Genomic DNA, 57,671 nt, shown 5'->3' with positions numbered 1-57,671 from the left:
ACCCGGATGACCGCATCGTTCAGGCCCCGGTCGGCGTACAGCGTGACCCACCAGGTGCCCGGGTCGTAGTCCTTCCACTCCGGACGCATGGTGAGGTCTTGCGCGAGGATGCCCCCGACCAGCACGAAAGCCAGCGAGGCAACGAAAACCCTTTCGGCGCGGTTCATCAGCGTCGGATCGGGATAGCGGAACATGGCCCACACCGCGAGCGACAGCGCGAGGAAGCTGGAGAGGCCCGAGAGCAACGGCAGCGGCCCGAAGGCCCACTCCTCACTCCAGCCCAGCGCCCACAGCAACGCCGCCGCGACCAGCAGCACGGCGGCGCGCCGGTGACCGGGCTCTTCCCAGAGGATCACCCCGGCACACGTGAGCATCGCCCCGAACAGCAGGCTACCGAAGGCGACGACCGGATACTCCTGCCAGAGCGGGCCCATGAACACCGCACCCAGCAGCGACAGCGCCAGCGTCGACGCGAAAGTACGCGACCACTGCCGCGTGCCCGAAGGTGGCACGGACGGCGAGGGCGCGGTCACGACGAGCGACGCCGAACTCACCACCACACACTGACCTCCGGCACGAACCGGGACAAGAGGGAAACCACCCGCCCGCAGGTCCTCCACCGACCCGGATCTCTGCCGTCATCGGGAAAAGGGTGGACGATGACCCCACTGGGGGCTCCCGCCGTCGGCGCAAGCCCCGGCGGAGAGCTTGATCTCACTGGTCCATTTCCACGAGACCCGGCAACCACCTCTGGGACGCCGCATCAACACGAGCCGGTGGTGGCGTCAGAGTTCTTGCGACGACTGCTCGACGCCATCGCCGGGGGGGGTGGCAACTCCGGTCCCTCAGCGCCTCACACCGAATCGCTCGGCCGTGCGGTTGCTGCGGTGGTCGTCGCGGCGGCGGAACACGAACCGCCGCCGGATGCGCTGACCGAACTCGAAAGTCGCTGCGGCCGGGTCGAAATCCGGCAGGGGTCCGGGCACCAGCAGCGAGTCGGTGAGGTCGATCACCGGCTCCCCGAGCACAGAATGAGGGACGCCTGCAGCGGCGGTCTCGTCGACGTCCACCATGGGTCTCACTGTCGCCATGGTGGCCGCGACGGCGATCGACGCCGTGGTGACCAGATGGCGCACCGGCTGACGCAGGGGCAGACCGTCGAGCGTGGCCGCGTCGACCCAGCGCGGCGTGTAGCGGTTGTTCCGGTTCTCGTGCTTGGCCTCCGGGCCGGACATGACGAGCCGGGCCTCCTCGGGCACGACGGCGAGGAAGTAGGCCTGGCCTTCGTGATCGGGCAGGCGGCCGGCCAGGGTGATGCGCAGCCCCAGCTCCTCCTGGATCTCCCGGAGCGCGGCCTGCTCGGGCGACTCCCCCTGTTCCAGGCGACCTCCGGGCACGCTGAGGAAGCGGTGCCCGCGCACATAGCGCTCGATCATGGCAACGCGCCCGCTGGGGGCGAGCGTCACCACCCGGGCCCGGCGAATCTTCATCGGTCGGTCATCCCTCTTCGTCCGCAACAGGCCGCCCACCCTGCCATCGTGCCCCGGCCCCGGCCAAGCGCCAACCGGGACGTGATACGCCGGTGCAGCGGTGCCCAGCCGCTCGCCCATCCGGGTGAAGCCTTCGCACTGCTGCAGGCCAGGGCCGCGAAGGTCGCCGTCCGCGACCGCCCTCATCACCGCTCGAGCTTCCCGGGCGGATGTGTGACGAACATCTGCCCCGCCCGCCGCAGTGGCGTAACGTGCCAGCGTCAGTACCAAGAGTAGTCACTCTGGAGGCCTGTCATGACCCTGCACATCTCCCGGCACATCACCCGGCACCGTGTGGTGGGCGTGGTGGGCGCCGCGTCCGCGGCCCTTCTCGTAGCGACCGCCGGCACCGCGCAGGCCGCACCCGGCCCCGCCACCGCGAGCGTCAACGCGCACGGTTGGAAGCTGACCTACCAGGCCGCGAAGGGCCAGACCAACCATGTCGTAGCCTCGGTGTCCTGGAACGACGAACGAACGAAACTGGTCTATCTGATTGATGATTCGGTTGATGTGAAGATCGGCAAGGGCTGCTCCTACCCGATCGGCGACGACCACACCAGCATTCGCTGCGAGGTCGAGCCCGTCGACAGCCCGGACCCGTACGGCAGCCTGGGCATGAACCTGCGCGACAAGAACGACGCGGTCGAGTTCCACAACAACACCACGCAGGTCTACTACTTCAACGAGTTCTGGCTCGGCGACGGCCAGGACACCTTCGACAGCAGCCACTCCGCCACGAACGACGGCAGCTTCGTCTGGGGCCAGAACGGCGACGACCAGATCACCACCGGATCGGTCTCCACCGTGCAGGGCGGCAACGGCTCGGACACCCTCACCACCACCGGCAGCTACAGCGATGTCGACGGCGGCCGGGGCAACGACACGATCCTGGCCGGCGTGGGCTCCCAGTTCCTGCGCGGCGGGGCGGGTGACGACGTGGTGCGCGGGGGCGGCGGCAAGGACACGCTCTACGGTGGGCCGGGCAACGACAAGCTGTACGGCGAAGCGGGCACGGACTCCCTCTACGGCAACAGTGGCAACGACCTGCTCGACGGCGGGCCGGGTACGGACAAGTTCAGCGGCGGGCCGGGGAAGGACACACTGCGCCCCTGAAAGACATACCGACCGTCACACCGCGGGTTTCACGGGTCGGGGATCCGGCTGGACAGTACACGATTCTGGAAGCCGGCTGTGGATATGCCGGATTTAGCCCGTACGCCAGACGTGCTTAAGACAGCCCCCGAAACCCTGTCGTCATGCCAACTTCTCCCCAGCCGCCCGGTAGGCGCAAGCACCCCTCCTGGCGAATCTGGACCCTGGGCCTCGGCGCTGTCGTCCTCGCCCTCGCGGGTACGACCGTCGCGGTGCAGTCCGCTTCTGCTCGCCAGCCCTCCCATCACAACCGGACACCGCACTCCCGGCCGCACACCTCGTCCACACCCACCGCTTCCGCCACGGCGACCACGACCGCCGGCCCCACGGCAGCGCCGACCGCAACCGCGACCACAGCAACCGCAAGCCCCACCACAACCACGAGTCCCGCCGCGGCCACACCGGGGACGACCACGGCACCCGTCGCCGACGTCTGCGCCCGCACGTCCTCCGCCACGGCCGAGGTCAAGGTCACCGACGTCAAACTGCCCACCACCGTCAAGGGTTACGGCGGGGAGAGCGACACCGAGGTGCTGCCGGTGGCGATCGCCTCCACCCCGGGCGGCACGTCGTGGCTCGCCTGGGTCGGCACCGACGAGAAGGTGCACCTCGGTCAGCTGAACTGTGACGACCAACTGGTCGGCACGCCCGTCACCTACGACGGCTTCGATCTGCAGGACGTCCAGGCCGACAGCTCGGGCGGCGTGCTGCTGATCACCAGGAAGGGCGACTGCGGCACCGGCCCGCTGTGCGGTGGCGAGTCCAGCCCGTGCAACACCATGCACATGATCCGGTTCGACACCACGGGTCAACAGGTCTGGGACCAGCAGGTCACCAACCTGACCGACAGCCGCAAGGGCTACAGCGACGGCGCCCGCTTCGTCTGGTGGTACCAGCACCACGGCCGCCTGGCCTACGACGGCACGAACTACGCCGCCTACTTCGGGGTGGCCATCACCGTGAAGAACGGGAACTGCGTCGACATCCACGAGGGCGACCGGATGCAGGTGGTCAACGCTTCCACCGGCAACCTGGTTTCGGGCAGGGGATTCGAGGTGGGCTGCAGTCACGCCTGGACCTCCCGGATCGTCTACGCCCCGGCCAAGAAGGACTTCGTCACGGTCTGCGCCACCGACAACGACTGTCGCATCGCCCAGCCCAACCCGTATCGAACGGTCGCGGCGAGCACCTGTGACGGAACCCTGTTCGGCGGTGACCTGGTGCTGGCCGACACCGGCTACTGGACGGCGTGGAGCCAGGGCGGCACCGCCAAGCTCTCCCACTTCACCACCGGCGCCGCCGACAAGACCGTGCAACCAGGAGCCTCGACCCAGCACCCGCACCTGGTGAAGTACGGTGCCGACCGGATGCTGCTCAGCTGGGGCTCCGGCAGCAGCACCCAGGCCCAGATCCTCAACCGCTCCACCGGCGCCGCGATCGGCTCACCGCTCACGCTGGCCGTGAAGGACCACAACTACACGGCTTTCAAGGAGTACGAGGACGGCAGCGTGGCCTACCCGGCCGAGGGCAGCACCACCAGCTCGGTCAAGGTCGCCCGGGTCATGCCGATGAGCTGACCCGGATCGTCCCTTCCGCCACCGGTCCGACCGCCGGTGGCCCGGGGCGGGTTTCGGCCGCCCCGGAAGTCAGCCGGGGGAAGGCACTCCCAGTACCGGGTCGTAGGGTTCCCGGTGGTCGCCCAGCAGGGGCGTCCCGCCGTTGCGGTAGCGCGCCCGCACAGCTGTCCGGGAAGCATTGGCGGCCAGACCGTGTGCCTCCAGGCCTGCGTCCACCATGGCCTTCTCGATCTGCTGGGCGAGTCCCTCGGGATCCGGGGTGCCGAGCAGCCAGTACCTGAACAACGGGTCGAAGGTGGCCGAGTTGAAGCCGCAGACCAGCAGGGCCCGGTCCGACAGGTTGTTCAGGTAGGTGGGCGAACGGTCCTGGAAGTCGGGGTGGAAGACCACCGCGGTGGCGTTCTCGACCACGTGCACCCGACCCGGGTCGATCGTCTCCCAGGGCACCATCAGCCGGGTCCGGCGGTGCCAGCCGGTGGCCAGCCCCCGGTCCCGCACCCAGTGCCGGGTGGCCAGGCCGACCAGGACGGTGACGAAGTAGAACAGCGCGGGCATGCACACCAGGACCGCCACCGCCACGTTGGCGTTCTCCGGGGCCCCGGGGATCAGCAGCGCCAGGCCGGCCAGGATCACCGAGATCACCAGCACCACGGCCATCGGGCGGGCCGTCGGCGCGGTCCGGAACCGGGCCCGCACCCGGCCCAGTTCCGACGCATCGAGCATGACGAACCGCTCCAGGCCGGGAACCAGCTCGGGGTCGTCCGGGCCCTCGACCTGAAAGAACGGTGTCGCGGCCATCAGACCTCCTGCAGAGGTTCCAGGACGTCTTCCCAGAGTGCCCGCACGTCGCGGGCGGTGGCACCGAGATAGTGCATACCCCCGGGGCTTTCCGCGCCCACGTAGTGAGCGTCGGCCCCGGTGTGGACGCTGCCCCAGGTCTCCCTCGGCGTTCCGCCGGTGGCGTCGAAACGGGTGATCACCGTGGACTTCTCGCAGACGGCCACGACGTACGGCGGGGCGGCCTCGGCCGCGGAGCCGTTCACCGGGGGAACCACCACGTCCAGCACCGGGCGTTCCTGGACGGCGCCGGTGGCGCCGGACCACTCGGCGAGCACCCGCGTCCAGTGTTCCCGATCGGCGAGGGTGAACTCGTGAAGGCCTGTCGGGGTGACCTTTTCACCCAGCCACAGCCCTTCGGGGTGGTTGTACAGGACGTACCACTGCACCCGCTCCTGCGCCCGGTGCTCGGCGACCACCACGGTCGGTACCTGCCGCCGGAGGCTGAGCAGGGCCAGCAGGTCGGGGTCGGCCTCGAAGGTGATCTCGCCCGACTCCTCGTCCACCGGGATGGCCCGGTAGACCCCCCGCGCGGTCAGCCCGCGCAGCGCAGCGATCACCGCGATCTGCCCCTCCTGCTCCGACAGAGCGGAGAACCAGGGACTCGGCGCGAACGGACGGCCATCCGGGGCGTCCAGCGCCACCAGCTCCTCGTCGGTGTAACTGCCCAGCTCCAGCGCGCCGTCGAGCGCCACGGTGAGCAGCTCGAGCCGGCTGGCAGCGACCTCTGCCGAGGGGCCTTCGACCAGTTCAACACTCATCCGAACATGCCCTTCCAGAGTTTCTTGGCACCGTCGCCCACCTTGCCGGCCGCATCGCCGACGGCATCCGCCCCGCTCGAGAGCGCGTGCCCGATCGCCTCACGGTTCTCGTAGGCCCAGGCCCCGGCCGCGACCAGCCCCGCGCCGACCACGACGACCGGCATCGCCGGGCCGGACACCAGCCCGAAGGCGAGCAGAGTGGCTGCCCCGCCGCTGATGATCGAGGCACCACCACCGATCCCCCGGGCCACCCGGTTGTCGGTGGCCGACTCGGTGTCGGTGATCGCGGAGTAGATGTCCGCCCCACCGGAGACCACTGCCACCGGTCCGAGCACTTTGGCCAGCACCGGGCTGACCGTTCGCAGCGGCCTGGTCAGCTTGTCCAGCCTGCCGACCTTGCCCAGGACGTCGGCCTCGGACAGTGCCGGGTACCTCTTCAGCAGTTCTTTCATCGCCGGCCCGTCGCCCTTGAGCTTGCGCAGCGACTTGTACAGCAGCTGGGCCCGCTTGGCGTCGAGCTGGGCCTGCCGCACGTCCAGCGGCAGGCCGGCACCCTTCTTGTAGAGCTTGAGGGCGTCCTTCTCCAGCTTGTTGTACTGCTTGAGTACCTTCGGGTCGGACAGGTCCGGGGCAGCACCCTTGAGAGCTTGGTACTTGCGCAGGTTCTCGAGGTACTTGGCGCGTTCGGGGGCGGCCGAGGACGGCGCCAGGCCGTACCGGGCCAGCACCACGGCCATGCTGACCTTTCCCGCCTTCCTGGCCAGGTCGGTCAGAGGCGAGTAGGTGTTCCAGTAGGAGATCAACGGGCCCAGGCCGTCGGTCAGGTTGTCGTCGAGCGTCTGCCCCTTGGTCAGCGCCGCCTCGACCAGACGGACCCCCTCGTCCACGTACTCCTGACGTTCCTGCGTGTAGACGGCCGCGTCGGCCGGGTCGCCGTACACGGTCGGCGGGGTCAGCGCGTCGCTCACCCTGCCGGAGTGGGCAATGGTCAGACCCTTGCGCGACGCGTAGTCCTCGGCGTCGTCGACCGCCCGGACCACGCCCGCCATCTCGTCGGAGGCGCTGGCCAGGGCCTTGCGTAGCGAGGACACCGAGTCGATGTGCTCGGCCAGGCTCTTGGTGAGTACCTCGGCGGCCTGCTTGGCCGCCTGCCCGGCGGTGCCGTCCCAGGTCTGAGGGCTGGCTCCCGGCAGGGCCTCCTCGACCCGCTGCAGCTCGTCCTCGATCCGCCGGGCCTCCTGGAAGCCGGTCTCCAGCGGTTCTTCCTTCCAGGTCTTCAGCTGACCCCAGGGCACGCTCATGAGCCCTGCCCCGTCGGCACCGGGGTCGGCGCCGGCCCGGGTGCCGGGGTCGGGAGGCTGGGCGTGGTCGGGGCGCTGCTCGGCGTCGGCATGCCATCGGGGGCCTGGACCCCCTGGTAGCCCTGCACGCCGCTGCGGTCCGAGCTGCGGTACCCGGCCGCCGCCACGTCGAGCGCCACTCCGTAGCCGTCCGTCGCGAGGGACCAGGCCTTGAGCGTCCCTTCCAAGGTCGACTGCACCGCCTCGATCAGGGCCGCCGATGTGCTGCCCGGCATCGCGCTCTTGGCCGGCCCGATGTTCGGCTTGATCGCCGCGGCATCATCGGCCAGCGCCCGGGCCTTGTCACCGGCCTGCGTCATCTGACCGGGTTCTGCTCGGAAACTCTCCACCACTTCGCCCCCCCTTGGCACGAAAGCCGCACTGTACTGAAAAGTTATGAACGAACCCAAGCTTTCCCCACGCAGTCAGCGCCCGATGACCCCCAGGAGCGCAAATCCTCACCCCCAGCGACAAGGCCGGCGCGCAGGGTCATGGCGATGTCAGCCGTCGGCTCCTTCGAGCGGAGGCCTCTCCAGGGTGAAGTCACCCAGGACGCGGTCCAGCCAGCGCGGCGTCCACCAGTTGGCCCGCCCGAGCAGGAACATGCTGGAGGGAACCAGCAGCAGGCGGATGACGAACGCGTCGATCAGCACGCTGACGCCCAGACCCACGGCGAGAACCTTGACGACGACGTTGGGTGAGGCCGCGAAGGCGAAGAAGACGCTGGCCATGATCAGGGCCGCACAGCTGATCACGCGTGCGGTCCGGGACAGGCCATAGCCCACCGAATCGGTGTTGTCCCTGGTCTCCAGCCAGCGTTCGCGCACCCGGGAGAGCAGGAAAACCTCGTAGTCCATCGACAGACCGAACACGATGGCGAACATCATCATGGGGATGTAGGACTCGATCGGCACCTTCTCACTGACCCCCAGGAGCGAGCCGCCCCAGCCCCACTGGAAGACGGCAACGATGACTCCGTACGCGGCACCCACCGACAGCAGGTTCATCAGGGCCGCCTTGACCGCCAGCACGGGACTACGGAAGGCCAGGATCAACAGCAGGAAAGAGGCCGCGATGACGGTCACGATGATCAGCGGTAGCCGAGCGGCCACCGTGTCACGGAACTGCAGCTGTGAGGCCAGGGTTCCGGTGACATAACCGGTCGCGGAGTTACCCAGGGTTTTGGGCAGGATCTCGTCCTGCAACGTACCGACCAGTTCGTCCGTGGCGGAGTCCTGCGGTCCCTCGGCGGGAATGACCGTACCGACCAGCAGAGCGCCGTCCTGGGTCGCGGTGAAGGGAGCGACCGAGGCGACGTTGTCCACGCCGGCGAGGTCTTGGCGCAGGGAGTTCGCCAGGTCTTCCTGGTCGCCGGCGCTCATCGAGTCCTGCGGCTGGACGACGATGGTGAGCGGTCCGTTGGCGCCGGCGCCGAACCCACGTTCGATCGCGTCGTAAGCCTGCTTGTCGCTGTAGGACAGCGGGTCGGCCCCAGCGTCCACGTGACCCAGCTGCATCGACAGCATGGGCACGGCCATGATCGCGACGACCACCACTCCGGCCAGCAGGAACGGCCACGGACGGCGGGAGACGCTTTCGGCATACCGCACCCAGACGGAGCCGGTGCCGCCCGGCTCGGCCACCGGACGACGCACCTTCAGCTGGTCGATGCGGTGCCCGGCTATCGCCAGCATCGCCGGGACGAGGGTGAGGGAGGCCGCGGCGGCCACCGCCACACCGACGCTGCCGGCCAGGCCCAGCTTGCCGACGAAGCCCAGACCCGAGGCGTACAGGCCCATCAGCGCGATCACCACGGTCAGGGCCGCGGTCAGCACAGCTCCTCCGGAGGTCGCCACGCTCCGGCCCGCCGCCACGATCGGATCGACGCCGTCCATGACCTGCTGGCGGTGCCGGGTGGACAGGAACAGCGCGTAGTCGATGCCGACGCCCAGACCCATCATGATCGCCAGGGTCGGCGAGACCGTCGGCAGCGACAGGAACCCGGCGCCCAGACCGAGCAGGCTCAGACCCACGATTCCCCCGAGCACGGCGGTCAGGATGGGCAGAGCAGCCGCATAAACGCTTCCGAAACCGATCAGCAGCACCACGATGGCGACCAGGATCCCGACGCCCTCGGACAGTCTTTCGCCGCCGCTGGGCCGGTCGGCCTGGCCGAGCAGCCCGCCGTAGCTGACCTGGATGCCGTCCTCGACCGCGGTCTGGGTGGCCTGGTCGAAGAGCCCCACGTAATCGTCGCCGTACTGCTTCGGGTCATCGGCGATCTGGACCGTGGAGTAGGCCACGGTCTTGTCCTCGGACACCTGCTGGAGCGGGTCGGTCGCCGACAGCACATGATCGATGTCGGCGACCGCCTTCATCGATGCGTCGATCACATCCTGATGGTCCTGCAGCGATTCCGTCGAGGAGTCGGGAAGTGCGAAGACGATCTGGCCGCTCTTGCCTCCGGCCGAGGGGTTGTGCTCGGACAGGAGATCGGCGCCCGTCACGGATGGCGAGTTCGGCAGGGAGAACTCGTCGGCATAGGTGCCCCCTGCTTGCCGGCCGGCCACCAGCGTCACGATGGCCAGCAGCACCCAGGCCGCCACCACCCACCAGCGGTGCCGGGCCGAGAAGTGGCCCAGGCGGCCCAGAGCCCCCGGCCGGGGCGTAACCGTTCCGGCCGGCCGGGGTCCACCCGATGGCGAAACCGGCTCTGTCCGTGTGTCTTGCGTGCCCATCTTTTCCTCTTCATCGGATTTTATCGGATTTCGTCGGGTTTCATCGGGTAGGGCAGTGAAAACGCTGGGCGGGCCAGATCTCCTCCGGTCCACACCATCGTGAATTGCGCTTCAGCAGATGCTTTTGGACGCCTGTTTCGGCTGCTCGAGACGGTCCGGATCGACACCGAGCTTCACCGCGAGCCCTTCCGGCGTCGCCTCGGCGGACTGCAACGACACGTTGTCCGGCAGGTCGAGATCCATGGTCCGGGGTTGAAGTGCTTTCGCGATGCCGCTTCCTGCCCCACCCGCTCCGGCACCGGCAAAGCCGGCCAGCAGTGACGCCCGGATCGCGCGCTGCCCGATCACCACCGTCTCGGGGGTCAGGGTCAGGTCACCCTCTGACACCGCAAGTACCATCAAGACCTGCACCGACTGCCCGGCCATCTGCTGGGGCAGGGTCACCGCGAGCTGCCCGTCGCGTTCGGAGATCTTCGCCCCTGCCAGCATGTTTGCGACCGCCTGACCGGAATCGTCCCCGTCATCAGCCTGACCGGCCTGGCTCAGCCGGTCGGAGATGGCCGACCAGCTCACGGTGGCGGACACCTCGGCCGACGTGGGTGTGCGGTCTCCCCGCAGGCCGACATCGTGCAGGGTGAGCGTCAGGTCGCTGTCCCCCAGCATCCCGGCGGCCCGAGCCTGACCGTCCTTGTTCTCGACGCCCAGTCCGGACGCCGGGAACCCGGAGATGGTCACCGTCCCGATCGTGCCGGACACCAGATCCAGCAGCAGCGGTTTACTTCCTGTCGACACGGTCGGCGAGATCGAATCATCACCACTGACGCACCGCATCTGGGCACGGACCCGATCTTGTAACCTACTGGTCAGAAAGATGTTTCCCACCACCATTCCGACAACCAGCAGCACCACGACGGTCAGGGCCGCCATCACTCGCCGCCGGCTGATCCGGCCCCAGGTCTGCCGGCGGTTCATCGCCGGACCCCCTCGCCCGGCACCCGGGTCGTCCAGCCGGCTCCCCGATACCTGGTGGGCAGGACGAGAGGGGCGAGACAGTTCGAAGCAGATGCCATGTCACCCTCGGGTTCGATTCCCGGACGGCTCTCGTCCGGTCACCCGGTATCCGACCGTTACTGCTGGACGGGTGACCGACGTGCAACCTGACGGTTAGCTGACGATCCGCCTCGGATCAGTGGTCCGGAGACGGCGAGCACACCTGGTCAGGGACGGTTGGCACGCCGTGGACCGGGTGACCGCCTCATTCAGAAGAACCAGACCTGTTCGGCTCGGTGTTCAGACGACAGGGTTCGGGCGCGCGAAGATCGACTGTGATGAAAGAGTTTCACCGTCCCGCCCGGCCGCGAGCGGGCAGTTGCGAGAGCGCTTCCAGCGGCAGCCCGGATGCACCCAGCGACCGTCGTCTCTGATAGGAGGCGGTAAGCGCCTTCCGCCAGAACAACCGCAGTGCCGCTCGACTGCTCTCGCACGGATCGAAGAATGGCTTCAACAGCCCAATGGCGTTTGACTTAGGCCTGTACCGCGCCTAGCTTGCCAATGTGGTAAGCGCTCACCAGCTCGGATCTTGACGTTCGGACGCCCTGGCAGTTCTCGATGAGGAGACACCATGCCCCGAAGACAGAACCGTGAACATCTGGTCGCGACGACGAGCCTCACCGCGGCGAGCACCAATCAGACGATTCGTCTTTCTGGAAAGCCAGTTTCATCCAAATGATCGCGAGCCCGACCACCGACTTCAGCGACACCGTCAAGCTGCCGGATCATGATCACGAATGACGCCAGCACGAAAAGTCCAACAGTAAAGCGATCTCAGCCTTCAACGACGAAAGCGAGACGAAAATGTCGAAAACGAAAAGGTTTCCCTTCCGTTCGGCACTGGCCGCATCGGTGACAGCGGCGGTGATGGGTGTGCCGTTCTTGGCATCTCAGGCCTCAGCGGTGGGTTCGGCGTCGGGGTTCGCGACGCAGAACGGGGGAACGACGGGTGGAGCCGGTGGGGTGACGGTGCGGGCCACCACCGGAACCCAGATCCACCAGGCACTGTGCGGGCGGGCCAGTGCCAGCACCCCGATCGTCATCGAGGTCGCGGGCACGATCACCGTGGGGAACACGGCCAAGGTCTCCGGCAGCTGCAACACGGCCGCCGGTGTCATCGAGATCAAGGACGTCAGCAACGTCACCATCCTCGGGGTGGGTTCGAGCGCGGTGTTCGACCAGATCGGGATCCACCTGCGCAACTCCTCGAACATCATCGTCCAGAACGTCACCGTCCAGAACGTGAAGAAGTCCGGCTCCCCCACCTCCAACGGCGGCGACGCCATCGGCATGGAGACCAACGTTCACAACGTCTGGGTCGACCACGCGACCCTGATCGCCTCCGGTGGGGAGGACGCCGGGTACGACGGACTGTTCGACCTGAAGGCTGACACGAAGTACGTGACCCTCTCGTACAGCGTCCTGAAGAACTCCGGCCGTGGTGGCCTCGTCGGGTCCAGCGACAGCGACACCGGGAACGGCCCGATCACCTACCACCACAACCTGTACTCGACCATCGAATCCCGCACACCGCTGCTGCGGGCGGCGACCGCCCACATCTACAACAACTACTACCTGAACCTCACCAAGTCCGGGATCAACTCCCGGGACGGCGGCCGGGCCAAGGTCGAGAACAACTACTTCAAGGACTCCAACGACGTCCTGGGCACCTTCTACACCGACCTACCCGGCTACTGGCAGGTCAGCGGCAACATCTTCGACAACATCACCTGGACGGCCAAGAGCAGCGAGAACAACCCGGCCGGACCCAACCCGGTGTCGAACACCACCATCAGCATCCCCTACTCCTACTCCCTGGACCCGGCCTCCTGCGTGCCCCAGATCGTCACCGCCACCGCCGGCGCCGGCACCGGCCTGAAAACCTCCGACGGCAGCTGTTCCGTCCAGGCCGCCATCCCGGCGGCCGGAACCACGTCTTTCGGGCTCCAGGGTGAGGCCACGGGTACGGCCGGCATCGTGTCCTGACCGTCCCCGAGGACGCGCTGTTTTCCGGGCCATGGGCGGCCTTTCCGCAAGGGCCGCCCATTGCTGCCCCGTCCCGAACCTCAGCCCCATCCCTCGCGAGAAGAAGGAGAGACACCCTGATGTCACACTCACCACGCGCCCGAGGGCTGCGCCGGCTCGCCGGCGCCGGCGGACTGGTCATGCTGATCGCCGCCGGGATCGCCATCACCAGCAGCAACGCCCAGGCGGCCACTGTGTTCACTGCCGATTTCGAGTCGGGCAGCACGAGCGCCTGGTCCAAGTCGGGCGGCACCTGGTCACTCGTCAGCGACGGCTCGCAGACGCTGCGCCAGACCAACGCGAGCAGCGAGAACGCCCGCGAGTTCGCCGGTGACACCTCATGGACCGACTACACCGCCACCGCGAGGGTCAAGCCGCTCTCGTTCGGCTCCGGCGGCTTCGTCGGTCTGCTCTCGCGGTCGAGCAGCTCGACCACTTTCTACCGCCTCGCGCTGCTTTCCGGGCAGGTGCAGTTGCAGTCCGTGAACAGCGGCAACGTCACCGTGCTGGCGTCCTCGAGCCGGACGGTCTCCACCGGCACCTGGTACACGCTCGGCCTCACGGTCTCGGGGACGACGATCACCGGCACCATCGACGGCACGAGGGTGGGTTCGGGCACGAGTTCGGTGTCGGCCACCGGCCGGATCGGCCTGCAGACCGGTTACGCGTCCGCCGGCTTCGACGACGTCACGGTGAGCACCGGCACGACCACGCCACCCACCACGACGCCGGTCACCCCGACGACGCCGGGCACGGTGCCGACGACGACGGTGCCCGTCACCCCGACGACCACCAGTGCGCCGAGCAACGGCGCGCTCTACGTGTCGCCGAGCGGCACCGCCGGCGCGGCCGGCACGATCTCGGCGCCGACCACCCTCGCCTCGGCGGTCACCCGGGTCGCCGCCGGGGGGACGATCTACCTGCGCGGTGGCACCTACTCGCTGTCCACGACGCAGACCATCGCGGCGGGCAACAACGGCACTGCCAGCGCCTACAAGACGCTCTCGGCCTACCCCGGTGAGACTCCGGTGCTGAACTTCTCGGCCATGGCCGAGGCTGACGCCAACCGCGGCCTCGCCCTGAACGGCAACTACTGGCACGTCTACGGCATCCAGGTCACCCGTGCCGGAGACAACGGCATCTTCGTCGGTGGCAGCAACAACATCATCGAGCGCATCGTCACCAGCTTCAACCACGACAGCGGCCTGCAGATCTCCCGCATTTCCTCCACCACTGCCAGTTCGGCCTGGCCGGCCAACAACCAGGTGCTCAGCTCCGAGTCGCACGACAACGCCGACTCCGACGGTGAAGACGCCGACGGCTTCGCCGCCAAGCTCACCGTGGGCACCGGCAACGTCTTCCGGTACGACGTCTCGCACAACAACATCGACGACGGCTGGGACCTCTACACCAAGACCGACACCGGCGCGATCGGCCCGGTGACGATCGAAGACTCACTGGCCTACAACAACGGCACCCTCACCGACGGGACCGTGAACACGGCCGGGGACCGCAACGGCTTCAAGCTCGGCGGCGAGGACATCCAGGTCAACCACATCATCCGGCGCAACATTGCCTACCACAACGGACACCACGGCTTCACCTACAACAGCAACCCCGGCTCGATGACGATCACCAGCAACCTCAGCATCGACAACGCCGAGCGCAACTTCTCATTCGACGAAGGCACCTCCACCTTCCGCAGCAACACCTCGTGCCGGTTCACCGTGGACGGTTCCAACGACAAGACCGTCGGCACCGTCGACAGCACGAACCAGTTCTGGACCGGCACCAACGGATCGCGCTGTGCTTCCTACAGCGGTGCGCTGGCCTGGTCGTTCGCCTCTAACGGCACGCTGGTCACCACTTTCGGAGGCAAGGTCGTCACCTTCTGACCCAGCCGATCCACGAATCCACCGCTTCACGGAGCCGGGACCGGCGCACACAGAACACCACGCGCTACGAACGCCCCCAGAGAAAATGGCCGGGCCGACAATGTCGGCCCGGCCAGTAGCTTTGCCCCGGCCAGAGGGCCTTCCCGGACGTCCAGGATCGGGACTGTCCGGAAACCTCTCACGGTCCCTTCGATCACACCGATGACGAACCGGAAGACTGGTTGGCAGAAGGCATCCGGAACCAGCACCGGCGTGCCCAGCAGCGTGTTATCAGCGCCGGTTGCGGGGATGTTGCTGAGCGGTCCGCTCGTTGCCGTGTTTGTAGTTCCCGGTGATGCGCGCCATCAACTCCTGCGGATCGTCGCTGTCCACGTCGGTCAAGAAGCGGGCCACGGCGGTGCCGCGAAGTACAGCCGCAGAGCGGCCGTGGTGGAGCACCTCGACGTCCCCGTTCTTGCGGATGCGATGGGTGAATCCTTCAGGTGCACCAGACATGGCTGTATCGTCCTCGCCGGCGGAGCCGAACGCGATCGATTTTCCCTTTCCCGGCGGCCGGGCTCGAGGCGCTGGCGCAAGGGCTCCCAGGAGCGACCCAGAATGATCACGGCCACCTCGGAGCCGGCGGTGTTCAGCGAGATCATCTGCTGGGTCGTCCCGGACCTGGTGGACGAACATCCGCCTCGTCGCCGGCGAGAGAGTGCGCTCACGGTCGAGCAGGCGCCCTCCTGCACCAGCTGCTGCAGCGGAAGCAAGCACACGGCGGTGACGAAGGCTGCCGCGGTGATGCCCAGCCGGGCCCTCTCACCCTGGTTCAGCTCACCCGTGCCCAACGCCACGACAGATGCAACGGGACCGGCAAGTTCTCCCTCCTCGAGTGCTTCGGTGCGCGCATTCGGGGGTTTTCTCTCGATCGGCTGGCGGGCAGCGATGCGGCGCTGATCGTCGACTTCTGGCGCACAGCGGACGAACAGGGCTGGACCGACTTGCGGTTCTCGACCCTTCTCTTCAGCTCCACCACCACGTCATACCTGGGCCTCGGCGAACGAGCTCTAGCAGCTGATATGGGCGCCAAACGGACATTGACCGGGTCACCATGAGTGGGCTTGGCCAGACAGCACCGCCTTCGTCCCTTGAGCCTGCTCCTCCTCCAGCAAGGCCATCCACCCCACCAGACGCGCAGGCAGCCTCCAACGTGATCGTCGTTCTGCATAAGTAACAGAACTCCGGATGCGACCTGCAAAAGTATCCATCTGAGTGTTACATTTGCAGCATGAGTGTGATGGCTGCCGTCGAAGTTGCTTCACTGGCTGCCAGCCAGTGGGGCCTGATCACCGCCGCCCAGGCATCGCAGGCCGGCATTGCCCGCATGCAACTGACACGAATGGTCAAGGTCGGGCTGCTCGACCGGGTGATACACGGCGTCTATGCCACGCCCGGGGTTCAGGCCGATCAATATCTGGACCTGCGTGCTGCCTGGCTCGCACTCGCACCCGAGGCAACAGCCGAAGCCCGTCTCACGGACCTCACCGCTGCGGGCGTCGTCTCCCATGCAAGCGCGGCCCAGCTACTAGGCGTGGGCGACCTGATCGCTGATGAGCACGAGTTCACGGTCCCCCATCGTCACCAGACCAGACGAGCAGGGCTCCGCGTCCGCCGAGGCACACTGAAACCGGAAGAGATCACCATCTCGAACGGCCTGCCCGTGACAACGGCAGCCCGTACAGTCGCCGACCTCCTCCTCATCGGCCATGAGCTGGAGCACGTCGCGGCTATCATCGCCGACTCCCTACGTCAGAACCTGACTGACGGTCCGAGCCTTGAAACGGCCCTGGCCCCTGCGGCTCGCCGCCACCACGTTCGCGACGGTTCAGCGCTTCTTCTCCTGCTGCTCGACCTGGCGGGGATGAGCCCCGCCGATCTAGAGCGGCAACTACTCGACAGCGAGCTCGGCCGAGAGCTGGTCGTCAGGGCATCAGGCCGACCCGAGCTCCAGGCCCTCGATCTGCTGTCCAGTTCGCCGGAAACACTTGCCGCCCTCACGCAACTGGCTCAGGTCATCAAGGATTCGACGATCACCAACGACGAACTTGCTCACACACTCGAGATGGTCAGACAGATCAGCTTTCCTGTCGCGCGCATCGATCTCTCGGGGGTGCGAACGGCCCTGGCCGCAGTCGCCCAGACGCAACGAATCTACGACTCAGCAGGTATGCGCGAAGCCTTGGCTTCGGCTGCACAAGCCATGCAGACCGTCGCGAAGAAGGAGGCCCCATGAGCCCGACGGCCTACCGAGATGGCGCGGCAATGTGGCGTGCCGTCACTGACAAGGCCAAATCCACGTCGAGGGCGACCAGCATCCCGTCACAAGAACTGATGCGACGCTTCGTCTATGACCGTTTTCTCGCCCGTGTCTTCGCCGACCCCCACGAACCCTGGGTACTGAAGGGCGGCACCGCAGTGCTCGCCCGGGTCAACGATGCGCGGCACAGCAAGGACGTCGACCTCTTGCGCCGTCTCGGCGACATCGACGAGGCGCTGGCAGCACTTCGACGAGCTTGTGCGCTGGACCTGTCTGATCATTTTCGCTTCGCTATTGGACCCATTCAGTCGGGCGGCGGCGCCACCCAGCAACCCCATGTGACAGGTTCCCGCGTCCAGATCACTGCGTTCTGTGGCGTCGCGCGCCGCGATAGTTTCGGTGTCGATCAGGTCGCGGGATCGCTCATGACCGCCTCTCCAGAACTACGCGTCGCCGAAACCCCTCTTCAGATCAGCGGCCTGGTACCCCCGACGCTGCATCTCTACCCGGTTGTCGATCATGTTGCTGACAAGTTGTGCGCGACCGAGGCGATCTACGGCTCCGGCAATACGTCCAGCCGGGTCCGTGACTTGGTCGACCTCGTCGTCTTCGCACGAACCCAAAAAGTCCTGGGAGAAGACCTTTACGTTGCGATCAAAGCGGAAAGGGCGCACCGCGAGCTGCCGCACAAGGACCAGCTAATCATCCCGGATCCCTGGCGGGCTACCTATCTGCCTCTGGCCAGGAGAACCCCTCGGTGCAGCAACCACCAGAATTTCGACTCCGCCTGCGAACTCGTGGCGACGTTCCTGGAGCCGGCCATGACCGGCGAGGCGCGAACCAAGGTCTGGGAGCCAGCCATCAGCGAGTGGTTGCTGTGACCCCAGTTTCCCCTCCCAGATCCGTCGCCCGAGCAGATGCGCAGCGAACCTTGGCCATGGGACGGCCAGTTCCACGTCTCAGCAGACGCCTTCTTCAACGGCTCCGCCTCGGGGCAGCTGAAGGGTGCCGGAAGGGCGGTCTTTGCCGTCGCCGTCAGTCAAATGTGAGAACCAGTAGGTCGGGACGAACCGATGACCTGAGGGACGGGCCGCAAGGAGGTACTGGAGTCGGCGTATACGTGGCGGTTCCGTCCGGTCCACCGGCTTGGCAGCGTGTGGCCAGACCGTCTTCCGGTCTAAACCCACTGCCAGGAAGGCATTCTGGATCACGCACCGGGTCTCGAGGGATCGGCGGGTAGCCAGTCCCTCAATCAGGTTGCGGTCAACGCGAGTTTCCAGCTTGGGTCGGCGTCGGCGGGCCAGTAAACCCCCGAATGGCCTGCCAGTCGGCGGTCTTCGGTGGCAGCCAGGCGCACGATGCGGCCATTCCCCGCGACCACGGAGCGCGATACTCGGGCTGGATGTGTAGCTGAGAGCAGTGCCGTGCAGACGCTGGCCGGCTGGGCGTGCGCCCCGGTGGCATCTTGGGTCTGGTTGCCCTGCAGGCGCTGGAGGCCGTCGGGCACAATCTTGGGTTCGGCACGTGGAGCTGCGCCTGACCGGCGAGGGGCCGAAGGTGATCGAGGTGAACCCGCGGATCTGCGGCAGCCCGATCACCAGTCTGGTCAGTGTCTCGACCGGCGTGAACCTGATGCAGGAGGCGATCCGCCCGCACTGTGATCTGCCTTCCACCTTGAGGCCGGGCCGGGTGGCGGCGGTCCGCGGCGCTGCGGCCCGCGAGATCTTCACCTCCACCAGTGGAACACTGGTGGGTTTCGAGGGAGTCGATCTGGCGCGGCGCGTGCCCGGGGTGATCCGCCTGGAGATCGACGGCATCGGGGACGGATCGTTCACCGTCTACGGGTGCGACCTGACGGACGGCTACATCCGGATCAACGCCGACTACACCACCTGAGGTCGCCGGACAGCGCCGAAGCGACCCTCATCGACCTCGACCCCGAAGACCCCAACGTCACCATCGCCGGACAGAGCTACACCGAGCCCGTCCACGACCTCATGACCGCTGCCCACCACCCCGAGCCCGAGAAAAAGTCCCCCAAACGAGACAGAGGGACCTTCATCTACGGTCCCTCTGCTGCCTTCTCCGCTGGTCGCATGGAGCACGACACAAGTTCGAATAAGGCTCCTCTGGTGGAGCTGAGGGGATTCGAACCCCTGACCCCCTCCATGCCATGGAGGTGCGCTACCAGCTGCGCTACAGCCCCGCCCCTGATTGGTTGCCCTGCTCAGGAAGCTCCATGAGCATATCCCACTCCGAGGACCACTCCTGACCACCCCCGGCTCAGGGCCGAGCAGCGGAAGCCCCGGACCATGCCGGCCCGGGGCTTCCTGCGTTCTACGCCGGCCCCTTCGAGGGGCCGTTCAGTAGTTCAGATCACTTGGCGTAGGTCTCGAACTCCGTGATCTTCGGGGTGCTCGAGGAGGAGACGATCTCGAAGGTCAGCTTCTTGGTCGAGATCGGGGTGAAGGCCTTGGTGCCCGCGGCCGTGCCCGTGGAGATCGTCTTGCCGCTGGTCTCGTCGATCAGCTTCCACGAGGTGATCTTGCTGCCCGAGGCTTCCTTGATCACGATCGAGCCGACGGTCTTGGCGCTCGACCACTTCACCGAGACGTCACCGGTGCTGCCGCTGGGCGACCAGTAGGTGCTCGTCTTGCCGTCGATGACGTTGCCGAAGCTCGAGCCCGAGGCCTTGCTGCTGCCGTCGGCGCCCGCACCGATCGAGAGGTTGGTGCCCGTCGGGGCGGTCGTGGCGGTGACCGGCGGCGTGGTGCTGGTCACCGGGGGCGTGGTGCTGGTGACCGGCGGGGTGGTGGAGCCCGCGGCGCTGGTGGTGGGCACGCTGGTCGGCGTGCAGGTGCCGTCCGAGACCTTCAGGCCGGTGCCGGCACCGGCGGTGGCCTTGACCACCGCGGGAACGCAGGAACCGGCGTCGAGGGTCGCCGTGTAGGGCACGGTGACGGTGCCGGTGGACGCCATCGAGGCGCCGGCCGGCTTGTTCTCGCTGTCGGCCGCGGTCCAGCTGACGTTGTCGAGCACGTTGCCCGAGGCCTGCCACGTGCCCCCGAGGTTGGTGTAGAACGTGCCCAGAACGTTCGTCGAGTCCTTGAAGTAGTTGTTCTGGACGAGCGCCTTGCCACCGTTACGGGGGTTGATACCCGACTTCGCCAGGCCCTCGTAGTAGTTGTTGTAGATGTGTGCGGTGGCGGCGCGCAGCAGCGGTGCGCGGGAATCGATGTTCTGGTAGTAGTTGTGGTGATACGTGATCGGGCCGTTGCCCGTGTCCGTGTCACTCGAACCCACCAGGCCACCCCGGCCGGAGTTCTTCAGGATGCTGTAAGACAGCGTCACGTACTTGGTTCCGGCCTTCATGTCGAAAAGGCCGTCGTAGCCCTCGTCTTCACCACCGGAAGCCTCGAGGGTGAGGTGGTCGGCCCAGACGTTGGACACGGTGGACTCCATGCTGACCGCGTCACCACCGTTGGAGGTCGGGGAGCCGGACTTCTTCACGTTCTTCACGTGCAGGTTCTGCAGGATGATGTTCTTGGAACCACGGATGTGGATACCGATCTGGTCGAACACCGCGCTGCTGCCGACACCGACGAGAGTGACGTTGCTGATCTCTTTCAGCTCGATCACACCGGCCGCCGTGCTGCAGCCACTGCCCGAGACCTTCGCCGTGTTGGCGACGGTGATCGTGCCCGCCACCTGAATGGTGATCGGCGTGCTGGTGCTGGCGCGGCCACACAGAGCCTCGTGAATCTGCGTGCCCGTGGTGGCCTTTACCGTGGTGCCGCCCGCTCCACCGGTGGTGCCGCCGTTCTGCGCCGCGAAGCCGGTCGCGCCACTGGGCTCCGCCGCGGTGGCGCCCTGCAGGTTGACGACCGCCACGGTCGCGCCCGCAGCCACTGCAATAGCAGCCGCGCCGCCAACACCCAGTACGCGCTTGCCCCGTCGCTTCATCGTTGTGGTCCAGCCCTTCGTCGCCGTCCGGCCCCCGCTGCCTGCGGGTTCCTGTCGACGACTCAGACGGGCCGCCGGGCCCGAAAGTTGCCCGGCTAAGTCAGATTTCCGAAAACTTCTGACGAAAGCCGAAAAGCGGAGCCGGGGCGACGGCTGAACCTTTTGCTTGAGTAAAGCCGGCGTCAACATCAGCATGATCACGACCGCGGGACGAGGCCACCGACCGTCACCAGACCCTCTCCTCCACATCGGAGATCTCGACCTCCGAACTGTCATCACTCTGATCAGACGAGTCGTCGTCCGACATCGAGTCTGCGTCGTCCTGATCTGACGAGTCGTCGGAGAGCGCGGCACGGTCGTCGTCCAGCGTCTCAAAGATCAGGCTGTCGGGCTCCATCCCCAGGTCACGCAGGATGCGCGGCAGCATCGCGGGGCCCACCGAAAGATCCTGGAACCTGGTCACCACCCGGATCCGGTCACCCGGCTCGTCCGCCATGACGGTCGGGTCGGGCTCGATCCTGTCGGTCACGAACAGTCCGGCGGGGGTGAGAGTGAGGTAGAACGTCGGGCCGGTCCCGTTGTCCTGCCACCGCGTGGGGAACCCCTGGTGGAACGCCCCGCCGGCGAGGATCTCGTCCAGCCGGCCCGGAGAGGGGTGAGAGAGAGCACTCACCGGTTCGACGGTCACCGTTTCCTCGTCGACCACCACGGTGCGCAACCAGCCCCCGGAGGGTGCCGGAGCGTCCAGACCCCACTGCGGCCGGACGAAGAAACGGGTCGGGTGCTGATCCTCCTGCACGACTCTGATCTCATCACTGGTGAACTGGAACGAGAGTCCGTACATCGTGGCCATACCGACCGCCACCGTCTCTTCGACCCGGGAGATCAGCAGCAGCGAACCGTTCGCCTCCGGGCCGATCTGGGTGAGAGCGCCGAACAGCTCCGTCATGACGCCGGGCTGGGTGCCGTCCAGAACCATCACCTGACCGTAACCGTTGACCCAGGCCACCCAACGCGTGGTCCGGCCTGACCACCGCACCGGAATCACGTTCCACGAGCGCAACCGCACATGAGCCAGGTCCCAGCCCACGCCCGGTTCCAGGGTCAGGCCGTCGAACGGCCCGGTGGTCACCGGCCGGGTGGTCGGTGCGGACCACTGACTCAACGGCAGGCCGGCCACCGGTGCACCCGGCCCGGCCAGATCCGGCTCGATCCGGCGCCAGCCGCCGGCCGGCACGGAATCGACCACGAGCCAGGCGCCGTCATCGGCCTGATGAATCTGGTCCGGGGTGAACCAGAACGGCACCCGCGAGGCTTCCACCAGTTGGGCGGCGAGCTCGGACGAGACGTGAGACACCCGCAGCACCGCCTGGTTCAGCCGTTCCCCGTGCAGGGTGAAGAAGGCCACGAGGCGCTCGGCCACCCCTGGGTCCCCGGCGTCGGCGATGACGAATTCTCCGTCCGCCCCGGCCCAGGCCAGTTCGGGCGGACGCGGTCCAGCCACCTCGTGCGGGTCCTGGCCGCGCTCGGTCGCCAGACCGGCAGCGCCGAGTCGATCGACGAGGCTGTCCGCGGCGAGCGCCGCCCAGTCCGGAGCGGCGATATCGGTGTGGATGAGCGGGACCGATCCAGGGGCCTGTTCAAGAGTGGTCGTGACCCGCGCCTGGTCCGACACCACGAGCCCGGACGCCACCCGGTACTCGTACGTCACCACGGCCGGCTGATTCTGTACGCCTCCCAGCGGGCGACGACGGAACTCCCCCACCGGTACGCCAGACACGTCGGCCAACTGCTGGTCCCAGGGCGGGGCCGGCCAGGAGAGCTGATGCTCGCGGCCCTGAACAGCACCGTCGTAGCGGTCCGGGGCGATGCTGCGCCAGCCCAGGGCCGGCCAGTGGGCCGTGGCCGGCACCGCGTAGTAGATCTCCCCGTGGTCAGCTCCGGAGAACCTCACCCGATCCGGGGTGAAGAAGAACGCAGCCCCGTGGCTGGTGGTTGTCTGCCGGGCCAGTTGTTCCGAGAACCCCGACATCATCAGGACCAGGGGCTCGTCCGCCGTCAGGTCGGTGCTCCCCAGTTCCCGACCGAGTTCTCGACCGACCCGGTCGGTCACGGAACCGGTCGGCTGGATGTCGGGCTGCCGGCCGAACGCCGCGTCGACCCATTCGGCCACCCGGTGACCGGATCGTCCGGAATCACGCACGAGGAGCCTCCCGAACGCGTCCCGGTGCCGGGCGACGTCGCTCTGCCGGGCGGCCAGCCAGGCGAGCCGGTCCTGCGCACCGGTGACCACTTCCCAGCGCAGGTCCTGCCGCGCCTGGTCGCGGATCGCCACCTGTTCCGTGCGTACCCTCTCCAGCACCGTGTGGTGACGTTGCCACTCCTGTGCGCGATCCTCGTCCGGCAGATCCGTATCTCTCAGGCGGTTCACCACCTCGGCCCGGCTGTCCATCACTTCCTGCAGCCAGCCGCTGTCGGAGGGGACCTTCCCGAGCACCATCAGCAGGTTCCTCAGCTGATCGCGCATCGTGATGCGGTCTCCCAGCTCATGTTCCCCTTGTTGCCCGCCCATCAGGCTCGGCGCCAGGTCGAGGAACGTGCTCGGGCGTTGCCGACGTGGGGTGTACCGGACCGTTCCTCGCAGCACCGCCGAGGAGCCCTCCTCGTAGCGGTCCTCCAGAGCGAATCCGTGGGCGATCTCGTGCAGGAGCACGCCCGCCTCGGTGGAGTCGTTGATGACGAACGTGTGCTCCCGGTCAATCGGGTCACCGGCTCCCCGCACCCTCATGATGTGGTGGGCCCCGAACGGTTCGTCCACGCGTTCCCAGCGGTAGCGCAGGTGGTATCGGTGGCCCTCCACCTCAAGAGGCGGAGCGTCGTTCAGGGCGTCGTCCCAGCGTCGGCCGACAGCATCGAGCGTCGAGTTCAGCGCCTCGTGGTCCGCCCCGTCGTCGAGATCGAAGTACACCTGCTGGTTCAGCTCGACCACCGATGTACCGGTGTCCAGAGCGAACGTCCGGAACTCGAAGGGCATGGGGGCCAGCGGATCGATCGGCCCGTTGTGCAGGCGACGATCCCGTGTCACCAGGGCGGCCAGCCGGTCGGCCCAGACCCGGGCCCCGCTCGGCGAGACCGTGCTGATCGCGGCCCCGTCCGACGGCTCCTCGTACCCGGCTTCCGTCAGCGAGAGCCCGGCGAGAGCATGCTCCGGAAACTGACCGCTGTCCGCGATCAGTTGATCGATGATCCGGGCCAGGCCGACCGGTCCCAGCGCGACCTGCAGCGAGGCCAGCACGTCGGCGTCGGAGAGGGCCCGGCCCGCGATCGGTCGCGCCATCTGCTCGATCAGACCCAGCATCTGCCGGGCCAGGTCTCGTTGGGCCCGGGTCAGCTGATGTACCGACCGACCGTCCAGAATCGCTGCTGTGTCAGCCGCGACAGCATCGCTGCGGCGCCCCTGACGAGGGTCGTACGTGCCGGCGGCAAACTGCCGGGCGGGTGTCCGGGCCCGGGCCAGCTCGATCGGCACCAGCACTTCCGGTGACAGCGGCGTGCGGATGAACGGGGCCGCGGTGCGCCATCGGGGCCGGGTCATGTCCACCACGAACGACGACGGTTCATAGGTGAATACCGGATCGGATCCAGCCGTCCGAAGCCGTCGGTGGTCGACGGGCAGGACGGCTCCCGGTAGTGCCTCGCCGTCCCGGTCGCGGGTACGGGACGGACGCCCGGTGAACAGCGTCTCCCACCGCTCTCGCATCGCCGTCTGGGCCACCGCGGCCAGATCGTCGTCGTCGATGTCGTAGAGCACGACCAGCTGTTCGTGCTCCGGGGCGATCAGAGAGGCACTGCGGTTCAGGCGTGGCCGCTCGCTGACCAGCCAGCCGGCAGCAATCCGGAAGACCCTCATCGTACGGAGCAGAGCACTGCGCGGCTCGCGGATCCGCAGCGCCGACTCCAGATGGTCGACCGCGGACGGCAGAGCACCCAGACGTCGCTCAGGATCGGTGATCGGGTAACTCAGGTACCGGCTGGATCCGGTGCCGGCCGGCGTATCCGGATCGATACCGGGTTGCGCCCGGACCCATCCGGCCGCCGGGTCGGCCAGCTGGGTGGAGACGAAGTACAGCGAGTTCAGATCGGTGTCGGCCATGATCTGGTCGCGGGTGAACCAGATCGGCGTGCCGATGGCTGCCGCCAGGTTCGCGGCGAAGGAGGAAGGCGTCCGGGACATCACCAACCGGGCCCCCGCCAGGTCGGAGCCGTGCAGACTCCGCCGGTACTTCTGCAGGTTGTCGGCCAGGTGCACCCGGTGATCCTCGGGAACCTCACCGAACTCGTTGCTCACCGGAGCCCTCGCTGTTCCGGTGGCCACGATGAGCGGCCCGGGTGCCAGGTCCGGCCAGACCGTGTGCTCGTCGTCTCCCGCAGTCTCCAGCCCCGGACGGTGACTCAGAATCTCCGGGGTCAGGCCCCTCTGCGCGAACGCGGAGGTGATCCGATGGCGCGCGGCCAGGTGCAGGTTCGCTGCGGTGAACGCGAGGTGGACCACCGGCCGGGCGCCCGGCGCGCGGTCGGTGTACTGACGATGCGCGCCCGGCCGGTCCGACAGCACGATTCCCGAGGGGACCTCATGGAGGTGGACGGCAACCGCGAAGGCGGCGTCCAGCTGGTGCAGGAGCAGGAACGGGGTACGACCGGCCAAGGATCCGACGAGGTCGCGGACGTCGGTCGCCCAGGCCGGTTCCGGCAGCACGAACAGACGCTCCGGTCGGGTCCCGGGCGGCGTGGTGTCGTCGGACGAGCGCCAGCCGGGAGCCGGCGCCGTCCGGGCCCAGGGGGCCGACAGGTACGCCGGTGCACCGGTCGCATCGAACGTGGTGATGTTGCCCGAGGTGAACCAGACCTGCGCGCCCTCGGTGCCGGCCAGGCGCCGGGCCAGGTCCGGGCTCACCCCGGCCGCGAGAATGACCACCTGGTCGAGGCTCTCCCCCACCGAGCGCCGCTGGTCGGCGAAAAGTGTCAGCCGATCGGCCACCGCGGGGTCGCGGGCGTCGACGACGATGGGCCGATCTTGACGGTCCACCCAGACCAGCGTCTGTTGCGTCCGCCCGTCCGGACCAGGGAGGGCAGACAGCGAGAACTCGCCCGTCATCTCCAGGTCCGGCTCCGGGGTGAGCGTCTCCTGAGAATCCTCGGACGCCTCGGACTCCTCATCGGACCAGATCTCGGCGTCCTTGGTCTCCTCCTCGCTGTCGGACCAGGAGCGGGCATTCCTGGCCGGCCGTCCCTGATGCGGGTCGAGGGGTGCCGACGGATCAGCCGGCGCATCGCTCAGGAGACCATGACGGTGTTGCCGGCCGGGTGAGAGGGGCGGAACCGACGGCCCGTCCGGAGCCACCCGCACGATCTCGACGGTGAAGGCGTGCGACCTGCTCCGCGCGAACCGGCGCAGGTCACGCTGGAACTTCACCGCGTCTTCCTGGCTCAACGCCGTCTGCCCCTCATCACCGGGCCCCCAGGCGATGACGATCTCGCTCACCTGGTGCCAGCCGAGCGGGCCGTGGATCTGGGCCTCGAAGGCCGCCGGCGGAGCCGACGGATCGGCCAGATCGATTTCCTGGTGAAGCTTTTGGTCGTACCGGAAATCGGTGGCCTCTCCCAGCAAGTAGCGCACCTGGTCGGGTGGGCCCAGGGCGATCAGACTGTACAGACGCTCCTGATCGGTGTATCCGTCGAGAGAGTCCCGGCTCGGTAGGGGCGTGAACGTCGCTCTCTCGCGAACTGACTCGTCCATCGTCACAACAATTCCCGGCCCGGACACCACCGACGTGCGCCCGGCCGGTCGCGGCAGGAGGACAGCATAGGTGGGCATCTGATCGGGCTGCTTCGCCAGGAACGAGTCGTGATGGTCTTCCTCCGACTGCTCCGGGGAACGCCGGACCATAGCCTGCCCGTAACCCATGCCTTGTTCCGCCACCCCCTGAGCCCGGTTGGCCGCCGGATCCCCATCCGCTGGACGGCGCTGCCAGGACGTCGGGAAGTATTCTTCCCGGGTCAGCGTTTTGAGGAAATAGTCCATGGTGTCGAGGGCACCGGGCGCCTCCGTGGACGAGGGGTAGACCTGCCCGATCGGCCAGGTCCGCAGGTGATGATGTGCCTGAGCCACGATCTGAGCCGCCCGGGCGAGCGGATAGCCGGCGCCGTATGCGCGATTCAGCTCGGCGACCCGATCGATCGCCTGCTGCCTCATCTGCTCGTGTCGTGCGGCACCTCGCAGACCGGCCGACTCCAGGGCCCAGATCTGCGACGGCAGTAGCGCTTCCCAGCTCCGGTGGAACACCGCCGTTTCCTCGGAGAGCACCGGGTCGGCCCACTGCCGGTCGGGCTGCTTGCGACGGGTCCAGTCCCGGGGGTCCCTCGGGTCCCGCTCCCGCGGGCCCGGTGACGACCCCGAAGACGCCGGAGACGCCGGAGACGGGGAGAACCCGGCATCGGAGGGCTCCACCAGATCGGAATCTTCTGAAACATCAGATACTTCGAACGTTTCCGGAATCGTTGATGGCGCTTCAACTTCCGAGACTTCCTGGGCCTCCTGGGTTTCCTGGGTTTCCTGGGTTTCCTGGGTTTCCTGGGCCATTGACGCAGGCCCTACCTCGGTATCCCCAGGTTCCTGCCCCTGAGTGGATGACACCGTTTCCACGGGGGGCTTCTCGGTGCTGCGCAGCAGGATCGGGCTGACCACCCAGCGCTGCCTCCCGGCACCCCTGATCTCCAGGACCGCGACCGCCCGGACCAGGTATCCGAAGGTGGCAGCGGCATTCGTCTCGGTGCTGGTTCCGAACCGGAGAATTTCCCGGCGCTGGCTGTTCAGCACCGACCGGTTGCCCCGCGATGTCACCGCACCGGTCACCGGAGTCGACAGACCCAGCTTCGTGGAATCCCCCAGCCCGACAGTGGGCGCGAATCCGAGGTTCACACCGTTCTGGCTGACCGTCTGCTCGAACGATCCGTCGTTGTTCACCTCGATGTGGTCGATGCCGATGTTCTTACTGCGACGATCTACCTCAGCACCATGGATGGTGAGGCTGATCGTGATACCGGAAGCGTTTCCACCGGAGAGGAACGCATCACCACCACTGCCCAGCTCCAACGCCCCGGCGTCGATGAACTGGTTGAGCCGGACGAACATGCCCTCGCTGGATGTACTCGTCGGCGGTAGCGAGGGATTCAGTCCGCCGGCTCCCACCTCTACCAGGGCCTCCTGCAGCTGCTCGATCCCGTCGAGCCGGTACACCTGCACCGGGCGCCGAGGCGTCCATTCGCCTCGGTTGATCGCCTCCTGCACCAAGGACCGCGAGACGGCCTCGCCGTTCCCGTCCCCCTCGTCCACCTCGTCCTCTATATCGATCGACACCTCATCGGGCCGCACCGACGCGGCGATGCGCGGGTCGTTCTCCAGCACCGCGGGCCGAATGCCGTGCTCGGCGAGGGGATCAGTGCCCGGTTCGGTCTCCTTGGTGTGGAAACGGATCGCGACCTGGGCCTGGACCACACCGCTGCCGGAGTCGCGGAGATCGGCCCTGCCCTCAGCCGGCCCCTGCTGCTCCGCCTGCGCACCCAACTGCAGGACCCTGACCAGATTGATGACGGCGAGCCCGACCGCCGCAGCCAGCTCCGGCCCGCTCCGCACCACGGCGGTGGCCACCCACTGCACCAGCAGCGGTATCAGCATCTCGGTCATGAGCCTGGACTCAACGGTGACCTCGAAGTCGTACGGCACCAGGAACTCACTGGTGTCGTGCAGGTTCCGCTGCCAGGTCCGCTGCTCGCGGGACGAGGTCCGGGCCTGGGTGATGTCACTGCGACTGGTCGCGGTGATCGCCCCGGGCCAGGTCACGTCTTCCTGCGGGTATCCGCGGGTCAGCCCCAGGCTCAGCTCATGACTTCGGGAACTGGTGTCGCTGGTCCGCGTCACCCCGGGGGCACCCAGTCGGGAACCCTTTCCACTGATGTGAGAGTTGACGTTGTCCAGTCCGCCGACCTTCACCCGATGGCCACTGATCCCGGACAGAGTGCCCGGACTTCGCGGATGTGCCCGCAGCGCGATCTCGACCAGCTGTGGTCCCTTCCAGCCGCGGTAGACGAAGTGGAAACGGAGCACACCGCTGGGCCCCAGGTTGACCTGTGTGCGCAGACCGAGCGAGGAGGCATGCTCATTGATCCGGGTCGCCAGACCCGGAACATACGTGGCACTTCCGGGTTTCGTGCTACCCGGTGCCACCGACTCGACCCGGCCGAGAATCTCGTTCTCGAAAGCGCTGCGGCCACCGGCCTGATGAACCTCGGTGACCGTGCCGTACCCGAGCTCGCCACCGCTCGACACGTACCAGGCGGGTAACCGTGGCCGGTTGATACCCGTCCGCTCAACCTCGTCAGCCTCGTCAGCCGGCGGAACCGTGGGACGGGTCAGCACCGACAGTTCGGGATAGTGGTGCAGATCGTTGTCGACCAGGTAGAACTCGATACCGTTCGGGAGGTCGAGTGCCAACTGCGTGACCTGCTGGTGCCGCACCAGCTGTTGCGGCAACTGGGAGAACGCTGCGTTGTTGATGCCCGAACGCACCGTCACCACGTACGTCACCTGAGCCCGGAAGCGATGCGTCTGGACATCGTCCTCGCTGGTCACGCGCATCACACTGCTGGTGTCACTCGACGATTCGCTGTGCTGCCCACCGCGCCCGGCCAGGTAGCGACCGGACATCCCGACCGACGAAAGAACTTTCTTCCGTTCGTCATCATGAGTAACCGAGAGATCGCCCTTCACCGAAACACCGGTACGGACGTCGTGGCCGGTGCTGGTACTCCGGGTGGACGAGACCGTTGACTGGAGCCAGCGCTCGCCGTCCATCAGCGGAGGTCGTTCCATGACTTCCACGTCGCTCAGGTATGCCTGGATCTCGATCTGGACATCGGTTCCTCCGAGCCAGCCGGCCGTCGCCACACCCTCCACCACATAGCGGCCCCGCAAGATCCGGAAAAGGTTGCCGTGCAGCATCTCGGTCGACAGAGCAGTGCGCAGCACCTCATGACCGAACGACTCCGGACTGGTCATGTCGGTGCCGATCGCACCATCGCGCAACCACCGGCCGACCTCCGACACATCACGGGCCCTGGCCCGGGCCCAGATGACCGCACTGTTCTCGGGCGCTTGCTCCATCCTCACGTACGGGACCGGCGAGTCCTGTCGATCCATCGCTTCTGCATCACCGCCGTCGCGATCCGGTACCGACTGCTGCGCAGCAGCGTTCGTCGACAATACGTCCAGGACCAGCTTCTGGATCAGACCGGCGCCCTCGATCCGGTCGACGATGGCAGTCTCGGGTAGGACCAGGCGCTGAAGGGTCATGAGGGCCGGGGAATCGGGGTCGTCCATGACCGGGACATCGACCACCACGCTGTCGGTCTCCCCCGGGACCGGCGCCGGCCCAGCATCTTGCTCCTGCCCGGAGAGTGCTTTCAGCTCGGTGTCATCATGGTCGGTCACCGTGCGGGGCCTGGGATCATCCATCCCCGTGGAGCCGGAGGGCGCTGCCAGCAGCCGGAATTCGGGCACAGCCAGAGTGATATCACCGTCCACCGGCGGTAACTCGATCGTGCTCCCGAAGGTCTCGGCCACGCTCATCCCGTACGTCACCGGCACGGTGAACACGGCGCTGCCCTGTGAGGTGGGACTGAGAAGGTAGTATTCGTGCCCATTTCCGAGCCCTGATGCGCGACTCTCGCTCCGGCCGTAGCTGTACTCCAGAGCCTGCACAGTGACGTTGGACCCGGACGTGACCCCAAAGCTGCTGTTGACGTTGCGCGGCACCTGCGAGAACGTCTCCTCGCCGGCGACGCTGGACCCGACGAAGTTCAGGGTCTGGGTCTTGGGCAGGAGGTACGTCATCGACGTTCCCCGATGAGGAGCCGCCGGATCGTCGTACCTACGCCGGATCCGCAGATCGAGCGTCATCCGGCGGACATGAGTAGGCCCCGGCATCTGGAAGACCATCAGATGTCCACCGGACACCGCATCGTCCAGTGCCGTGCGTAGCGCCGCTCGTGATCTCGCCTGGTCGAAGGTTCGCTGATTCTGCAGCCGCGCAGCGGCCAGGGCGTCCGGGCCGATGAGGTTTCGCACCGTGTGCTGATCCGTGACGGAATTTCCCATCACAGTGAAGAGGCCGGGCTCCTGTACCGGCAGGAATCCCTTGTCCCGCAGTAGGTCCTGCGCCCGGTCGAAGAGCCCCTGGACTCCCTCCACCTCCAGCGGCGTGGTGGACATGCCCAGGCTACGCATGTGCAGAATTTCCGGCGGCAGGAATCGTCCCGGGTCCGCCGCTTCCGTTGCCTCGTTCCCGGTCGCCTCCGAGGGTCCTTCCTCGAGATGCTCCTTTCCGGCGACCAGCAGAACGACCGGATAGGTCGACGTAGCCAGAGATGAGTCCGCCGGAGGGTTCTGGGGGATCCCCTCAGGGCGCACCAGTTGCACCTCCAGGCGCAACTGCGCCGATGCCCGTGGGATCCGGTTCGCCACCCGCAACGATCGCACGACCCGGGCGCTGCCCCCCGACGAGAGGTTGTGAGTGCGCCGCTGAGCTGTTCCTGCTCCGAAAGACATCTGCCAGCTGGGGTCTTTGTCAGGTTTGCCGAAGCCGAGGGAAAGATTGACACCGATTCCCTGAGCATTCTGCGTCGTGGTGACCTGCTGGACCCGCATGGACCGCACGACGTACGACTCCAGTACACCGTTACCGATCGCGACGCCGCCAGGCTCCAGTTCCTCCGCGAAACTCGCTCTCATCCGGAGGTATCCGGTTACGGTTCCGGAGCGATCGGTGAGCAGTGGGCTGGCGACCGTGTTGCCCCAGAGCATCAGTGGCAGATTGCTCCGCAGGGTTCCTTCATCGAGGAATGTCCGCAGGCCCTCCCAGGCGATGTCGGACAGATCACCCGGACCGAACTCGAATGCCGTGATCACGTCCCGCAGCAGCGCCTGTGCATTCGGAAAATTCTCCGCCTCGATCACGGGGGCCAGTTTCAGCGTCGCCAGACGGGGTAATTCCTCTTTTCTGGTCTGACCCGGTTCGTGGGTGGCCAGGTGGTGCGGGAACCAGACCGCCAGGCGGTCGTCCGTCGTCGAATTCACGGTGCGCCAGAGACCGGCGGGCTGCGGCTGCTCGGAAACCAGGTCGGCCAGGCCGCGGTCCAGTCGCTGCATCTGCCACTGCATGGTGAACGAGTAGCGCCACGAACGCTCCCGGCTGCGCTCGATGGAGTAGGCCTGAACGCTCATCCCGGTGTCCACCTGGGTCGACACCTGATTCACCGTCGCCGACAGCTGTGGGGAGACAGTCATCGTCTGCAGAGAGCCCCACCCGATCCCGAAGGTGAACGGGACCCGGCCGGAACCGCTGCGGACGTTCGACGTCCGCTCGGTACTGCCGTTCTCGGGCTGGCTGAAGGTCCAGCGCTGCACCGCGACCATCGGGGTGGGCTGCGCCTCGTCCGGATTCACGACCTCCACCCGAGGCTGGGAAAGACTCAACCGCAGAGCCACCGGGTAACGCCTCCCCTCGTGCATCACCGGTAGGGCATAGCCGGACGTGGAGAGCAAAGCCTCCCAGGCGGTACTCAGCAGCCTTGCGGTCAGGACCGATTGGACCTCCCGCCTCAGCACGACGTCCTGCCCACCGGGCCCGACGATCCGGTCGATGACTGCTTCCTGCAACTGCGTCACCACCGTGTCCGGCACCGGTGTGATGTGGACCAGCGAGCGCGTCGGGCTCCAGCTCCCGTTACCGAAGGTCGCGACCGAAGAGGTGATCCACGGTTCACCGGGCCGGTGCCGGGGCTGCGCCGCAGACTCGGTGTCGTCGGTACCGTCGATGTCGTCGGGGTCCGGTGCCTGCGCGGGTGTTTCGGTGTCCTGATCCGGCCGATCCAGGTCATCCTCGTGCGCACCTTCGTCCAACCCCTCGGCCTGGCCGGCTCCGGCCAGCCAGAACGCTTGCGGACGAGATCGGGCCCGCGTGGTCTGCCGGTCGATCCATCGCATCAGTCCCGAGAGCTCTACGGCCCGTGGGTGCGTCAGATCGGCTCCGTCCCGGTCGGTGACCGTCAGACTGCGTTCGATCGCGCTGTGTTCCCGCTCCAGGCTCCGCATCGTCCGCTCGGCGCGCTGGACCCACGACTGCGTCAGGCCGCTCAGGACCTCGGAGATCTGTTCCGGTGTGCTGCCCCCGACCGTAGCCGCATCCTGCGCGTCGGTGCGAAGCCTGCGGTAGTCGGACCAGAGCTGACGCACCGGCTCGACGTCGTGCTCGGCCCCCGCCTCACGGACCAGGGCGATGCTGGTGAAGACATCCCGCATGGTGATCCGGGGCCGGGCCGGCACACGCCCCATCAAGGTGGGTGCGACATCGCGCGCGAGGGGAATTCTGGTCGTGGTCGTCCGGATGAATCCGGCCGGTCCCGCCTCGCGCCGGTGCTCCTGAATGTCCGCACGACGAAAAACATCGAGACGTCGCGTGCGCTCGTTCCACGACCGGGCCGGATTCTCACCGGTCAGCGCGGCCGGGTCTTCGGGGACGACGGGGCGGCGGTCCAGGTAGCGATCCGGCGCACCGAATCCGTGAAAGATCTCGTGGATCACGACGCCGGGCCCGCTGTCCAGGCCGACCCGTGAGACATCGGCACGTCGGACAGCACCGGGTGGGTAGACCTCGAGCGTCCGGTGAGCCAGGCCGTGGCTCTCGGCCACCTCCCAGCGGTATCGGACCTGGACCAGCTCCCCGGCGTACGAGACCACCGGCGTGTTGTTCACCGCTCGGTCCCACTCCTGCTGGACCTGCTCCGTCATCTCCTGGATCTGCTGACCGGTCACCCCCTCGCGCCCCACGACACGGATGATCTGCGTCAGTTCGAGCACCGTGACGGTACGTCCGGGAGCCTGATCGGTCATCAGGATGTCCTCGGCCGGAAGCTGATACTCCCGGGCCTCGAAGAGCATGGCCGTGCGGGGCTGCATCGGCCCTGACTGCATCGCTGATGCCTCGGACCAGCGGTTCAGGATTCCCTCGAGATCCGGCCCGGCCTGATCGACGGCTTTTCTCAGTTCTGTGAGCAGCTTTTCGTCAGCAGGAACCGGCGGCAGCTGCGAGCCGACGACCCGGACCGCGGGACGGGCGGCCGTCAGCAGGGCCCGGATCCGGCGGGCGAAATCGAGGTCCCGCGCCGTCAGCTCTCCTTCCGTGTCCAGGATCCGCCGGAGCCTCGCGGGGGCATCCGGCTGTGAGGGTGCATCCCACCGGGTGCGCTCCACGAAGCGGAACTGGACCGGCTCGACCTCCTGACGCAGCCGCTCCAGGAGGTCGACCACGTCCGGTGACACGGCGGTCGTCTCGGGAGCGGGGATGCGGGCGAACTCCCACTCGCCGGCGACCTCGAGCCCGTGACGCTCGACGAAATATGCCGTAGCACGGTCGCCCGGTACGTCCCGGTGCACTACTTCGACGGTCGACAGCTGCAGATGCCGCGTCGTCACCTCGACCTCGCTCAGCGCCCGCCCGGGATCGGTGAAGCGGGTGTGGACGACCAGCTGGTCCTGCGGGGGTTCCGCCAGCACCTGTCGGTCGAGTTCGGGCCGGTCAGTGACGAAAACACCCGAGGCAACCCGGAAGACGTAGGTCCAGCGGGCCGTTCCGGTGGAACCGTCGATCTGGTGCCACCGGGTAGAGGTCCCGTCCCGGAAGTAGGGAGAACCGGCCAGATGCTCCTCCCAGGGTGCCACCGGCTGGGACAGCACCCCTTCATGGATCAGCAGACCCGACCCGTCCGGCAAACTCTCAACCGGTTGCTGGGTCTGCGGATCCAGCTGGGTCACCGGTGCCGCCGTCATCCAGCCGCGCAGGCTCTGCGAACCGGCCCCGCTCCTGGCATCGGGCCGAGGCTGCCCCTGGACCTGTGGGCCGGGCACGACGGTGGACACGTAGAACGACCCGTCGGCGGATCGCAGCACGGCGTCGGGCGTGTAGAAGAAGGAAGCGCCCGAGGCAGCGACCAGTTCGAGGGCCAGTTCGTCCGAAACATGGGAGACCGCCACCCGGACGCCCTCGAGTTCGGCGCCTCGCCGTGAGAACTCCTCCACCAGGGTCTGCCTGACCCTGGGATCGGTGGCGTCCCCGGTCATCACCTCGCCGTCGGGACCGGTCATCACCTTGAGCAGAGACCGCCGGGGCACCTCGCCATCGACCGGGTCCGGCCTCAGGTTCTCTGTCGGGACGACGTGTTCGCCGAGCACCCCCTGGTACAGGCTCTCCAGTGAGTCCGGCTCCTGGAGCAGGGCGGGCAACTGTTCAGCGACGCGCGGCCAGGTCCCGTAGAACCGGCGGCCCCCGTCACCGCCGGAACGGATCGCCTCCCACACCCCCGGACCGACCGGCGCCACCAGCGTCAGCCCTTCTCGCAGACCGGCGGAGCCGGCCAGAGCTCGCAGAGTCAGGCCGGTCAGGTGATCGCTGCTGGGCATCAGCACCATCACCTCGGTGCGATCGTCATGGTCCACGATCGGCGCCAGGTAGCGGGCGACGAACTGCGCGGGTGTCAGCTGCTCGTCGTAGGCGGTGATCATCTGGTCACCCACATCGGCTGTCTCGACGGTCTCGGCTGTTGGGGTCAGGTCGAGCTGAACCATCGTCATCCGGGGATCGTCGAGCGCAGACGTCTGCTGGGCCCGGCTCAGCCGGGACGGCGAACGATCGTGTCCCGGCAGGAGCCAGCCCGATCGCACCCGGACCGGCAGCCGCTGCCCCAGCTCGGCGCGTTCCAGCACCATCTGCGGCGAGTAGAGGGCCTGCAGGAGGTTGCGCACCCGGAACGACCTGACGAGTGGAACATCGGTGGTCCCGAACGCGGTTCCCTGCCGGGTGGCCACGAACGTGAAGGTGACCTGGGCATCGAAGAAGACCGGGCCGTACCAGAACGTGCTGAAGGTGCTGCTGACGACACCCGAGGAGGTCCGCAGATCGGACCCCGCCCGGACACTTCGGTCGCTGCTCAGAGTCGCCCCTGGCGGGGCCAGCACCTGAACCCGGTGCTCGTCCGAACCCTCCGGCGGCATATGGGCGAGATCGTTGAAGTTGCCCCACACGCCGAACCCGGTACTGCCGCTCTGGCCGTTCCCCTCCCCGCTGTTGCCCATGTGCTCGCGCATCCGCATCGTGTCGGCCGCCCCGAGCAGGAAAGCATCGGCGAAGGTTCCCGCAGTGGTGGGCGCGGTGAGCCCGAAACTCACCGCCAGTCGCCCGGTCAACTGACGGTCAGCCCGGATCTCTTGCTGCAGGAATACGTTCGAGGCCTGACCACCTGTCCCGTTCTGCAGCAGGTGATTCTCCAGGACACCCGGGTCGGTCAGCATGTGCAGGACGTCCCGGCCCGCGTTGCCCCAGGCCTGTAGGGCGGCGTGATCCCCGCCGTGACTCGCGATCGACCGGTGCCAGCTGTCCAGGAGCAGCCCGAGCTTCTCCGGATCCAGGCGCAGCACCACGTCCTGGTTCTGGATCTGCTGCGCGGTGAAGAGGATCTCGTCCGGCAGGGAATCGGTCACCGGCGTCACGACCGCGGTGCGGTCCGTGGTGGGAGGCGACGGGCGCAGCTGGGCGGTGGGAACTGCCACCGTCTCGCGAATCCTGACCTTGGCCGGTGGAATCCGGGTGGCCACCGCCGAGGGCTGGTCACCGGTCATCCTCTGACCGCGTCGGGCCAGGGTGTGGGCGGCGGTCAGCGTCAGCGCGTTCAGGGCCGGGGAAGGCCGCCAGGCCACCACCAGCTCGATCTGGATCTCCAGGTCACCCACCAGAAAGCTGGTGTCACCCGTGACCCCGAAACCGTCGTAGCGGTAGACGCCGGTGGAACGTGACGTCTGTTCCGAGCGGACCCTGGTAGTGGAGAGATCGGTCACCAGCTGAACCCGGGAGAGTGTCGGCAGAGCCGGGCCGTCGAAGGTCTGCGCCGTGGAGAAACCCAGGGTCAGGCTACGCGACCTGGCTTCGCCCGTGCCCTGGCGCACGCTGCCCCGGTTGTAGCTGGACACGGTCGCGCCCGGGTGCGCGTGTGTCTGCTGATACCCGCGGGCTTCGGGGTCGCGAACGGCTCGTAGCCTCAGGTGAAGTACCCGGTCCCCCAGCAGAGCGTCGCCCGCCAGGATGAACTCCATTCCCCCGGCCCTCAGCAACGGAAGGTTGCTCAGCAGCACACCGGGGGTCAGCATGCGGCCGAGCCCGGCTGTCACCGTGGTGCCGGAGAGCCCGAACGCTGCCGACCTCCCCAGAGACCAGGGAGCGTGTTCGCGCAGCAGCCGGGTGACTTCGGCCAGAACCGGGTTGTTCAAGGTCAGGGACGACTCCCCGGGAACGGGCAGCAACGACGTCGTCACCGAGGTCAGGGGCAGCACCGGGTACTCGGGCACCCGGCGGTCAAGAGCACTCTGCCGCTCGTCGGCGGCCAGCAGGACGGATCCGACGGTCGAGTCGACGATCGGTCCGGCGACCGGTGACCGGCCGGGCACGGGCGAGAAGAAGGTGACGCCGCGGGTCACCCGGACCCGCCGCCGGTGGGACTGATGGCTGTGCCGAAAACTGTTTTTCGCCGTGGACATCCGGGAGACCGCGACGATCTGCCAGTCGACCGGAGCGGTGTGGCCGGTGTAACGCATCGGCACGCTCACCGATCCCCCGGAGAACCGGTCCAGTGTGCTCGAGGTGCTCGTCGTGGTGTTTCGGCTGTAGCCCGGACCGAGCTGAAGGTAGCCGCCCTCACCGACCGTGTTGCCGAAGCCATCGGTGCGACGGGCCCGGTTCAGCGCGACCCTGACGTTGGCGTCGACCGACCAGCCCCGGGACCAAGAGTCCGAGGTCGAGGTCAGAGCGCTGTACTCGGACGCCAGGTCCGTCATGAAATCGGCCTCGGTACCGTCGTCCTGGACTTCACCGACCGTCGGGACGACGGCGAACTCCACCTCCCGCAGGCCCAGTCTCCGGCTCTGCCGGATCTGGCCGGCCAAACCGTCTTTCTCCAGGGCGAATACGCCGTTCAGTTGTTCGGGAGTGACCACCGTCCGGGCCCATCGATGCGCCGCTTCGGAGGTGAGTCCCACCCTCATGAGGGTCGTGGCCAGGGCCAGCCGCAGATCGGCGATCCCCGCCACCGACACCACCCGATCGCGGGAGGTGATCACGTCACGGGTCTGGTCGTCGCCCGTGTGTAGCTGCTGCGCCAGCCATTCCCCACCGAACTGCCGGCCGCCGATCCGCAGGCCTCCTCCCCGCACCGGGCGGTCCAGCTCTACGGACGATGTCCCTCCCGGAACGCTGTCAGCATCAGTGGCGTCCACCTGATCTTCCTGCCGACCCGTCGGCAACTGGTCGGGCGGATTGACGGGCGGCCTGACGGGCGGGGTCCCGGTCCGGTTCTCCGGGACCAGCCAGGATGCTGTTGCCGGGACGGTCCCCTCCCTGCCGGCCAGGCTCCAGACTCGCTGACGGCGACCCGTCAGGGCACGCCCCAGTGCCTCGATCCCGCCCAGGAGCAGCGGTAGTACCCGCTGACCCCGGACCCGTTCGACCGAGACCTGGGTGGTCAGGGTGACGGGATACCGGAAGGCCCACGCCGGACCGGACGAGCTCAGTCCTTTGGCCACGTAACCGTTCTGATAGACGCCGGTTCCACCGCTCGACGACAGGTTCCCGGACACTCCGGCGGCCATCCGCAGGCTCAGGGTCAGCTCTGAGGACAAGGGGATGTCGAGGTATCCACGAGCACCCAGAGTGCCCCGGAAACCACGACTGGAGGAGGCGGACCGGTCCTGCTCGCTGTAACCACTGGGTTTGACCAGGATGCTCACATCATCGACCCGGGTCACCCGGTCGGGCGACGAGGACGCGCGCCGGCCCTCCAGACGGAAGGTGATGTATTCGACGTCGCCGCTGCTCAACTGCCGCTCGTAGGTCACGGTGAGCCCACCGGTGGAGAAGATGGTGTCCTGGTGGAAACGGAGGTCCGGAGCGCCGAACCGGGCGCTGAGCCACTCGGACAGCGTTCTGCGTTCCAGAACCGTCCACCGGTCAACCCGCACCGGCGTGCGGTCGGCGGCCTCGGGCATCGGTTCACCCCGATGGTGCTCCAGCTCGCGCAGGTCAGCCATGAACTGCTGGGCCAGGTCCTGAACACCGGTCAGCCCCAGTCGGCCGGTGAAACCCGACGGACCGGTCGCCCGGCTGAGCTCTGGGGGTGGATCACGCAACAGCACCGGCGCCACTTCTTCCGGCGCCTGCGACGGCTGCTCCACCGGAACCGTGTCCGTTGGCTCCGTTGTATCCGTTGGTTCAGCCGGGACTCCCAGTGCGTCCAGAACCCGTTCGAAGTCCTCGACGAACGCCTCCGGCACCCAGAGCGTGACAGTCAGTTCCTGGCGTACGGGCTGCGGGGCCGGGCCCGGACGGCGGTCCTCCTGCTGCATCGGACTCACGATCTGGTTGCTCACCTCGGCATCCAGTCGTAGCTGGTAGGACACGCTGGTACCACTGAACGTGGTCCGGTAGCCGGCGCCCCCGGCGGAAGAACCCACGACCCCCGTCGACGTGCCGCTCGTGAACGAGCCACCGGCGACGAAATAGGGCATGAGAGTGCTCGAGGCATCGGGGTTGATCCAGGCCCCCGCACTGAACGACACGCTCCCGGAGCGACCCTGCCCCTGGGAGAATGCGTTCCACGTACCGGCGTCGAGCCGTACGGGTACATCCGTGGCCCGACCGGTACGTTGCGCCGTCAAGACCTGCGCGCCCATCCGCTGCAATAGTCGGCGTCCGTCCGGCAGCACCGTGGGAGGAAGATCGACCGTCGTCCCGAGCATCCGGGAAAGTTCCGGCAGCAGAACCGGTTCGCTGAAGCGGTGGGCCAGTGCCTCGATCGCGGTGTTCCGGGCCAGGTGCGCCGTCCGGACCAGATCCAGCGCCAGTGCGCGGCGCAGCAACCCGAGCCCTCCGATGCCGCCCGCCTCGGTCGCCACGCTCTGCAGCGCAGAGGTCAACGGTCGTTGCGCACTGCCCTGGAACAGGCGATGACGTCCGTGGGCGGCTGTGGCGATACTGCTCGGGAAGGAAATGCGCAGCGGTGCAGTCGTCTCCGGATCGACGATCCCGCCGGTGGGCGCCGCGCCCGTGGGGGTCACCTCGACCCGCAATCTCACCGGCAGGTCGAAGTACTCATCCGGACCTCCGGGCCGAAGACCACCGGAGGTACCGAACTCGGACCTCGCACCCTGGCTGAGAGACGTCGTCGCGGAACCACTGATCCCGGCGTTCGGGTTGTAGATCGGGTTTCCCGCGGCGATCGAGACCCAGGCCCCCAGATCCAGGGTCATGGTGGTGGACATCGTCTCGCCGACCGAGGTGGTCCGCATGATCAGGTTGTCCATCGGCCCGGCGGTGGACTCGCCCTCCCGCATCAGCGGCAGACTCGACGGCTCCACCCGGGTCGCCGAGCCCCGGTCGGGCAGGTCGAGCCGGACCGTCAGCACCCGGTCCGCGACGGCAACATCCAGTCCTCCTTCCAGCATCATCTGGACAGCGTTCGTCGCCCCCATGTCCGCTATCCGGGACCGCAGAGCCCGGCGCAGCGGGTCTGCCGACGGCACCTGGATCTGCCGGGCCACCAGATCGACGAAACCTTCGCTGTCGATCGCCTGCCCATCGAGGCTGTGGGCCAGTCCGAAAGATCCGAAGGCGAAATGCGGCGGATGCGAAGGGTCCTGCCGTTCACCGAAACCTGCGGGAAGGACGACTTCCGTGACCTCCGCATCCGGTCCGGGCGAGGATGACGCGTCCAGCAGGTCGTCCAGCAGGTCGCCGTCCGGGCCGGCCTGGAGCGCGAAGTCCCTGACCACGGTCACGAAGGCCAGGGCCTGCACCAGATCGGGACGGACCTCCAGAAAATCGTGAGTCCGATCAACCAGGCTCCCGTCGGCCGACCCTGACAACCCGGTCGCCGTCCTACGACGTTCAGGTCCCGCGTTCTGCGCAGTCTCCAGCTGCATCTCCAGTTCGGGATCGACGCGGTCGTCGTCGATCACCGGCGTGAGCTGTCGAGCCAGATGGTGCGCCGCCGCGAGGTCCCCGGCCAGCTGACGCAGGGCGGAGTCCTCCTGCGTATTCGGGAGCATCCGCTCGTAGTCTTCGGCCAGCTGCGCCGTGACGCTCTCCCCCGTCCGTAGATCGGGTGTGTCGCCCGACGGAACCAGGCCCGACCTCGACACCCGGTCCAGAGCGGCCAGTGCCGCACGAGCCGACGCAGAGCCGCTCAGCGTGGCCGCGACCAATGCCCTCACGGTGTCGCGCACCTGCGGCCCGCGCTGCTCCAGCAGCTCGGCGAAACTCACCGGCAGATGCTCTTGAACCCCTCTCAGCCGATCAGCGAACCGTTGACCCTCGGTGGGATCCGGCACCGATTCGCCGTCGAGGGCCGATTCGCCGTCGAAGGCCGATTCGTCCTCTTCGACGGACGCCACGGGCTCGGTGGACGCCACCAGGTCGGAGGGACTGATCACCACCAGGCTGAGGCCCAGGTCGCTCACCCCGCCCGTACCGGGTCCACGGACCCGTTCGCCCGCAGGCGCCTGCATCTCGGCCCAGCGCGGCCCTTCCACCGTGTGCCACAGAAGCAGAAGATGTTTCGCCCGATCCGGAGCCTGGCTGTGGACGAATGCCACCGAACCCACCGGCTGCGCCGCGATCGCCGATTCCGCGTCATGCACCGAAGCCACCGGAGTGAAGTGCGACGTGTTCAGCGTGCTCAGCAGGTCACTCAGAACCGGGGTCAGAACCTGATCGTCCCCGGCCCGGCCACGCACCCCCAGCCCTCGGGCGACCGACAGGCCCCGCACCAGGCAGTCCGTCAGAACGCGTTCATCGCTCTTCGATCCACCACGGTCGAACTCCTGGCTCTGGCTCTGCGCACGCAGGTCGACCGCGAGCAGCCAGTCGCCCAGTGCTTGCTCCACCTCCGCCGCTGTCCGCGGACGAGCACCCCGGGACCGTGTCAGCGCGGTCATCAGCATCTCGCTGGAAACCACCGGCCCGCCGCGAGAGCCGTTTCCCTGTGTAGAAGCGGTGGACGACAGACCCACCAGCGCCTCGACCGTTCGGTCGCCGGCCCGGAACCATTCAGGATCCGAGTCGCTGTCCGACATGCTGTTCGTCCGGCCCCAGGACGTCATCATCGCCGCGGTCGGTGGCCCGACGTCCTGCTGACCCTCCGGATCCTCCTTCTCCTCCTCCTCGAACTCCTCCCGACGGGTCATCGCATCGCGCTGCTCCGGGAGCGGTTCGCTCTCGTCGGCGGGACCCAGGTCGGCAGCGGGTCCGCTGATGTCGTCGAAGAAGCCCTCGGGGATCTCCTGTTCGTTCTCGGCGAGGAAGTCCTTGAGCTCGTCCTCCCGAATCCGGCCGATCATGCCCTGCGGCACGTCGAACGCCAGATGTCTGCCCGGAAGAGCGGGACCGGTCAGGCCGATGGTCAGATCGAAGGCGTAATAGTGGAAGACCTCGGTGTTCTCGCGGTTGTGCTCCAGAATATTGGCCGAGTCGGCCCCGGACTCCTCCTCCTGGTCCCACTTCCTGCCCAGACCCCCATCGAATTCGGAAAGGCCGCTGCCGGTCGCGGTACCGCCGATCACCTTGATCCCGAGTTCCTTGGCCCGGCCGCTGATCACCACCTTGTCCGCCGCCGAGGCGCTCTGGATGTAGTCCCTTCCCTTGAGCTCGGTCTGGGTGAGCTTGACCGCCTTGGTGATGCGCATGCCCACCCGGATGTCACCGCCGGCCTGGCCGATCGTCAGATCGAACCCGGCCAGGTCGACCAACCTCGCTCTCAGATTGTTCGACCGGGTGTTCTCGGTCAGCTGCATGCCCACCGGTGTGGCCGGCTCAAAGCCCTTCGTCGGGAGCTCGGTCTGCAGATCACGGAGATTCTGCTCGGTCCGATCAGCACGCCGCGTGACCGCCGGGGCAAGCTTCCGGATCAGAAGCCCAGCACTGAAGTCCACCTGTTGCACCATCCCGGCCAACCGCTGGCTGAGGGGATCCTTGGTCAGGGTCTCCAGGCGAACATTGTTCGCCTGGGCCGCCTGTCGTCCCTGAGTCTCCGTCGTCGCGTCACCCGGCCGGGTGACGTGCTCAGGAACCAGCAGCCGCATCGTCCCCTCGACCTTTTCGTGCTCAAACGAACGTACGGAGCGAAGGGCGTAGGCGATCGTCTCCAGCGTCTCCTGGTGAAAGGCTTCGTCCAGCGAGAGAAATCCAGACTGGGCGAGCTCCTGCAGATGGCTGAGGCCGGGCGGAATCTCCAGAAAGCTGCTCACCGTGATCTCGTACTTCACCACATGGTTGAACTCGTAGGAACCGTCTCTCATGGTGGTACGTGAGATCTTCTTGATATCGGAGCTTTCGACGTCCTGGTGTCCGCTCTGAAAATCCAGTCCGCCCTCCAGACGAACTCCCCCGAATTCGTCCTCCCCGTATCCAAGACCGAGCGCGGTTGCCTTCACCCCCCAGGAGGACAAGTTCTTCTGCTTCGTGGTCGCGTTGCTCAAACCCTGGCTGCGCAACATCAGCTTCGTCTCCGGCCGGTGCCGGACATCTTGGGTCGGGCTCAATTCGGCCGAGACCAGCACAGCGACGTAACGAACCGAGCCAAGAGCCCGTTTCAGCGGGATCCACGCCATGACGCCGGTGTTCAGCAACGTCAGGTGCTGCCGGGAGAGTGTCTCCTGCCCGAACGCCGAGCGCAGGAAGTCATCCACCGACACGGCTCCGGCCCGGTCACTGGGCCTGACCGCCTGGATGCGATCCAGAGCCGCCTTGACCGTGGCAAGCACCTTCGAGGCATCGACCACCTCGGCGTGGGAAGAGGCAATGGCCAAATTCGAGTTCAGGTAGGTCCGCGGAACATTCGGATATCGCTCCACCCCATCATTCCGCTGATTCAAGGCCATGTCCGCCGCGAGACGGTCGGGGATCAGGAAGTCCATGGCCTTCGACACGAGGAAGAAGTTCCGTGGGGCCGATACTTCGGGTGCTTCGCGATCGACGCGCACCTCCATCTCGAAGACCAGGTCGCTCCGGTAGGAGTGCACACCGCCGGAATATGTCGCTCGGGTGACGTCTGTAGCACCGGTCTGGGCGTCGGCCTCGGAGCCGAACTTCCGCCCGATCTGCCCCTGAACCTGCACCTTGACCTGGTCACGGCCCTTCAGGCTGTGACCTTGGCCGTGACTCTCACCGTCTTCGGAGGCACCGTGATCGTCCGGCGACAAGGATGCGCCGGCCTCGTCGGAGCTCCCCGCCTCAGCGGTCTCCTTGGCCTTGGGCTTCACACTGAACCGGGGACCGATCAGTGCGGAGGCACCGATGTGCCATGAGCGAGAAATTCCGGTACCGAGGTGGGACGTGCCGCTGGCGTAGTGCTCGAGCTCGACATCTTCGTGACGCTTCAGGTGTTCGACGTTGAGCAGGTGCAGTTTCATCCGCAGACTACGCTTGTCGTCAATTCTGACGACGACCCCTTCGTCGGAGAACCACTCCGCGAGCCGCGACTGAATATTACTGGGCCGCAGGGCCGACAGCACCGAGTCCGGGACCTCCCAGAGGTCGACGCGACCTTCGTCATTAGTGGGGACGTCTGGCGCGAAAATCACCTTTGCCGCCTCCTGAACCACCGGCTCGAGGCTGATGATTCGCGCGTACATACCGGGCGCCCCGCCCGGCACCAGAACTCGGTTCTGGATGAGTTCCTCGCCACCAGGCGTCACCGACCCCACCGGGGTATCCGGCCCGGTGGACGGCTCCAGCAGTGCATATTCGGGCGGAACCGCCAGTTTGGCAACAACGGTCGGTCCGCTGACTCGATCGTTGAGTCGCGCTCCGGGCACCTGGTTTCCGCTCTTGTCGGTCCAGCGCACCGCGATCCGGTACGTGATCGACTTCGTCACCTCGGTGATGGATCCAGCCGTCTCCGTCCGTCGATATCCCTTGCCCGACGAAGAGATCGATAGCTTCTTCCCCTGGCTCTTCCCCCCACCGAACGTGACCTTCCCGAGTTCCAGGCCGACGCTGCGGCCGAACTGCCACCTGGCTCGGCCATTGGCCGAAACTTCCCAGGAAAAGGCCGTGCCTCGTGAGCTCGAAACTCCGGAGGAATTCACCACCCGCGAGTTCACGGTGAGGTCATAGGACCGTTGCTCCGTGGTGGCACCGAGATCGGCCTGCACCACGACTTCCAGGTGCCGACGACCCAGATCGGCGCGATAGACAATGCCCGTCAGCAGATGCTCAAAATCTGCCTCCAGGGCCGAGCTCCCGAACACCAGGTCCAGCTCACCCATGACCTGGGCCCATTCGGGGCGCCGCGTGATGTCCTGGGTCACCCCGATCCATCGCTGGAACTCCACGATCGATCGGTGGATGGCGGGGCTCTGAGCAAACATCGTGGGATCGGCCCGGTAGCTCCCCCGGATCAGGCTCTGGACCTTCTTCAGCACCCGGTCCGATCCCGGCAGCCGAATGGCCTGGCCCAGTCCCGCTCCCTTTCCGGACGCCATCGGCGCCGGTTCGACGTTCCCGTTCGCCTCGAAAGGATCGTTCTCCAGGTCCTGCGCATCGGGCACCTCCCGCTCGTCCGACATCGATGTCGGCTCGGTGCCCCTCTCCGACAAGGCGTGTTCGAAAGCCTCTCGATCGTCGGCAGGAAGCAGGACCTCACCGTCGAATTCGACATCCTGGGAGGGCACCTTGCTGTTCTTGCCCAGGAATTCGACCTTGAGAACTCCCTTCACCCGATAGCGGACGACCTCCGCCTTACGCATCAGGGTCAACTTCGGCAGGGCCATGGAACTTGTTCCCATGGCCAGCGATCTCGAGACGTCGAGGCTGAGACCGGCTTGCGCATAGCCCTTGGTATGCGAGACATTCGGCAAGATACTGCCGGCCTGAGCCCCGATGCCCAAGGAAGACTTGGCCCCGAAGGTTCTCTCCGCGTGATGACTCTCGTCCGGTCCTAAATCATCTCGGATGATCGCCTCGGCAACACCTTCGTACCGAATCTCCGTCAGCCGGAAATCGACTCTGGGAACAACGTTCACGCCGCGCCGGAAGAATCCTCGAGAAGCCCGGATCTGCCCGCTGTTCACGCCGTTGGCCAGGAGCAACGTGGCCCGGTTCTTGAGCGCTTGCTCACTCAGGACGGAGTGAAGCGCCTCTTGCATACTCTCGGAGATGTCCTGGGCATTCATACCGCTGGCGCGCAGAGCCCTCTCGATGCCGAGGGCCAGGGGCTCCACGTCAATAGCGTTCAGCACCACCGGAAAATCGTTGACCGCCCGCGCCGAGTCCGGCGGAACCCTTTGCCAATCCTTGGCCCAGACCGGGATCTCCTCCGGCTGGGAGATTGCCGGATCGGACTGCTCCAGCACCGCCTCTGTACCCGACTCCTCATCCGCCGCAGGACCTCGCAGGAACGCCGTCGGTAGCGGGATCTGCACCAGGTTCTCCAGGAGATGCTGGTGCGGAACCCGGGCGCCGTCGATGTAGATCTGGATGGCCACCGAGGTATCAAAAGTTCGCTGCCCCGTGGAGATCGCCTTCCGACCGGCAATCAGGTTGCGCTTGTAGCCCTCGCGGTTGCCACTCGAAGTTACCATCGTGAATTGTGGTACCCCGATGAACACGGAGTGTGCCACCGAACTGGTCGGATAGGTCAGAATCTGAGTCGCCGCCGCTTCCCAGAGACTCGTCGTATCCGAGGTGAGACCACGGGAGAACGTCTGCCCACCGAAAGGAACTACGTATTCGCGACTTCCGGCCGCCGCCTCGGGCCTGGCCCGGAAGTCGGACAGGGTGGGGTGGAGCCAGATGGACTTGCCGGCGACATCGAACCAGACACCGTCCCGCACATAGTTCGTCCACCGATCGCTATCCACGTGCGGGTCACTCATCAGCTGTGTGACGTCCGACCCGGTCAGCATCGTCAGAAGCTCCTGCTCGATCCGATCGCGCATCTGCCTCGCCTTGAGGGGATCACGATGCAGATCGGCATTCTGCAAGTGGGAAACTACCTGTGCGACGACGTTGTTCACCAGGGCCGGATCGGTCAGAAGATTGACCTTCCCGACGGCGGCGTCGCCCAGCGCCCCGTGTTCCGTGTACCAGGGAGCCCGAACGTCGTTCGTCGGCATCGGGTCGTTCAGCGGCTCGGGGTCACCGGAAGGCTCAGGGTCACCCAGGGACTCAGGGTCACCCAGGGACTCAGGGTCACCCGAAGGCTCAGGATCGCTCAGAATCTCAGGATCGCTCGAAAGCTCGAGACTGTGTTGCACCCCTGGATCACTCACCGATTCCAGCGTGCTGGAGGGTCCCTCCCCCAAGGGCGTTGTGACTTCTTCCGATGCCTGGTTCACGAGCCTTGACGGCGCCGGGACCGAAAAGGCAGACGACCTGAAGAAGACCGGAATCGACCTGTCCACCGGGGCCCGGGGTACGCCCGGGACAGACCCTGCAGCCTCACCCTCGTCCGCACCCATGCCCTCCGGTGGCGACGCGATGCTTCCCGGGTGCGAATCGTGATTTTCCTCGACGGCTTCCGTCCCGCTCGGCTCCGGCGCCGTGGTGGCTACGTCTGCTTCGTTCGAAGGCTGCTCTACCGTCACCGAAGTGACCAGGTCGGAGACCTCCTCGGGTGACACCGGCGCATCGACCACCGTGGTGATCGGGTCCTGGTCGACCGTCGGCTTCGCACCTCCCCGGAGACCGCTGCGCCGACCGGTGATCGCTATCGCCAGGAGGTTCTCGGCGGTGCGCCGTGCTCGCTGCTCACCGTGATCGACCAGAGCCGTGGCAATCTCCACCAGCTGACGGTCCGAGGGACGTAGGACCGGATCGGCCAGATCCCGGGGGGAGGAGAACCGAACGGTCTCCCGCACGGTCTTGTCGAAGATCAGCCGGGCTTCGGTCGGAATATTGTGCCGGTCGGAACCTTCCAACGACACGGCCACCCACGCATCCAGCATCGGGTAGCCACCGACCCACGCCGGAGCCACTGCTCCCGCACGCGGGTGGGAGATCATCCGCGCAGACGTCTCTTCCTGCTGCGCAGGAGAAGAATTCGGCGTACTGGCAGGAGCGGATACCGGATCTGCGCGACTCGCGGACGGAGTCTCCTTCTGCTGCACCGAGACGCTCTGCTCAGCCGGCGCAGTGTCGTGCGCCGGGCCCGAAGACACCGCCGATGACACCGAATTTTTGTGCGCCGTGGTTACTTCCGATCCCCCACCGGTATCGACAGCCGAACGGACCGATGGCACCGGTGAAGCTGTCTCGAGCGTCGGGGTTCCCGTCGTTGTCGTACCCGTCATCGAGGGCGCCGTAGCGGACGGAGCTGTCGAAGACACCGACGGTGTGGAAGCCGCACCTTGCGGTGACCTGGCCGAGGCCGGAGCCACGGCGTCTTTGGCGGTGGGGTTGGCTTGTCCGGTGGACAGCTGCGAAGCCGTGGTCACACCCATCACTGTCGACGGCGACTCTGCGGACCCGTCCTGAGGTCCAGGGATGACGGTGGTGACGGAGGCCGTTCCACCGGCGGAGTGTGCATCAACGGTGGAAGGAGAGGCAGCCGAGGGGACAGAACCCGCGTCAGCCTTCGCCGGAACCGGTTCAGACACCGGATTCGGTTGCGCCTCGGAGGTGCCGGACTCATTGCTGGGCAAGCTGTTCAGATCTGGGCCGGCCACCTCGAGGCCGGACACCGGATCGCCCGAGGATCCTTCGGCGAAGGGAGCATCGAAGGCGTTAGCTGCCGATGGCGGCGAGGGGGCAGAGGCGGCAGAGGCGGCGACCGACGGTGACCCGCCCTCGCGATGATCTGACGCCGGGGCTTGACCGGACTCGTTCGTGGTGCTCGCGGGTCCGGTCGTGAGCGAAGACGGCGAACCACTCTCTCCGTCCGGCGAACTACCGGGTGAGACAGCAGCATGGGATTCCGGCAACGAAGGATCACCGGGACCGGCTGCGCCCGGTACCGTGGCGATCGACGAGCCCACGCCCGGGGAACCTCCTGCGGGCAGGACCGAGGTAGAGGGCCCCGTCGACGCCTCGGTACTCCCCGAATCCGTCTCCACCGGAGATTTGTCCACAGCATTGCCGTCACTCGGGGAACCACTCTGGGGTGACGCATCTCCTGTGACATCAACAGTCTCATGGGTCTGCTCGTCACCGTCGGTCGGCTGGCTCCCGGCGGTGCCCCCGGCCCCGTCCGGGACTGATCCGGAGCCGGCCTTCGGAGTCGCGGTACCCGGCGTGATCGGATTCGTTCCGGCTATCGCCGGAAGAACCGGCTCGGAAGCATTTCCAGGATTCATGTCGCCGACCTGGGGCGCGTCGACCTCCAGCCCGGCGGCCTTGCCGAGGGCCCGCCCCGCCGAGTCGGCAGCGTGACTGGCCGCACCGGTGAATCCTCCGGACAAGGCCGACCAGCCAATTTCCGAGATGTCGCCCCCGATGGGGATCGTCGACAGACTGACCCCGACCTCGGTGAGGGCCTCGGTGGCAGCGGCGCCGGCCAGCCGGGCGCCGGTCTTGTTCTTCACCGTGTCCGAGATGTACTTGGACCCGGCCTGGTGAAGGCCGCCACCCATCACGCCGCCGATGGCACCGAATCCGGCCGAATATCCCAGAGACGTCCAGTCCAGCCCGTGACGATTTCCCTCGAAGATCTGGATCGACTGGACCAGGGCGTCCTGGAACATCTCCTCGACCGCCTCACCGGCCGCCCACGAACCGATCCTCGACGAATACCGGGCGATCTTCGACGCCTCGTGGCTCAGGTGCTGCGTGCGCAGACCCAGACGTTTGATGATCCGGGCGATCGACGCACGACCGGCTGTGACGATGGCCGGGGTCAGGGCCGCGGTGAAAGGGCTGGAGAGCGCCGACAGGATCTCGGCGCCGAAGAAGGCCAGCTCGACGATGATCGAGTACTTGGCGTTCTCGATGTCCAGCGCGAACTGGCGCACCAGGTCTGCCGTCGCACCCGTAGCGTTACTGAGTTCCTCACCGCTCTTGGCCAGTTCGTGACCGTACCGGGCGAAGGCGCGTCCCACGGTTCCTTCGACGCTTTCGACCGCATGGCTGATGGCGGTGTCGAACTGGCCGGCCGAATCGATGTGCCCGGAGAGCTGATCGATCTGATGAGCGATGTGCCGGAGCTCGTCCTCGTCCCCCTTGGGCCAGCGCTGACCGCACAGCAGCAGGAAGACCCAGTCCAGCTCGTCCGGGACGGTCAGGCTCATGCGTGGAAATCCTTCGGCCTAGGTTCTTCATGAAGACGGCCGTGACCACCGGAACGCAGGATGGTCACGGCCGGTCGAAAGTCAGTGCTTGCCTGTGGTCTTCGGTTTGCTGTCGCTCGAGGAGCCGTTCGTCGAAGAGCCGGAGGTATTGCCCGTGGAGACATCACCGACCGAGCCGGCGGCCCCGGTCATCTTCCCCAGGTTCTTGGCCGCCTGGGTAGCGCCGTCTTCGGTGGCGACGAAAGCGTCTGCGGCCCCTTGCAAGGCCTGACCACCCCGACGCACGGCCAGGGCGAACGACTTGACGGCCACACCGGTCTTGTTGCTGTTGTCACCGAGTTGGCGGGCCATCGCCCGGCCGTTGTTGTCCGAGCCCATCGCCGATCTGGCCTGGTTCATCAACCGGAACCACTGGGCATGGATGTTCTGCAGTTCGACACCCTTGGCCTCGAGTTCACGGCCGGCCGCACGCATCTTCTCGGTATCGACCGAGAAATGATCGCTACTCATGACCATCCTCCATGTTCAGCCAGGGGTCGGACGACCCTCGAATATCTGCCAGATCCTTCGGGAGAAGGTCTTTCGGGTCGAGCCGCCCGCCGACGAAGTCGACGGCGTTGACATGGGCGGGAAGTCCCGGAGCAACCACGCAGGCGGCTCGGGACTCGATGCGTTCACGAGCGTCTGCGACCGTTTTCAGAATGATCTTCGCAAGATCCGGAGCCGGCATGGTCTTGTACGAATGCGTGGGGAATTTCAGATCGGTCAGCCGTCCCAGCCCGTCGACCGTGACCTGCACCGCCTGTCGGGGCGCGGTCACGGTCTCGGTGAGAGCATGCAGTTCTTCCTGCGCTCTCAGCGACTGGTCCCGGCGCCGGCCGTACTCGGCCATCGCCTGATCGAGCAGGGCGTCGTACTCGCTACTCATCGCTGCCTCTTCACTGCGGTCACCGGCATCGCTGCGGCCGGCTGCTGTCCCTGAGCCTGCATCCAGTTCACTCCTCAGCCGATCTCTGCCCGCACCTGAGCCACCAGGTCGATCTCGGTGTTGGCGGCGGACAGGGCCCGCACGATCGCGGCGCCGGTCCGGGTCCAGGCCCGGCTGGACTCCTCGCTCAGGGCCGACAGGGAGATCTCGCCACCCCGGCGGATCACCGGGTCGAACGGCACCTCGACCACCGCGGCCACCGAGAGCTCGCTCAGCCGGTGCTGAACGGCAGCGCACAGCGCCGGATCTTCCGGCCCACCGTCGTGCCCCAGCACCACCACGACACGGTCGCGGAGATTAACCGCCCCGGAACCTGATTCGATCAGTCGCAAGGTCTGTTCCACACCGGCCAGAGCATCACTCGAGACCAGGCAGGGAATCAGGACAGCATCCGCGATCCGCAGCGCCGCCCGGTACGTCTCGTGGCCCGGGTTGTTGCCCGTGTCGGTGACCGTGATCCGGTAGTAGGTATCAAGGACCTCCCGCACCGAGAGCATCTGGGGGGCACTGAGGGTGTTGCGCGGACCACTCGACCCGATCACGTCGGCGTGTGACGTCTGGGGTGCCGTGTACCCACCCAGACGACCTGCCGAACGGATCCCCGCGATGTCGCTCAGCAGTTCTGCCAGTCCTCGCTGCGGGTCGCCCTCGCAGCGTCGCCCCAGGGTGCCGACCTGCTCGGACGCCTCCCAGACAACGACATAACCGCCCCGCAGGCGGCCCAGGATGCCGGCCAGGATCAGGGCGGCGGGGGTCTTGCCCGTACCGCCCTTGGGATTGGTGACGATGACGTTCATCGAACGGGTCCAGGTGGTGCGACGGATGGTGTCGATCTCGTCGCGATGGCCCCTCTCCGCTGTGCCCGGAGCGGGCTGGATGAGTCCCGCACTCACCTGCCGCACACGGTTACGCCAGCCCCATCGAGCCGGCGTCGCATCACCGGTGGGCACCAGCGCACCAGACCTGGCCCCGACGCCTGAAGGACTGGCCGGGTCCTGCTTCCAGTGAGACTGCACCGCTCCGGGGGCCACGGGTTCAGCCACGGCGTCGAGCTGCTTGATCTCCGTGGGGGTCGATACCTCGTCGAGGTCGGTATCGGCCGGTGCGGTGCTCTCCCTCTCGGCGCCCGAGGGCGAGAAGACGAGTCCGGCCCCCAGGACCGGGGGGCGACCCGGGTGCGCGGACGTCCAGTCGTCCTCGTCCCCCTCCGGATCGAAACCGGTTCTCTGCTGGTTCATCGTGGTGTCTCTTCCGTTCGCTGGATGATTCGGTCGGCTCGGCGGGTTCCGGCCCGGATCAGACGATGCCCGCCCTCATCACCTGCGCCGGTAGAGGCTCGGCCGCCCCCGCCACCACCCGGACGTCGGCGGCCAGGAGAGTCCGTGAGGCCACCAGGGTGGAGATTCGATCGGCCACGGCGTGCGCGGTCGACAGATCAGCGCCCGGTGCGCTCAGCGTGCGGTGCAGTTCACCGCGGACCTCGTCGTCGATCTCATGTCCACGCCACTGCAGCCGCGCCGCCGCGATCCGGGCCAGAGCCTCAGGCGTGTAGGCAGTCAGCCTCCAGCCGACCACAAAGGTCGTGCGCAGGGCCGGTACCAGGCCCAGCACTGCTCCCAGCCGGGACGCGCTGCCGATCAGCGCGACCACCGGCGCCGCCGGGCGACGACTCACCAGCATCGCCACGCAGCGCATGACCTCGATCCCCGGGCTGTTCTCGTCGATGGGCCAGTCCTCACCCACGTCGATGGCCAGCATCCCGCCGGAAGCCTCGTCCAGGGCCGCTGTCACACGCCGTTCGGCCTGCCCCGGCCACGTCGACCACAGGTCGCTGGTCAGCGTCGATCGGGTCAGCTGCCCGACCGGCAGCACGCCGAGTTCGGCCAGGCTCTGGGTGTAGAAGCGCAGGAAGTCTCCGCGCCCACTACCTGGCGGTCCGATGACCACCGCATTCGCCTGAGCACCGATCGGCTCACCGGCGCGGTGCATCGCGCACAGTCGGGTCAGCACGGTGAGCACGGCCTTCTGCGCGGCCGGCTGTCCTTCCATCGCTCGTAACCGGCTGGCCCCCAGCGTGTTCAGCACCGCCTGAGCCGGGTCTGCGGTCTGTGCCGATACCGCGGCCAGGCTCGGGCCGACCGGCAGGTTCTTCAGCTCGGTGGCGATGTCGGCCGCCGTCAGCCGCGTCATGTCCGATTCCCGGCCCGGGTTTCGGGCCAACCGCGAGGCCTGATGATTCACCATCGACTCGAAGATCTTGCGGGCCACTCGCCCATTACCGAAGGTGTCGTCCTTCGGTACCCGCTCGAAGTACTCCCGCAGACCTTCCACACCGTCGTCGGTGAGCTCGTAGTAGTGCTTGCGGCACAGCCCCTGGGTGATCTCCATGAGCTCAGCGGTGCTGTAGTTGGGAAACTCCACGGTCTTGGTGAACCGCGAGCCCAGACCGGGGTTGGAGGCCAGAAACTTCTCCATGTGCTGGGAGTAGCCGGCCACGATGACCACCAGCTCGTCACGATGGTCTTCCATCATCTTCATCAGGGTGTCGACGGCCTCCTGGCCGAAGTCCGCCCCGGAACCACCGGACTGAGCGGTCAGGGTGTAGGCCTCGTCGATGAAGAGCACCCCACCGATGGCTTTCGTGATCACCTCGGTGCTCTTGATGGCGGTGGAGCCGACGTACTGCCCGACCAGGTCGGCCCGGGCCACCTCGATCATGTGGCCCTTGCTGAGGATGCCCAGCTCAGCCAGAACCGTTCCGTAAAGCCTGGCCACCGTGGTCTTACCGGTTCCCGGAGGCCCGGCGAACACCAGGTGCCGGCTCATCATCGGCATCGGCAGGCCCATCATCTGGCGCTTCTTCGCCATCATCATGACGTTCACCAGAGAAGTGACCTCGGCCTTGACCCCGGCCAGACCGGTCAGCGACTCCAGTTCGGCCATCGGCCCGGACTGGGGACCCTGCGGTCGGCCTTCCTGATCGCCCGGTGCGCCGGACTCCTCCTGGAGTGATTCCTCGATCATCACGGTGTTCTCCTCAGGATGTTCACGGTGCGTGGCCCGGGCCGGATCCTCTGCCTCCCGGGCGCTGCCCCGCGCGGATCCGGACAGTGGCGGTTCCGATATGACGTCGCGCAGGGTGAGGTTCTCCCGACCCTCCGGAGGGTGCAGCGGACCACCTCGGTTGTCATGGATGCTGCCACCCGTCACCGAGACCTCCGCGGAGGTCTCGATGCGCAGACCGGCGCCCGCGCTGCCGACCAGTTCGCACTGCTCCAGCTGGGCCCTGCTGTCGCTGCCCACGAGTACGCCGTCCGAGCCGGCACTGCTCACCATCAGCCGCTGCGCCAGAAGGTCAGCCCCGCCACCGATGTCGAGGCCGGTCTGCGGCGCCGCGGTGATCTCGACGTCGGTGAACCGGAGTTTCCCTCCGACGGCCCTGATCCCCACCTTCTGGAACGACACCGACCGGAAGGTCACGGACGTGGTTCGCTCGAGAACGATCTCCGCCGTGCTGCCGCCCCGGATCTGAGTGTCCGACACGTCGACCGTGCAGTCTGCTTCCACGCGCAGTGGCGACACCGACGCGGACACCACCCCGTCGCGCAGCTGAATCCGCCCACCGGCAGTCAGAATGACCGCGTCGGCGTCGCCCGCGCTCAGCTGGAGACCGACAGCATCCAGCTGCGCGCCGCCGATCCGCAGACCGGTCCGGACCGGCCGGGCCACCTCGCTACGTCGCACCGTGAGCAGTGACTCACGCTCGAGAGACACACCCACTGCGGCACCTTCGATCCGGCACTCATCCGCCTGGGCCGATGCCTTCGCCGTCAGGTGAATCCCGGTTCCCTCAGGGTCGGTGATCGTGCAGCCTCGCAGTCTCACATCGCCGGCGCCGGCCAGGTGCACGGCCTGGTTCCCTGACCCCACGAACCGGGAATCGGTCACCGAGACCGTACCGCTGGAGGTCACGTACAGATCGAGAGCTGAGCTCCCGGACACCGACAGACCGTCGATCTCGGCGGTGGCCTGTTGCTCGAGCACGACCGCGGGCTTGACCGCCCCTTCAATGCGGCACCCAACGGCTACCAGCCTTGCGGTTCCGTTGGCGCACAGGCCATTTCCACCCGTTGCCTGGATCAGGCAGTCTCGCAGGGTCAGCCGGCCACCCCCCGCCACCACGACGCCCGAAGACGCGGTCGCCCCGATCGTGGTGTTCGCCACGGTGCTCCCGAGCCCTGACGCGACGACGATGCCTGCCCCGGTGGCGTTCTCGATCCGGCAGTCGTTGACCGCCAGGAGACCCCGCACCCCGGTCATCACGGCGGCCCATCCGTCGCCGGTGAACTCACAGTTCTCCAGGGCGGTCTCGCCGCGGCGAACATCCAGGACCGGTACGGCCGGGTCAGCTCCGATCAACCGGAAGCCCCTCAGTAACACGCCCGCCGCGTCAACCGTCAGCACGCTGCCGGATTCGGCCGTCAACTCGACCGGCCCCCTGGTGTTCTCCGCCTCCAGCCGCACCGTCCCGGTCAGGTTCAGCGCCTCGGGATACCGCCCCGGGTGCACGACCACCGTGCCACCGGGCGCCACCGCGCCCAGTGCCGCCCGGATCGTCGTGAAATCCTTTCCCGGACCGACCTCCAGAACGGGCAGACTCATGGCCGTACCAACCCCGGCAACAGGTCAGGCATCAGATCCAGTGGATGCTGCGGGCAACCCGGGCGACGGGCCGAGGTACTGGCGCGGGCCGGGGACCAGCGCCGGAGATCGGCCCGGAGAGAAGCGAGGGCCATCTCGTCCAGAGCGGACTGAGCGGTGCGGGCTGCCGGATCGGTGTCCAGGTCGCGGGCGGTGATCTCACGCATCATGATCGACCCCCGGGCATCCCCGGCGGGCCGGTTCGTCTCGAGCACCTTCAGTCTCGTACCCGGGACGAACAGGACGCGCGGCACCAGATCGGGGTCGAAGGAGTCGAGCAGTGCGGTGCGCCGGCCGGTCAGCGACCAGATCAGCACGTCGGTATCGCCGCCCGATGGATCTGCCGGGCCGGAACCAGCTGCGAGGAAACCCCATTCGGTGATCTGCGGACGGTTCTCGTACAGCTCCCAGGCGTCGGCACCGACGGTGGCAGAGAAAGAGGCCGGGCCTCGATGGGAGGGCAGGCGACCCAGGCCGGCCACGATGCACCGTGCGAACGGGACGTGCGGGCCGTCCGCACCGACGCGCAACGACGGGTTCAGCCGAGGACCCTCCGGTGACAGGTAGAGGCGCACCGCCACCGCATCACCGACCGCCGCGGCACTGCCGTCTCCGAACCCCTCGAATCCGGGGTGTTCGGAGAGTGTCCGGGCAACGGCGTTGGCCAGCGTGCCGTACTGGCTCCCCAGAGCGGTACGGAGCCAGGTCCGCTCCTCGTCGATCGGACGAGATGGCAACACCGCCCGGCACTGTCGGGCGGGCAACGGCTGGAACCGGACCCGCTGGGGTGCCGGTGCGCCCGGCTCGCCCCGTTCGGCCACGGCGGCGCCGGCCGGTGCGGGCCGGGCCACCACAGGTACCTGCGGTGATGCGGACATGACGGGCACGTCGGGAGATACCGTGAGCGTCGGGGCCGGTGGGGACCCGGCACCGGACTGCGCCGTCGTCGTCACCGGCTCGAGCACGGGCGCCACCGGCTGCGCGACCTCGGTCGAGACCTCGGTCGAGACCGGCATCCGCATCGGGGCCGGGACACCGACGTCCCGTTGCGCCTGGCCCTCACCGGCCGGGCCGCCGGCACTCAGCGGCTCGACCACGTCGACATCGACGTCGGTCGGCAACTCCCGCAGGCCCGCCGAGGCCATCAGGTCTTCGGCTGTGACGATCCGTAGCGACTTCCGGAAAGCCTCGTCGAACTGAGCCATCAGGGATTCGGCAAGTTTCTGCAGGGAAAGGGTGCTCGCGGGGTCTGGGCCGGCGACAACCATCAGGTTCTGCCGCTCGTCCGGGCCGATCCGTCGCACCTGTGTGGTCTGTGGGCTCTCGGCCACGGGCCGCAGTAACAGACCGGACTGGATGACCTCGATCACCGCATCCTGGCG

The 57,671-nt window shown here is 67.1% G+C and carries 22 protein-coding genes, 1 tRNA gene and 2 pseudogenes (2 of these 25 cut by a window edge); 8 read left to right on the top strand and 17 right to left on the bottom strand.

Annotation, left to right across the window (positions count from 1 at the left end):
- Together QSK05_RS24120 and QSK05_RS24115 are read right to left on the bottom strand one after the other, a co-directional pair.
- On the bottom strand, positions 1–554 hold the beginning of the coding sequence (locus tag QSK05_RS24120) for a sensor histidine kinase (protein ID WP_285599579.1). It extends 1,228 nt beyond the left edge of the window; only the first 554 of its 1,782 coding nucleotides appear in the window; its start codon is at positions 552–554; its stop codon lies beyond the left edge, outside the window.
- Between the two features lie 291 nt (positions 555–845).
- Positions 846–1,490: an NUDIX domain-containing protein gene (locus tag QSK05_RS24115; protein ID WP_285599578.1), complete on the bottom strand. Its 645-nt coding sequence runs from the start codon at positions 1,488–1,490 to the stop codon at positions 846–848.
- A 294-nt stretch (positions 1,491–1,784) separates the two neighbouring features.
- Between QSK05_RS24115 and QSK05_RS24110 the strand changes: the two genes are divergently transcribed.
- The gene (locus QSK05_RS24110) at positions 1,785–2,642 is read left to right on the top strand and encodes a calcium-binding protein (protein WP_285599577.1); all 858 of its coding nucleotides are present in this window, start codon (positions 1,785–1,787) and stop codon (positions 2,640–2,642) included.
- 143 nt (positions 2,643–2,785) lie between these two features.
- Positions 2,786–4,258: a hypothetical protein gene (locus QSK05_RS24105; RefSeq protein ID WP_285599576.1), complete on the top strand. Its 1,473-nt coding sequence runs from the start codon at positions 2,786–2,788 to the stop codon at positions 4,256–4,258.
- Positions 4,259–4,327: 69 nt separating this feature from the next.
- On the opposite strand, the gene QSK05_RS24100 is transcribed toward QSK05_RS24105, so the two are convergent.
- The 6 genes from QSK05_RS24100 to QSK05_RS24075 form a co-directional block, all read right to left on the bottom strand.
- On the bottom strand, positions 4,328–5,056 hold the full coding sequence (locus QSK05_RS24100) for a hypothetical protein (protein WP_285599575.1): 729 nt from the start codon (positions 5,054–5,056) through the stop codon (positions 4,328–4,330).
- Positions 5,056–5,856, bottom strand: a complete 801-nt coding sequence (locus tag QSK05_RS24095; RefSeq protein WP_285599574.1) for a hypothetical protein — start codon at positions 5,854–5,856, stop codon at positions 5,056–5,058. The genes QSK05_RS24100 and QSK05_RS24095 overlap by 1 nt, the downstream gene beginning before the upstream one ends.
- Entirely contained in the window at positions 5,853–7,157 is a 1,305-nt protein-coding gene (locus QSK05_RS24090) for a WXG100 family type VII secretion target (RefSeq protein WP_285599573.1), read from the bottom strand. Before QSK05_RS24090 ends, QSK05_RS24095 begins: the two co-directional genes overlap by 4 nt.
- Positions 7,154–7,516: a hypothetical protein gene (locus QSK05_RS24085; protein ID WP_285599572.1), complete on the bottom strand. Its 363-nt coding sequence runs from the start codon at positions 7,514–7,516 to the stop codon at positions 7,154–7,156. Before QSK05_RS24085 ends, QSK05_RS24090 begins: the two co-directional genes overlap by 4 nt.
- Before the next feature lie 180 nt (positions 7,517–7,696).
- On the bottom strand, positions 7,697–9,934 hold the full coding sequence (locus tag QSK05_RS24080; protein WP_285599571.1) for an MMPL family transporter: 2,238 nt from the start codon (positions 9,932–9,934) through the stop codon (positions 7,697–7,699).
- A gap of 111 nt (positions 9,935–10,045) precedes the next feature.
- Positions 10,046–10,906, bottom strand: coding sequence for an LmeA family phospholipid-binding protein (locus QSK05_RS24075; protein ID WP_285599570.1), 861 nt, complete (start codon positions 10,904–10,906; stop codon positions 10,046–10,048).
- Positions 10,907–11,788: 882 nt separating this feature from the next.
- On the opposite strand from QSK05_RS24075, the pseudogene QSK05_RS24070 reads away from it, so the two are divergent.
- Both QSK05_RS24070 and QSK05_RS24065 read left to right on the top strand, forming a co-directional pair.
- Positions 11,789–12,919 (top strand): annotated as a pseudogene (locus tag QSK05_RS24070) (pectate lyase family protein); the annotation flags it as partial.
- A gap of 170 nt (positions 12,920–13,089) precedes the next feature.
- Entirely contained in the window at positions 13,090–14,904 is a 1,815-nt protein-coding gene (locus tag QSK05_RS24065) for a right-handed parallel beta-helix repeat-containing protein (RefSeq protein WP_285599568.1), read from the top strand.
- Positions 14,905–15,174: 270 nt separating this feature from the next.
- On the opposite strand, the gene QSK05_RS24060 is transcribed toward QSK05_RS24065, so the two are convergent.
- Positions 15,175–15,399: a hypothetical protein gene (locus tag QSK05_RS24060; protein ID WP_285599567.1), complete on the bottom strand. Its 225-nt coding sequence runs from the start codon at positions 15,397–15,399 to the stop codon at positions 15,175–15,177.
- A 102-nt stretch (positions 15,400–15,501) separates the two neighbouring features.
- Here QSK05_RS24060 and QSK05_RS24055 point away from each other — a divergent pair, with 102 nt between their 5' ends.
- The 4 genes and pseudogenes from QSK05_RS24055 to QSK05_RS36455 all read left to right on the top strand — a co-directional run.
- Entirely contained in the window at positions 15,502–15,843 is a 342-nt protein-coding gene (locus QSK05_RS24055) for a hypothetical protein (RefSeq protein ID WP_285599566.1), read from the top strand.
- 331 nt (positions 15,844–16,174) lie between these two features.
- Positions 16,175–17,179 carry a type IV toxin-antitoxin system AbiEi family antitoxin domain-containing protein gene (locus QSK05_RS24050; RefSeq protein WP_285599565.1) on the top strand — a complete coding sequence of 335 codons (1,005 nt, stop codon included), beginning with the start codon at positions 16,175–16,177 and terminating at the stop codon, positions 17,177–17,179.
- Positions 17,176–18,084, top strand: coding sequence for a nucleotidyl transferase AbiEii/AbiGii toxin family protein (locus QSK05_RS24045; protein ID WP_285599564.1), 909 nt, complete (start codon positions 17,176–17,178; stop codon positions 18,082–18,084). The genes QSK05_RS24050 and QSK05_RS24045 overlap by 4 nt, the downstream gene beginning before the upstream one ends.
- A gap of 931 nt (positions 18,085–19,015) precedes the next feature.
- Positions 19,016–19,099 (top strand): annotated as a pseudogene (locus QSK05_RS36455) (bifunctional ornithine acetyltransferase/N-acetylglutamate synthase); the annotation flags it as partial.
- 234 nt (positions 19,100–19,333) lie between these two features.
- Here the strand turns inward: QSK05_RS36455 and QSK05_RS24035 are convergent.
- The 8 genes from QSK05_RS24035 to QSK05_RS24000 form a co-directional block, all read right to left on the bottom strand.
- A tRNA-Ala gene (locus tag QSK05_RS24035) sits at positions 19,334–19,409 on the bottom strand.
- Between the two features lie 170 nt (positions 19,410–19,579).
- On the bottom strand, positions 19,580–21,166 hold the full coding sequence (locus QSK05_RS24030) for a pectate lyase family protein (RefSeq protein ID WP_285599562.1): 1,587 nt from the start codon (positions 21,164–21,166) through the stop codon (positions 19,580–19,582).
- A gap of 226 nt (positions 21,167–21,392) precedes the next feature.
- Entirely contained in the window at positions 21,393–50,600 is a 29,208-nt protein-coding gene (locus tag QSK05_RS24025) for a WXG100-like domain-containing protein (protein WP_285599561.1), read from the bottom strand.
- A gap of 81 nt (positions 50,601–50,681) precedes the next feature.
- Entirely contained in the window at positions 50,682–51,110 is a 429-nt protein-coding gene (locus QSK05_RS24020) for a hypothetical protein (protein WP_285599560.1), read from the bottom strand.
- The gene (locus tag QSK05_RS24015) at positions 51,103–51,528 is read right to left on the bottom strand and encodes a YbaB/EbfC family nucleoid-associated protein (protein ID WP_285599559.1); all 426 of its coding nucleotides are present in this window, start codon (positions 51,526–51,528) and stop codon (positions 51,103–51,105) included. The genes QSK05_RS24020 and QSK05_RS24015 overlap by 8 nt, the downstream gene beginning before the upstream one ends.
- A gap of 74 nt (positions 51,529–51,602) precedes the next feature.
- On the bottom strand, positions 51,603–52,826 hold the full coding sequence (locus tag QSK05_RS24010; RefSeq protein ID WP_285599558.1) for a MinD/ParA family ATP-binding protein: 1,224 nt from the start codon (positions 52,824–52,826) through the stop codon (positions 51,603–51,605).
- 58 nt (positions 52,827–52,884) lie between these two features.
- Complete coding sequence (locus QSK05_RS24005; protein ID WP_285599557.1) at positions 52,885–56,250, bottom strand: right-handed parallel beta-helix repeat-containing protein; 3,366 nt, start codon at positions 56,248–56,250, stop codon at positions 52,885–52,887.
- Positions 56,247–57,671, bottom strand: partial view of a hypothetical protein gene (locus QSK05_RS24000; RefSeq protein ID WP_285599556.1) — the 3' portion only. Its footprint extends 1,029 nt past the window's final position; 1,425 of the gene's 2,454 nt are visible here — the last part of the coding sequence; the start codon falls outside the window, past its right edge — the gene reads right to left on this strand; the stop codon is at positions 56,247–56,249. Before QSK05_RS24000 ends, QSK05_RS24005 begins: the two co-directional genes overlap by 4 nt.

Source organism: Kineosporia sp. NBRC 101731 (assembly GCF_030269305.1).
In the GTDB taxonomy this organism is placed as follows: domain Bacteria; phylum Actinomycetota; class Actinomycetes; order Actinomycetales; family Kineosporiaceae; genus Kineosporia.
The sequence above is the reverse complement of the archived record's forward strand: the minus strand, read 5'-3'. Positions and strand labels throughout refer to the sequence as shown.

Excerpts from the sequence above, each read along its gene's own strand:
- QSK05_RS24100 (WP_285599575.1), bottom strand. The coding sequence starts at position 5,056 with ATGGCCGCGACACCGTTCTTTCAGGTCGAGGGCCCGGACGACCCCGAG.
- QSK05_RS24085 (WP_285599572.1), bottom strand. The coding sequence starts at position 7,516 with ATGACGCAGGCCGGTGACAAGGCCCGGGCGCTGGCCGATGATGCCGCG.
- QSK05_RS24010 (WP_285599558.1), bottom strand. The coding sequence starts at position 52,826 with ATGAACCAGCAGAGAACCGGTTTCGATCCGGAGGGGGACGAGGACGAC.
- QSK05_RS24025 (WP_285599561.1), bottom strand. The coding sequence starts at position 50,600 with ATGAGCCTGACCGTCCCGGACGAGCTGGACTGGGTCTTCCTGCTGCTG.
- QSK05_RS24045 (WP_285599564.1), top strand. The coding sequence starts at position 17,176 with ATGAGCCCGACGGCCTACCGAGATGGCGCGGCAATGTGGCGTGCCGTC.
- QSK05_RS24030 (WP_285599562.1), bottom strand. The coding sequence starts at position 21,166 with ATGAAGCGACGGGGCAAGCGCGTACTGGGTGTTGGCGGCGCGGCTGCT.
- QSK05_RS24065 (WP_285599568.1), top strand. The coding sequence starts at position 13,090 with ATGTCACACTCACCACGCGCCCGAGGGCTGCGCCGGCTCGCCGGCGCC.
- QSK05_RS24110 (WP_285599577.1), top strand. The coding sequence starts at position 1,785 with ATGACCCTGCACATCTCCCGGCACATCACCCGGCACCGTGTGGTGGGC.
- QSK05_RS24095 (WP_285599574.1), bottom strand. The coding sequence starts at position 5,856 with ATGAGTGTTGAACTGGTCGAAGGCCCCTCGGCAGAGGTCGCTGCCAGC.
- QSK05_RS24055 (WP_285599566.1), top strand. The coding sequence starts at position 15,502 with ATGATCACGGCCACCTCGGAGCCGGCGGTGTTCAGCGAGATCATCTGC.
- QSK05_RS24115 (WP_285599578.1), bottom strand. The coding sequence starts at position 1,490 with ATGAAGATTCGCCGGGCCCGGGTGGTGACGCTCGCCCCCAGCGGGCGC.
- QSK05_RS24090 (WP_285599573.1), bottom strand. The coding sequence starts at position 7,157 with ATGAGCGTGCCCTGGGGTCAGCTGAAGACCTGGAAGGAAGAACCGCTG.
- QSK05_RS24015 (WP_285599559.1), bottom strand. The coding sequence starts at position 51,528 with ATGAGTAGCGAGTACGACGCCCTGCTCGATCAGGCGATGGCCGAGTAC.
- QSK05_RS24075 (WP_285599570.1), bottom strand. The coding sequence starts at position 10,906 with ATGAACCGCCGGCAGACCTGGGGCCGGATCAGCCGGCGGCGAGTGATG.
- QSK05_RS24080 (WP_285599571.1), bottom strand. The coding sequence starts at position 9,934 with ATGGGCACGCAAGACACACGGACAGAGCCGGTTTCGCCATCGGGTGGA.
- QSK05_RS24105 (WP_285599576.1), top strand. The coding sequence starts at position 2,786 with ATGCCAACTTCTCCCCAGCCGCCCGGTAGGCGCAAGCACCCCTCCTGG.
- QSK05_RS24020 (WP_285599560.1), bottom strand. The coding sequence starts at position 51,110 with ATGAGTAGCGATCATTTCTCGGTCGATACCGAGAAGATGCGTGCGGCC.
- QSK05_RS24060 (WP_285599567.1), bottom strand. The coding sequence starts at position 15,399 with ATGTCTGGTGCACCTGAAGGATTCACCCATCGCATCCGCAAGAACGGG.
- QSK05_RS24050 (WP_285599565.1), top strand. The coding sequence starts at position 16,175 with ATGAGTGTGATGGCTGCCGTCGAAGTTGCTTCACTGGCTGCCAGCCAG.
- QSK05_RS24005 (WP_285599557.1), bottom strand. The coding sequence starts at position 56,250 with ATGAGTCTGCCCGTTCTGGAGGTCGGTCCGGGAAAGGATTTCACGACG.